General features: G+C 40.2%; 53 protein-coding genes and 2 tRNA genes (1 of these 55 running past the window's edge). 20 read left to right on the top strand and 35 right to left on the bottom strand.

Translation table 11 applies throughout. From position 1 onward, the window contains the following. A protein-coding gene (locus tag H5154_RS09590) for an MHYT domain-containing protein (protein ID WP_182718136.1) crosses the window boundary here: on the bottom strand, positions 1-266 show its beginning. It extends 3,076 nt beyond the left edge of the window; only the first 266 of its 3,342 coding nucleotides appear in the window; it begins with the start codon at positions 264-266; its stop codon lies beyond the left edge, outside the window. A 249-nt stretch (positions 267-515) separates the two neighbouring features. Then, positions 516-1,496, bottom strand: coding sequence for an ion channel (locus H5154_RS09585; RefSeq protein ID WP_145241414.1), 981 nt, complete (start codon positions 1,494-1,496; stop codon positions 516-518). Positions 1,497-1,581: 85 nt separating this feature from the next. On the opposite strand from H5154_RS09585, the gene H5154_RS09580 reads away from it, so the two are divergent. Continuing rightward, positions 1,582-2,313, top strand: a complete 732-nt coding sequence (locus H5154_RS09580) for a M48 family metallopeptidase (RefSeq protein ID WP_182718135.1) — start codon at positions 1,582-1,584, stop codon at positions 2,311-2,313. A gap of 111 nt (positions 2,314-2,424) precedes the next feature. Here H5154_RS09580 and H5154_RS09575 read toward each other — a convergent pair. Together H5154_RS09575 and H5154_RS09570 are read right to left on the bottom strand one after the other, a co-directional pair. Beyond that, positions 2,425-2,509: transfer RNA gene (locus H5154_RS09575), tRNA-Tyr, on the bottom strand. A 49-nt stretch (positions 2,510-2,558) separates the two neighbouring features. Further along, positions 2,559-2,643: transfer RNA gene (locus tag H5154_RS09570), tRNA-Tyr, on the bottom strand. Between the two features lie 112 nt (positions 2,644-2,755). Here H5154_RS09570 and H5154_RS09565 point away from each other — a divergent pair. From H5154_RS09565 to H5154_RS09555, 3 genes are all read left to right on the top strand, one after another. Then, positions 2,756-3,277, top strand: coding sequence for a VC2046/SO_2500 family protein (locus H5154_RS09565; protein WP_182718134.1), 522 nt, complete (start codon positions 2,756-2,758; stop codon positions 3,275-3,277). A gap of 159 nt (positions 3,278-3,436) precedes the next feature. After that, positions 3,437-3,739 (top strand): DUF6172 family protein, encoded by a 303-nt coding sequence (locus tag H5154_RS09560; RefSeq protein WP_145241408.1) that lies wholly within the window; start codon positions 3,437-3,439, stop codon positions 3,737-3,739. Positions 3,740-3,945: 206 nt separating this feature from the next. Further along, the gene (locus tag H5154_RS09555) at positions 3,946-4,890 is read left to right on the top strand and encodes a general glycosylation pathway protein (protein WP_182718133.1); all 945 of its coding nucleotides are present in this window, start codon (positions 3,946-3,948) and stop codon (positions 4,888-4,890) included. Between the two features lie 45 nt (positions 4,891-4,935). Here H5154_RS09555 and H5154_RS09550 read toward each other — a convergent pair whose 3' ends face one another. Both H5154_RS09550 and H5154_RS09545 read right to left on the bottom strand, forming a co-directional pair. Beyond that, positions 4,936-6,555 (bottom strand): M28 family metallopeptidase, encoded by a 1,620-nt coding sequence (locus H5154_RS09550; RefSeq protein ID WP_182718132.1) that lies wholly within the window; start codon positions 6,553-6,555, stop codon positions 4,936-4,938. 233 nt (positions 6,556-6,788) lie between these two features. Further along, entirely contained in the window at positions 6,789-7,028 is a 240-nt protein-coding gene (locus tag H5154_RS09545; RefSeq protein WP_145241401.1) for an RNA-binding protein, read from the bottom strand. Between the two features lie 200 nt (positions 7,029-7,228). Between H5154_RS09545 and H5154_RS09540 the strand changes: the two genes are divergently transcribed. After that, positions 7,229-7,939 (top strand): hypothetical protein, encoded by a 711-nt coding sequence (locus H5154_RS09540; RefSeq protein ID WP_182718131.1) that lies wholly within the window; start codon positions 7,229-7,231, stop codon positions 7,937-7,939. 162 nt (positions 7,940-8,101) lie between these two features. Here H5154_RS09540 and lipA read toward each other — a convergent pair whose 3' ends face one another. The 13 genes from lipA to leuS form a co-directional block, all read right to left on the bottom strand. Further along, complete coding sequence (gene lipA, locus H5154_RS09535) at positions 8,102-9,067, bottom strand: lipoyl synthase (protein WP_145240533.1); 966 nt, start codon at positions 9,065-9,067, stop codon at positions 8,102-8,104. Then, positions 9,064-9,717, bottom strand: coding sequence for a lipoyl(octanoyl) transferase LipB (gene lipB / locus H5154_RS09530; protein WP_145240535.1), 654 nt, complete (start codon positions 9,715-9,717; stop codon positions 9,064-9,066). Before lipB ends, lipA begins: the two co-directional genes overlap by 4 nt. A 19-nt stretch (positions 9,718-9,736) precedes the next feature. Continuing rightward, positions 9,737-10,015 (bottom strand): DUF493 family protein YbeD, encoded by a 279-nt coding sequence (ybeD, locus tag H5154_RS09525; protein WP_145240537.1) that lies wholly within the window; start codon positions 10,013-10,015, stop codon positions 9,737-9,739. A 222-nt stretch (positions 10,016-10,237) separates the two neighbouring features. Further along, positions 10,238-11,398 (bottom strand): serine hydrolase, encoded by a 1,161-nt coding sequence (locus H5154_RS09520; protein WP_182718159.1) that lies wholly within the window; start codon positions 11,396-11,398, stop codon positions 10,238-10,240. 54 nt (positions 11,399-11,452) lie between these two features. After that, a complete protein-coding gene (locus tag H5154_RS09515; RefSeq protein ID WP_182718130.1) occupies positions 11,453-12,226 on the bottom strand; it encodes a septal ring lytic transglycosylase RlpA family protein in 774 nt (257 codons plus the stop codon). After that, entirely contained in the window at positions 12,226-13,332 is a 1,107-nt protein-coding gene (rodA, locus tag H5154_RS09510; protein WP_182718129.1) for a rod shape-determining protein RodA, read from the bottom strand. The genes H5154_RS09515 and rodA overlap by 1 nt, the downstream gene beginning before the upstream one ends. Then, on the bottom strand, positions 13,329-15,197 hold the full coding sequence (gene mrdA, locus H5154_RS09505; RefSeq protein WP_149980733.1) for a penicillin-binding protein 2: 1,869 nt from the start codon (positions 15,195-15,197) through the stop codon (positions 13,329-13,331). The genes rodA and mrdA overlap by 4 nt, the downstream gene beginning before the upstream one ends. Positions 15,198-15,206: 9 nt before the next feature. Further along, positions 15,207-15,677 carry a 23S rRNA (pseudouridine(1915)-N(3))-methyltransferase RlmH gene (rlmH, locus tag H5154_RS09500; protein WP_182718128.1) on the bottom strand — a complete coding sequence of 157 codons (471 nt, stop codon included), beginning with the start codon at positions 15,675-15,677 and terminating at the stop codon, positions 15,207-15,209. A 48-nt stretch (positions 15,678-15,725) separates the two neighbouring features. Continuing rightward, positions 15,726-16,043 carry a ribosome silencing factor gene (gene rsfS / locus H5154_RS09495; protein ID WP_169019778.1) on the bottom strand — a complete coding sequence of 106 codons (318 nt, stop codon included), beginning with the start codon at positions 16,041-16,043 and terminating at the stop codon, positions 15,726-15,728. Between the two features lie 53 nt (positions 16,044-16,096). Continuing rightward, on the bottom strand, positions 16,097-16,732 hold the full coding sequence (gene nadD / locus H5154_RS09490) for a nicotinate-nucleotide adenylyltransferase (protein ID WP_182718127.1): 636 nt from the start codon (positions 16,730-16,732) through the stop codon (positions 16,097-16,099). 16 nt (positions 16,733-16,748) lie between these two features. Continuing rightward, complete coding sequence (gene holA, locus H5154_RS09485) at positions 16,749-17,786, bottom strand: DNA polymerase III subunit delta (RefSeq protein ID WP_182718126.1); 1,038 nt, start codon at positions 17,784-17,786, stop codon at positions 16,749-16,751. Then, the gene (lptE, locus tag H5154_RS09480) at positions 17,786-18,280 is read right to left on the bottom strand and encodes an LPS assembly lipoprotein LptE (protein ID WP_145240554.1); all 495 of its coding nucleotides are present in this window, start codon (positions 18,278-18,280) and stop codon (positions 17,786-17,788) included. The genes holA and lptE overlap by 1 nt, the downstream gene beginning before the upstream one ends. 2 nt (positions 18,281-18,282) lie before the next feature. After that, complete coding sequence (leuS, locus tag H5154_RS09475) at positions 18,283-20,871, bottom strand: leucine--tRNA ligase (RefSeq protein WP_145240556.1); 2,589 nt, start codon at positions 20,869-20,871, stop codon at positions 18,283-18,285. Between the two features lie 175 nt (positions 20,872-21,046). Here leuS and H5154_RS09470 point away from each other — a divergent pair, with 175 nt between their 5' ends. The 3 genes from H5154_RS09470 (at position 21,047) to H5154_RS09460 (ending at position 24,474) form a co-directional block, all read left to right on the top strand. Further along, positions 21,047-21,505, top strand: a complete 459-nt coding sequence (locus tag H5154_RS09470) for a zinc ribbon-containing protein (RefSeq protein ID WP_145240558.1) — start codon at positions 21,047-21,049, stop codon at positions 21,503-21,505. An 81-nt stretch (positions 21,506-21,586) separates the two neighbouring features. Then, positions 21,587-23,995: a Lon protease family protein gene (locus H5154_RS09465; RefSeq protein WP_145240561.1), complete on the top strand. Its 2,409-nt coding sequence runs from the start codon at positions 21,587-21,589 to the stop codon at positions 23,993-23,995. A 2-nt stretch (positions 23,996-23,997) separates the two neighbouring features. Next, entirely contained in the window at positions 23,998-24,474 is a 477-nt protein-coding gene (locus H5154_RS09460) for an FKBP-type peptidyl-prolyl cis-trans isomerase (RefSeq protein WP_149980730.1), read from the top strand. Between the two features lie 45 nt (positions 24,475-24,519). Here the strand turns inward: H5154_RS09460 and H5154_RS09455 are convergent, their stop codons facing one another. Genes H5154_RS09455 through H5154_RS09445 form a run of 3 tightly spaced genes read right to left on the bottom strand, consistent with a single transcriptional unit; the run spans position 24,520 to position 27,664 of the window. After that, on the bottom strand, positions 24,520-25,959 hold the full coding sequence (locus tag H5154_RS09455; protein WP_220493069.1) for a sugar porter family MFS transporter: 1,440 nt from the start codon (positions 25,957-25,959) through the stop codon (positions 24,520-24,522). A gap of 30 nt (positions 25,960-25,989) precedes the next feature. Then, the gene (locus H5154_RS09450) at positions 25,990-27,099 is read right to left on the bottom strand and encodes a FecR family protein (RefSeq protein ID WP_182718125.1); all 1,110 of its coding nucleotides are present in this window, start codon (positions 27,097-27,099) and stop codon (positions 25,990-25,992) included. After that, positions 27,092-27,664, bottom strand: a complete 573-nt coding sequence (locus H5154_RS09445) for an RNA polymerase sigma factor (protein WP_145240567.1) — start codon at positions 27,662-27,664, stop codon at positions 27,092-27,094. The genes H5154_RS09450 and H5154_RS09445 overlap by 8 nt, the downstream gene beginning before the upstream one ends. A 516-nt stretch (positions 27,665-28,180) precedes the next feature. Between H5154_RS09445 and H5154_RS09440 the strand changes: the two genes are divergently transcribed. The 4 genes from H5154_RS09440 to H5154_RS09425 all read left to right on the top strand — a co-directional run bounded on the left by H5154_RS09440 (position 28,181) and on the right by H5154_RS09425 (position 34,603). After that, the gene (locus tag H5154_RS09440) at positions 28,181-31,471 is read left to right on the top strand and encodes a TonB-dependent receptor (protein ID WP_182718124.1); all 3,291 of its coding nucleotides are present in this window, start codon (positions 28,181-28,183) and stop codon (positions 31,469-31,471) included. Positions 31,472-31,549: 78 nt separating this feature from the next. Beyond that, a complete protein-coding gene (locus tag H5154_RS09435) occupies positions 31,550-33,106 on the top strand; it encodes a tryptophan halogenase family protein (protein ID WP_182718123.1) in 1,557 nt (518 codons plus the stop codon). A 35-nt stretch (positions 33,107-33,141) separates the two neighbouring features. Next, positions 33,142-33,888, top strand: coding sequence for a SapC family protein (locus H5154_RS09430; protein ID WP_182718122.1), 747 nt, complete (start codon positions 33,142-33,144; stop codon positions 33,886-33,888). Continuing rightward, complete coding sequence (locus tag H5154_RS09425; protein WP_257325546.1) at positions 33,881-34,603, top strand: DUF6445 family protein; 723 nt, start codon at positions 33,881-33,883, stop codon at positions 34,601-34,603. Before H5154_RS09430 ends, H5154_RS09425 begins: the two co-directional genes overlap by 8 nt. A gap of 165 nt (positions 34,604-34,768) precedes the next feature. Here the strand turns inward: H5154_RS09425 and H5154_RS09420 are convergent, their stop codons facing one another. Together H5154_RS09420 and H5154_RS09415 are read right to left on the bottom strand one after the other, a co-directional pair. After that, the gene (locus H5154_RS09420; protein WP_145240576.1) at positions 34,769-35,398 is read right to left on the bottom strand and encodes a response regulator transcription factor; all 630 of its coding nucleotides are present in this window, start codon (positions 35,396-35,398) and stop codon (positions 34,769-34,771) included. Next, positions 35,395-36,558: a sensor histidine kinase gene (locus tag H5154_RS09415; RefSeq protein WP_182718121.1), complete on the bottom strand. Its 1,164-nt coding sequence runs from the start codon at positions 36,556-36,558 to the stop codon at positions 35,395-35,397. The genes H5154_RS09420 and H5154_RS09415 overlap by 4 nt, the downstream gene beginning before the upstream one ends. 268 nt (positions 36,559-36,826) lie before the next feature. Here H5154_RS09415 and H5154_RS09410 point away from each other — a divergent pair, with 268 nt between their 5' ends. The 3 genes from H5154_RS09410 to H5154_RS09400 all read left to right on the top strand — a co-directional run bounded on the left by H5154_RS09410 (position 36,827) and on the right by H5154_RS09400 (position 39,499). Beyond that, the gene (locus H5154_RS09410; RefSeq protein ID WP_145240580.1) at positions 36,827-37,240 is read left to right on the top strand and encodes a DUF2141 domain-containing protein; all 414 of its coding nucleotides are present in this window, start codon (positions 36,827-36,829) and stop codon (positions 37,238-37,240) included. A 10-nt stretch (positions 37,241-37,250) separates the two neighbouring features. Next, complete coding sequence (locus tag H5154_RS09405; protein ID WP_182718120.1) at positions 37,251-38,747, top strand: carotenoid oxygenase family protein; 1,497 nt, start codon at positions 37,251-37,253, stop codon at positions 38,745-38,747. Positions 38,748-38,971: 224 nt separating this feature from the next. Beyond that, positions 38,972-39,499 carry a hypothetical protein gene (locus tag H5154_RS09400; RefSeq protein WP_145240584.1) on the top strand — a complete coding sequence of 176 codons (528 nt, stop codon included), beginning with the start codon at positions 38,972-38,974 and terminating at the stop codon, positions 39,497-39,499. A gap of 34 nt (positions 39,500-39,533) precedes the next feature. Here H5154_RS09400 and H5154_RS09395 read toward each other — a convergent pair whose 3' ends face one another. Then, on the bottom strand, positions 39,534-40,046 hold the full coding sequence (locus H5154_RS09395; RefSeq protein WP_182718119.1) for a CIA30 family protein: 513 nt from the start codon (positions 40,044-40,046) through the stop codon (positions 39,534-39,536). A gap of 87 nt (positions 40,047-40,133) precedes the next feature. Here H5154_RS09395 and H5154_RS09390 point away from each other — a divergent pair, with 87 nt between their 5' ends. Both H5154_RS09390 and H5154_RS09385 read left to right on the top strand, forming a co-directional pair. Next, on the top strand, positions 40,134-40,871 hold the full coding sequence (locus H5154_RS09390) for a hypothetical protein (RefSeq protein WP_182718118.1): 738 nt from the start codon (positions 40,134-40,136) through the stop codon (positions 40,869-40,871). Between the two features lie 234 nt (positions 40,872-41,105). Next, positions 41,106-44,288 (top strand): PDZ domain-containing protein, encoded by a 3,183-nt coding sequence (locus H5154_RS09385; RefSeq protein ID WP_404936187.1) that lies wholly within the window; start codon positions 41,106-41,108, stop codon positions 44,286-44,288. A 133-nt stretch (positions 44,289-44,421) separates the two neighbouring features. Here H5154_RS09385 and H5154_RS09380 read toward each other — a convergent pair whose 3' ends face one another. The 4 genes from H5154_RS09380 to H5154_RS09365 form a co-directional block, all read right to left on the bottom strand. Next, on the bottom strand, positions 44,422-45,075 hold the full coding sequence (locus tag H5154_RS09380; RefSeq protein ID WP_182718116.1) for an NAD-dependent epimerase/dehydratase family protein: 654 nt from the start codon (positions 45,073-45,075) through the stop codon (positions 44,422-44,424). Positions 45,076-45,186: 111 nt separating this feature from the next. Continuing rightward, positions 45,187-45,858, bottom strand: coding sequence for a hypothetical protein (locus H5154_RS09375; RefSeq protein ID WP_182718115.1), 672 nt, complete (start codon positions 45,856-45,858; stop codon positions 45,187-45,189). Then, positions 45,855-46,598 carry a hypothetical protein gene (locus H5154_RS09370; RefSeq protein ID WP_259398484.1) on the bottom strand — a complete coding sequence of 248 codons (744 nt, stop codon included), beginning with the start codon at positions 46,596-46,598 and terminating at the stop codon, positions 45,855-45,857. The genes H5154_RS09375 and H5154_RS09370 overlap by 4 nt, the downstream gene beginning before the upstream one ends. Positions 46,599-46,624: 26 nt before the next feature. Continuing rightward, on the bottom strand, positions 46,625-47,209 hold the full coding sequence (locus tag H5154_RS09365; protein WP_182718113.1) for a hypothetical protein: 585 nt from the start codon (positions 47,207-47,209) through the stop codon (positions 46,625-46,627). Positions 47,210-47,436: 227 nt separating this feature from the next. Between H5154_RS09365 and H5154_RS09360 the strand changes: the two genes are divergently transcribed. Both H5154_RS09360 and H5154_RS09355 read left to right on the top strand, forming a co-directional pair. Beyond that, a complete protein-coding gene (locus H5154_RS09360) occupies positions 47,437-48,153 on the top strand; it encodes an enoyl-CoA hydratase/isomerase family protein (RefSeq protein ID WP_182718112.1) in 717 nt (238 codons plus the stop codon). Between the two features lie 67 nt (positions 48,154-48,220). Continuing rightward, positions 48,221-49,207 carry an RDD family protein gene (locus tag H5154_RS09355; protein WP_149980720.1) on the top strand — a complete coding sequence of 329 codons (987 nt, stop codon included), beginning with the start codon at positions 48,221-48,223 and terminating at the stop codon, positions 49,205-49,207. A gap of 85 nt (positions 49,208-49,292) precedes the next feature. Here H5154_RS09355 and H5154_RS09350 read toward each other — a convergent pair whose 3' ends face one another. From H5154_RS09350 to miaB, 6 genes are all read right to left on the bottom strand, one after another. Further along, entirely contained in the window at positions 49,293-50,519 is a 1,227-nt protein-coding gene (locus tag H5154_RS09350; RefSeq protein WP_182718111.1) for a hypothetical protein, read from the bottom strand. An 80-nt stretch (positions 50,520-50,599) separates the two neighbouring features. Then, entirely contained in the window at positions 50,600-52,180 is a 1,581-nt protein-coding gene (gene lnt, locus H5154_RS09345) for an apolipoprotein N-acyltransferase (RefSeq protein WP_182718110.1), read from the bottom strand. Continuing rightward, on the bottom strand, positions 52,161-53,042 hold the full coding sequence (corC, locus tag H5154_RS09340; RefSeq protein ID WP_149980717.1) for a CNNM family magnesium/cobalt transport protein CorC: 882 nt from the start codon (positions 53,040-53,042) through the stop codon (positions 52,161-52,163). The genes lnt and corC overlap by 20 nt, the downstream gene beginning before the upstream one ends. 22 nt (positions 53,043-53,064) lie before the next feature. Then, positions 53,065-53,523 carry an rRNA maturation RNase YbeY gene (gene ybeY, locus H5154_RS09335; protein ID WP_145240621.1) on the bottom strand — a complete coding sequence of 153 codons (459 nt, stop codon included), beginning with the start codon at positions 53,521-53,523 and terminating at the stop codon, positions 53,065-53,067. Positions 53,524-53,527: 4 nt separating this feature from the next. Then, the gene (locus tag H5154_RS09330; RefSeq protein WP_145240623.1) at positions 53,528-54,589 is read right to left on the bottom strand and encodes a PhoH family protein; all 1,062 of its coding nucleotides are present in this window, start codon (positions 54,587-54,589) and stop codon (positions 53,528-53,530) included. Positions 54,590-54,639: 50 nt separating this feature from the next. Further along, a complete protein-coding gene (gene miaB, locus H5154_RS09325; RefSeq protein ID WP_145240625.1) occupies positions 54,640-56,085 on the bottom strand; it encodes a tRNA (N6-isopentenyl adenosine(37)-C2)-methylthiotransferase MiaB in 1,446 nt (481 codons plus the stop codon). 253 nt (positions 56,086-56,338) lie between these two features. Here miaB and H5154_RS09320 point away from each other — a divergent pair, with 253 nt between their 5' ends. Next, positions 56,339-57,508, top strand: coding sequence for an FAD-dependent oxidoreductase (locus tag H5154_RS09320; RefSeq protein ID WP_182718109.1), 1,170 nt, complete (start codon positions 56,339-56,341; stop codon positions 57,506-57,508). Positions 57,509-57,671: the final 163 nt, after the last annotated feature.

The raw sequence follows: 57,671 nt of genomic DNA, 5'->3' as shown, positions 1-57,671 counted from the left end.
TAGCTGATATTTGTACACAGTGAAAATGCCAACATACCAATAAAATGCATACTCCAAATACCGCCAGAAAGTACCAAGGAAGCCGTTGAGTTGGCTAATTTTTGATAACTTTTGAAGCGTGTTTCTTTGGCCAGATCGATCATGTAAGTTGCAAAAAATGCAGAGAAAATAGCCGTTAAAACAGACAGAGCGACTAAAAATGGGTCATAAACACCATTAATAAGAAGGCTCGGATCGTGATCGGTAATAAAAAAAGCGGTAAGCATAACGGCTCAATACACTGTTATTTCAGTAATAACTAATATCACCTGAAATATATGTTAAGACAATTAATTAATTTTGCGCAAATGCCTGTTATTTGTTTACATATTTAGCTGCAAAATTTAACAAAATCAAAAACTTTTTAAAATCAATTCGCTAAGTTTCATTGTGCGCAATGATAGCATCATTTATAACCAGTTTTATAGCAGGTATTTAGCTGAACTATTTATTTTCGCAGATAAAGTAATCGGTAATTATCGGGTCATACGTTTGACAAATACGACTACGAATAATGCCAGAGAGAAACTCCCGCAAAACGCTTCAACTGCAGCAACGAATCGGGAGAAACCAACCGGAGTAATATCGCCATATCCTAAGGTTGTAAAAGTAACCACGCTAAAATAGAAGCTATTAAGTAGGGCTAATAAATTATCACTTAATGTTGCCGCCGGATTGAACTGCATAATACGACCAGCATCCATCACCCCAAAAATAAAATAACACAGGGCGCAGCAGATGATCAGTGACAAACTAAAACGGATCACATTTTCAGGCTTTTCACCATACCCGCACAACATATCAATACAGCTCGAGGCTAATCGTTTTTTTGAACCCCGTGGATATTGTGCGTGACGCATCCGCAGTTCTTTGTACGTGAAATTACCCGCCAGTTCAAATAAGCCTTGTTGTTCTGATGCTTTACGTAAATTGCGAAATATTTCTTCTGATTGTTCAAATAAGTCAAGGGCTGCGCTTTTATCTGTATGTTTAAGCGCTGCTTTAGCTTGTTTTTCCTGTAATAGTTCAGCGCCTAGCTCAATGTTATCAATACGGGTGTTGTTTAGTTTTATACCCAATAAATTTGTATCTTGTAGGTTGCAGTAATGCAGGCTTGCTTCGTGCAAGTTGGCTTTCATCAGTGAACTGTGGGCTATTTTATTATTAAACAGATGAGCGTTGGTGAGCGTTGCACGATAAAAATTACTGTAAGATAAATCAAAGCCATCCTCATCATCTTGTTTTATCAAATTAAGCCCATTAAGGTTAGCGCGTTTTAATTGCAATCCCTGTAATAATCCTCCCTTTTTTGCATAGCGCTCTAATTTTTGGGTCAGATCTAAGCCTGACTTATCAAATTTGGCATCATGCCAAAAACAAAAACCTGAACCCATGTCTGTTTCTTGACAATGATGGCCATCGGGAGAGGTATAACGACAACAAGGCTTATCAGGCATGTTTGATATCGCTTTATTTAATTCTACTTAGATATAGATTAGCAGTTATTTTGCAAGGTATTATAGTGACCTGTTAATTAGTTTAATGACTGTCGGTCAATTACAAGAGTTAGGTTTGTTTGAATATACATTAAAACGTAGTCGCCGCCGCAAAACTGTCGCTATCAAAGTCCAGCAACAAAGTGTCACAGTTTATGCGCCTGTTGGGGTTGCTAAAAAGGAACTTGAAAGCTGGCTGCTAAGTAAAACTGACTGGATCAATGCGCAAATTAACAAGCAAAGTCAAATGCTTGATACTCGCCAATACCCATTACAAGATAATCGCGTACTGGTTTTTTCACAACCTGTGATACTGACTTATGGTGTCAGCTCGCGCAGCGCATGGCAGCTAGTAAAAAATCAGCAGGGAGATGTGTTACAGCTAAATCTTTCTGGACGGGTTAAGCATCAGCAGCCAATGTACCAAACCTTGCTCGAAAGTTTTTTACATGAGCAATTAGAAAATTATATTGAAATGCGTGTACATGCTTATTGCCTACAAATGGCAGAGACTTTACCTAGCAGTATTCGCATTCATACTTATAAGCGTCGTTGGGGCAGTTGTAATCGACGACGAGAATTGACCTTTAATTTGTTATTAGCCAGTGCGCCGCAGAGTATTATTGATTATGTGATTGTGCATGAACTAGCTCACTTGAAATATTTAAATCACAGTGCCGCATTTTGGCAGCGCGTCAGTGAGTTTTATCCTGATTATAAGCAAGCAACAAAATGGTTAAAGCAACACGGTGCGAGTTTACAATGGGTAGTCGAATGAGTTAGCGAGAATCAAGTTAGCGAGGATAAAGTTACCGAGGATAAAGTTACCGAGAATAAAGTTCGAAGAATGAAGTTCGAAGAATGAAGTTTTGCTGATAGATAAGAAAAGTGGTGGAGGGAGCTGGATTCGAACCAGCGAAGGCTGAGCCGTCAGATTTACAGTCTGATCCCTTTGGCCGCTCGGGAACCCCTCCACACTAATTTTGTCGCATTTGGCCGCACTTAACTTAGCGGTAAGAAAAGTGGTGGAGGGAGCTGGATTCGAACCAGCGAAGGCTGAGCCGTCAGATTTACAGTCTGATCCCTTTGGCCGCTCGGGAACCCCTCCAATGCAACGGCGCTGATAATAGCAAAGTGAGCATTTAAGTAAAGAAAAAAGCTAAAGAAATATTAAATAAAGCCGATAAATATCTATTACTAACTGCAATCGGCTAAAGTCTATGCAAATCGATGATTTGTTAATCACAGAGAGTCAACTTAACAATCGTCTTGCCAAAAGTGTCTCAGAACACCGTCGTGGCGAGTTTGCATTATTATTGGCAATGCTTTCTCATGACGTGTTAGATTTTAGTCAATTTCATCTCCCTAAAACCCCATTTGATGCACATGCTTCAACACCAACTGAAGCGCAATTACGTGAACAATTAGGGGCAGGGCCTGAGCAAGCATTGGCTCCAGATGAATTTGATATGCTCATTGGCCAACATAATGCACAGCTATTACAACAAGGCAGCATGGCAGATATTCGTTTACGCTCGTGCCTTGCGCCGGAACCATTAGTGATCAGAGATGATAAAAACCATATTCCACTAATGGTGATTGATAATTGCGAACTAGTCGTGCGAAAGCGTCATTTAGATAAAGAAACACAGCTGGATCATCCGCAAATGGATGCGGCTGCATTTTACGATAGCCTTAATAATGCAGATCTTCATCAACCCTTACACCTTGCCCAAGCGTGATATTAAGCTGTAATAATTATCGGTAAAAATATTTTATTTATTTTAGTGTAAAAAAAGCATCCACAAACTAAATGCAATTGCTATAATGACCCCAAATGGCATTTCCAATTTACTTGGTATTATTGCCATCATCATTAAATCAAGGTAATTAGGAACGTAATGAAGAAAACATTCACGCTGAATCACGAGAAAATCAAATACCCTCGCATGGTAGATGCTGCAAAGCATGAAGTAAAAAAGTATTTGAAAAGAGAGCGTAACAAAACGTTGCCAATTGATGCTGATTACTGGGCATTTGATTGTAAATTTGGTAACACAGCTGAAGATGCCCAAGTGGTGCACGTTGCTGAAATTAGCAACTCAATCAGCGAAATTGAAAAACAAGGCTTAGAGTCGTTTTATGTTGAAATCATTGCTAGAGCTGCACAACGTCAAGTGCAAGACTCTGATGATGAAATTTAAAAGTAATTGATTTAATGAAAGAATGGGCTAAGTAGCCCATTTTTTGTGCTTGCAAAAAAGTAAGTCCAGCAGTTTATTTTGCACCCGGTTGGTGCGAAATGGATCTTTTCTCTTCTTCAGATAATGCAACCAGTTGATTTATAAGTTTTTGTAAAGTTGGTTCCGTAATTGCTATTACTTTTAATAATGCAGTTAGGAGCAAACACATGGCAAGAATGAGTTATATCAGTAGCGTCGAACGTTACCAAGAATATCAAACCGTGATCCACGACTTACTTGACTCAGTGCTAGCAAGCTTAGAAGACGGTGTTAAAAAACAACAAGATAATCGTTACTTAATCGCTCAATACCCATTTTTAGAATTACAATACTGTCTAGATAAAAATGGCGTGCAGCTAGGTAACAATGTCTGCTTTAAACGTCAGTATATGAAAACCTTAAATAATCATGGCGATTCACAGGATTTGAGTGAACGGCCGTATTTTCAAGGTATCCAACAGCAGCAACATACTCGTTTTACGCCGCCCTATATTTCGATCGCGACCAATCACTTATGTATTTCAGCAATAAAATCGTTACATGCTTCATATGGCGAAAATCGCTATTTAGTGATTGATGTATGTTTAACGCAATTAATCGAATTTATTATGGGGGATCGTACTCGCGCCACGATGACGCCATTTTTTAAAGCGGGTTATGGCATTATTGTCAGTTGCTTATTTATCTTAGTGTTATTTTTACTTGGTCGGGTGTTTGGTGATATTTATAGCTTACTGTTTGTCCGCTCTATAGAAAATGATCCGCTCGAACCGTTTACGATCATCATTTTTATCACCCTCGCGTTAGCAATATTTGATTTAGGTAAAACAATTCTCGAAGAAGAAATTTTAATGCATAAAGATATCTTTAGGCACAGTTCAACGCGGCGCACTATCACACGGTTTATTTCTACTATTTTAATTGCAGTGTCTATTGAAGCGTTATTAACGATGTTTAAGGCAGCGCTGGGGCAGTCGCAGTATTTATTACCGGCAATTTATATGATGTTGGCGGTTGTAGGGCTATTGATTGCGTTGGCTATTTATGTGTATTTAGGGGCAAAAGCCGAAACCTTATTATTGAGCGCACAACGCAATAAGAAAGGGCATTAATAAAAATGGGGTAGGCGATGAATGCCTACCCCAACTCAACTTAATTTATTCTGCGCGGTCTTGGGCGCGACGAGTTTTAAAATCTGAATCTGCTTGCCATTTTGGCCAATCACCGTTGTTTGCCAGTTGTGATGCGATATCAACAATTAACTCGATGTCTTGTTTTACACCACCTAATGACCACTGAGCAGAGTAATCATCAGCTTCTTTATGGTATTTATGAGCAATATAATCTGGATCTGTATCACCTAAACTCATAAACAGTAAACCAGGTACGCCTTGTTTAGCTAGTGAGAAGTGATCTGATCGGAAGAATAGGCCGTTTTGTGGCACGGGATCCATTTTTACATGACGGCCTTGTTTGCTTGCGGCTTTGCTAAGGTAGTCTTCCATTTGTGATAAGCCTTTGCCGTATTGCAGTATGTAATCGGTGCCATCTAGCACATTCATACCATCAATATTTAACAGAGCGACCATCTGCTTGGTAGGGATAAGTTCGCCACTGGCAAATTGCTCTGAGCCAATTAACCCTGTTTCTTCGGCGGTAAAGTTTGCAAAAATAATCGAGCGCTTAAACGGTTTTTGTTTATGCATGTTACTTAATATACGAGCGATTTCAATTGTGGCAGCACTGCCTGAGGCATTATCAACTGCACCATTATAAATTTTTGGCCCGCTATCAGTTTGCTTAGTGCCAAAATGATCCCAATGTGCGCTGACCACAATATATTCATCAGGCGCTTCACTGCCCGTTAATTTTGCAACAACATTGTGTGATTTAGCGTGTGACACTTCGTTTTTAAATGCAAGGTTTGCTGTTAAATTAAGCGCAGTAGCTTTAAAGTCGTCGTTAAGTGCTTGTTGCTTTAATTGTTGATAGCTCAAGTTTGCTGATTTAAATAGCTGCTCGGTTGCATCAAGTGTTAGCCAACCCATAACCGGTAGTTCTGATGCGTTTAGGTTGTTATCCATCAAGGTATATTTTGTGCCTGTATTTGAGCTTTCAACTACGCCCCAAGGATATGCAGCTGGCGCTGTTTCGTGCACAATAAATACTGCGGCTGCGCCTTGGCGAGCGGCTTCTTCGTATTTGTAAGTCCAGCGACCGTAGTAGGTCATAGCGTTGCCGGTAAATAGCGCATCGTTTTGCGTAGCAAACCCAGGATCATTTACTAACACAACAACCGTTTTACCCGTTACATCAATATTCTTATAATCATTCCAATTATACTCGGGCGCATTAATGCCATAACCAACAAATACTACCTCTGAATCACGAACATCAATAAGTGGCTGTAATTGCTTCGTTCGCGCCGTAAAATCTTTACCAGCGGTAAAGCTCAAGTCGCCAATTTTTAATTGCATGTTTTGATCAGCGGTTACCATCGCCATTTTTACCGGCTGTAAAAACTTATCATTATATGCACCAGTTAATCCAAGCGCTTGGTATTGGTCACTTAAGTAACCCACAGTTTTTACTTCACCGCGCGTTAATGGACCGCGTCCTTCAAATTCGTCTGAGGCAAGGGTTTTAATATGTTGTTTAATATTGCTTAAATTTACACTGGTTGTATTGTCAAGCGTCGTTTGTTCTTGAGCAGGCTCTGAACAGCCAGTTAAGCCCAATAATAAAGTTACACTGAGCGATTTAAAAAGAGGAGTCATAATTGCAGGTTTTTAAGGATACATACTGTGACTATATGGGGTGTCGGTTTTGCTGTCTAGTTTTTTGCCATGAAGCGCAGATATTTTTATAAAATACAATTAGTTGATTTTGGGTACTATGATTTAGGGGCTGAATTAAATTTCGTTGGGTGAAAGGGACTGGCGCAGAAGTTGTGTGAAAAAAAGCTAAAAGCCAGCGAAGAGTGCTGGCCTTTTGCAACAAAATAACACGTTTAAGCGTCAGCTTTCTTTACGCGGATCTTGCTTTTATCAACAGTACTTTGATTCAATGCTTTTATTGCTACAGCAGCTTCTGCATCGTTTGGCATTTCTACAAAGGCAAAGCCTTTCGATTGGCCGGTTTCTTTATCTAGTACTAAATTACAATCGGCTACTTTACCGTGTTCAGTAAAAAGTACGCGGATTTCATGTTCAGTGATAGTGCGTGATAAGTTTCTAACTAATAGTTTCATAAAGAACCATGTTTTAAAAATAACAGGGGTGATTGTCTCAAGGAAAAGCCGTTTGACCTAATGATTAATTACAAACCGCAAAAATAGTTTTTGGCTGATAGCCAAAGAATAAAGTAGGTTCCTTTTTTGGGGGGGAATAGTTAAAGCATAAGAATAGTTAGCCGATAACAACTTAGCTATAAAAAAAACAAGGACGTAATATGCAAGTTAACTCGAAAGATACATATCCACTATTGCAACCTACTTCAAACAGTTCGGTGGTCGAAATCAACACGCCAGTGAATAGTAAAGAGCAATTAAAAAGTGAAATGGAGCGCCTAGCGAAGGACATCTATCATAAAGGGCAGTTTAAAGAGCCTGATGCAACATACTATAAGCCTGTAAATAAAGATGCCAATATATTAAGACCTATTGAAGAGGTTATGTATGATATTGGAGTCGCTACAGTTCATTTGTATATGCCTGGTGGTGATGTCCCTAAAGCAGTTGAGAAGATGCTTTCACCCTATGATAGCGTTATGGCTGAATTAAGGAGTGAACAGCCTTCTTTAGCAAATAAAAGTTGGGGTATTTCTATCAATGAGTCAGGTGAGCTTACAGTAACGGGTTCTCTTAATGATGATGAAAAGGCAATCATTGCAGAAAAACTAAATAGTAATGAAGAGCTAGTCACTGCCGTTAATGATTTTAAGTCTAATTATTTAAAGTATATTAAGATGGAGCCTAGAGGCTGGGGTAATTATGACGTAAATGAAAGTAATTTTGCGGACGTCTTTGATTTTAGAGAAATGTTAGAAAGCTCAAGGAGTAGCGAAGAGTTTAAAGCAACGTGGGATTATGAAACAAATTGGCTTAAGTTGAACGATAATGTTTCAGCACAATTGAGAAGCAATGCTTCGAAACGAAAATAAACGTTGAAAAATATATGCTAAAAATTTTTACAACAACTAAGAAGAAATGCTCTTAAAATTAACTTTAAGGGTTTAGCATGAAAGGTAAGACCATTAATATAACAAAAAAGCCGTTAGTGATTTAATCCATTACTAACGGCTTTTTCAATTCTGTAAAAATGATTACTTCACTTCTTTACCCGCAGCTTGTTGATCAGCATGGTAGCTTGAACGAACAAATGGGCCTGATGCGGCATGAGTAAAGCCAATTTCATCAGCGTACTCTTTAAGCGCGTCAAACTCTGCTGGTGGCACGTAGCGTTTTACAGGTAAGTGATGCTTTGATGGCTGTAGGTATTGGCCAACCGTTAGCATATCGACATTATGCGCGCGTAAATCACGCAGTACTTCTTCGATTTCGCTAATTTCTTCGCCAAGACCAACCATTAGACCTGATTTAGTTTTCACTTCAGGGTGTGCTTCTTTAAAGCGACGCAGTAATTCTAATGACCATTTGTAGTCAGCACCTGGGCGCGCAAGTTTATATAAACGCGGCGCAGTTTCAAGGTTATGATTGAATACATCTGGTGGCGTTTCGATTAGGATCTCAAGTGCTCGGTCCATACGGCCACGAAAATCAGGCACTAAAATTTCGATGGTGATTTTTGGGTTATACTTACGAATTTCACGAATACAATCAGCAAAATGTTGTGCGCCGCCATCACGTAAATCATCACGATCCACAGAGGTGATCACCACATAGCTTAACTTCATATCGCGAATAGTAAGAGCCAACTTCTCTGGCTCTGCGGCGTCTGGTGTTAACGGACGGCCATGGGCAACATCACAAAATGGGCAACGACGAGTACAAATTGCGCCTAAAATCATAAAAGTTGCTGTACCGTGATTAAAGCATTCTGATAAGTTAGGGCAAGAGGCTTCTTCACACACTGAATGCAGTCCGTGCTTACGCATGGCTTGTTTAATGCCGTCGATCCGCTCAGTTGATTTAGGTAAGCGAATTTTTAGCCACTCTGGCTTGCGTAACATTTCGTTTTTTTCAGTGGGTAATACTTTTACTGGGATCAACGCCATTTTTTCAGCGTCGCGTAGTTTTACCCCTGGTTCCATCTTGACTGGTTTATTCATTCGTTTTCAAACCCTTCAGTATACTTAACCTGTGTCGCATTAAGTTTTTTAATCATATGTTTTACGAGCCCAGCACCTGCTTGCGCAAGGTTTTCTGGGCCGTTCAAGTCGGTTGTTTGCACCATGTTCATACCGGCGTAACCACATGGGTTGATACGTAAAAACGGGCTCATGTCCATGTTTACATTCAATGCTAGACCATGAAAAGAGCAGCCACGGCGAACACGAAGTCCTAATGATGCTATTTTGCTATCGTTAACATAAACCCCCGGGGCATCTGCTTTTGCGTAGGCTTTAATACCGTAATCATTGAGTGTATCGATAATACACTCTTCAAGCCATGTGACCAATTCTCGTACGCCAATTTTCAAGCGACGTAAGTTAAATAATACGTACATCATTTGCTGGCCCGGTCCGTGATAGGTTACTTGACCACCTCGGTCAACCTTGATCACTTCTATATCTCCAGGTGCAAGTAGGTGTTCATCTTTACCTGCTTGGCCTTGCGTAAATACTGGCTCATGTTCAACGAGCCATATTTCATCCGCATCATGCTCAGTTCGAACATCAGTATAGTTTTGCATTTGTTGCCAAATTGGCATGTAACGCTGTTTACCAAGTTGACGGACGATTAAGGTATTTTCGCTCACAGCTTACTCCGCTTAGCGTTTAAAGCATGTGTCGTACGTCATCAATCGCACTGATCACGTTATAAATTTCTTCAATATGAGTGCCGCTGGTCACGGTAACGACTAAGCTAACTGACTCATAATTACCTTTGCTGCTAGGTTTAACTTTTGGAGCGTAGTCGCCAGGGGCAATAGGTTGTAACTTAGTTAGAATTTGGTCAGTTAAGTTGACGTTTGCCAACCCCATTACTCTAAATGTAAAAGGGCAAGGGTATTCTAAATATTCATCAAATTTAGTATTTTTTACCGGTGTAGCCACGACGTTGACTCCTCATACTTATATGTGTGTTTAGTATTTATTACCAAACAATAAACCGATTAGATAACCTGTTCTCGACCTTTATAACAATTGAATTAATCGCTTACATAAGACAATTGGTATTCTGGTTATTTGCGGGTTAGATATGGGGCGCATTCTACCATCTTTAAAGCAAAAAAAAACGCCTTGCTTTGCAAGGCGCTTATATTATTTGGTAGCGTTTTACATTATTTGTAAACGTAGGTAATCATAAATTTTACTAAAGAAGCTACCTTCTTCAACTTCTTCAAGCGTTACCAGAGGATACTGAGCAATTACTTCGCCTTCAAGTTGTAAAGATAAAGTACCTACGGTAGAGCCTTTCGCTAATGGTGCCTCTAAAACTTTATCAAGTTTAAAGTCGGCTTTTAAATTTTTACGTTGGCCGCGTGGAATAGTGATCGGCGTATCAACTAAAATGCCTAACGATACATTTTCTTTGTTACCCATCCAAATACGTTGCTCGGCAAAACTGTCGCCGGCTTTGTAAGGTGTGATTGTTTCAAAAAAACGAAAACCATAGTTAAGTAATTTTTTACTTTCTACTTTACGTGCACGTTCACTCGAAGTACCCATAACCACGGCGATTAAACGCATATCATCTTTAGTCGCTGAACTTACTAAGCTGTAACCTGCTTCCGATGTATGACCGGTTTTTATACCATCAACGTTTAAGCTTTCATCCCATAACAGTGAGTTACGGTTGTATTGCTTAATGCCGTTAAAAGTAAATGATTTTTGTGAGTAAACCGCATACTCGTCAGGTACATCACGAATAAGTGCTGCACCTAAGGTGGCCATATCTCGAGGGGTTGTGAAGTGTTCGTTGGTATCTAAGCCATGGCTATTAATGAAGTGGCTGTTACTCATACCTAATTTCTCAGCATGGGCATTCATTAAGTCTGCAAATGCGCTTTCGCTACCGGCAATATGTTCTGCCATTGCTACGCAAGCATCATTACCTGACTGGATAATAATACCGTGGTTTAAATCGTTAACACTAATTTGCTTACCCACTTCGATGAACATTTTCGAAGATTCAGGAAAGTTTTTAGCCCACGCTTTTTCGCTTACCGTAACCATATCTGTTGGCGCTATATTGCCTGCTTTGATTTCGGTACCAATGACGTAGCTGGTCATCATTTTAGTTAAACTGGCAGGTGCTAGGCGAGTATCAGCTTCACCCTCGGCAATAACTTTACCAGTGGTGAAATCAACAAGAAAATAACCTTTTGCATTAACTTGAGGCGGTGCAGGGATGATTTGGGCGGTCGCAGAAAAAACGGCAGCAGAGCAAAATACGCCACATACACCGCTAATAATTTTGGATTTAATAGATTTCATCATACTCATTAATGGTTAAAGTTAAAGATTCGCGTTTACCTCATTCTAAAGGTGTTATTCACTATAAAGCAAGAACGCGTTTTGAAATTGATCCTGTTTTAGTTTTTCAAGTACTTGCTGAGCTTGCTCAGCATTTTTAATTGGCCCTAAACGCAGCCTATAAATAGCATCTTTTTCCACAATATTAGTGGGTAATTGATATTGCTGGCGTAAAGTGTACGCTAATGCTTCAATATTTTTTAAGGTACTGCCTGCAGCGACTTGAATATAACTCAAACGCGCAGTCGAATCGGCCATTGTAATAGCTTCAAGCTTAACCTTGGCTGTACCATGATGATAGTAACCAAGTTTATACGCTGCTGCATAGGATAAATCGATTAAGCGATCATCATGAAATGGGCCACGATCATTTACACGGACAATCACAGATTTGCCATTACTGGTGTTGGTTACTTTTACAAAGCTAGGCAAGGGTAACGTTTTATGAGCGGCAGTCATCGCAAACATATCGTAGACTTCGCCATTTGAGGTGTGATAACCATGAAATTTACGGCCATACCATGAAGCGATACCTTCTTCGCTATAACCAGTTTCATCTAGCATCGGAGTATAGTTTTTGCCGTTAACTGTGTAAGCGCGCCCAGCACTGGCACTTTTGCTAACCTCTGTGACTATGGCATCTTGCATTTCTAATTCAGTGGGTACTCTCAGTGGTGCAGAATCATGGCGCATACTATACCGGTCACTGTGATTTATACCTGAAGAGCTACAGGCACTTAAAAAAACCACTAACCACAAACAGCTGAATAATTTTAAACAGTAGCGCATTATTTTAACAGCATCCTTTTATCAGTTGCGATAGACATAATAATGCCAAACCCGGCCATTAAAGTGACCATCGACGTACCGCCATAACTTATCAATGGCAATGGTACACCCACCACAGGTAGTAACCCTGATACCATGCCAATATTTACAAATACATAAACAAAAAAAGTCAGCGTGAGTGCCCCTGCCAGTAATTTACCAAATGCATCTTGAGCATTAACTGCGATATACAAACCGCGACCAATAATAAATAAATACATGGACAATAAAACACATACACCAAAAAGGCCAAATTCCTCACTAAGTACTGAAAAGATAAAATCAGTATGGCGTTCAGGTAAAAACTCTAATTGTGATTGCGTGCCTTGCAGCCAACCTTTACCTTCAATACCACCAGAGCCGATAGCTATTTTTGATTGGATAATATGATAACCAGAGCCAAGAGGATCGCTTTCTGGATTGAACAAAGTTAGTACCCGCTGTTTTTGATAGTCATGCATACCGTAATGCCAAAAAGGCCATGCAGCTAAAGCAACCAAAGCGCTTAAAAAGCCGATTAATCGCCAGCTTAAACCAGACAAAAATAATACAAAGATCCCTGAACTGGCAATTAAGATGGAGGTACCTAAGTCGGGCTGTTCTTTGATCAGGAGTGTGGGAACCATAACAATGGTAAAACCAACAACTAAGTGCAGTGCTCTTGGCGGCAAATGATTACGGCCAATATACCAAGCCACCATCATAGGCACGGCTATTTTCATTAATTCAGCAGGTTGAAAGCGGGTAATGCCTAAATCTAACCAGCGCTGAGCGCCTTTGGAGCTGACGCCAAATAACAGCACCCCAACCAGCATCATTAACCCAACACAATATAAAGGAATAACTAAACGCTTTAAGGTCGCGGGTGAAAATTGCGCTAAAATAATCATACCTAAAACAGCGCCGCCCATCCTAGTAATATGACGGATCATCATTGCAGGGTCTTGACCACTGGCGCTATAAACAACGGTTACACTGCCTGCCATCATTAATAGCAATGCCAGCAGTAGCGGCAAGTCAAGATGCATACGCATCCAGATTGAACGGCCATCATGCAAACTGGTCATGGTGTGTTATTCCTAGCAAGATTAACGGGATTTGCGGCAAAGTAGTAATCCATTAGTTGGCGAGCAATTTGCACACCGCCATGATTGTTTTCTAGAACAACAGAAACAACGATTCTGGGATCCTCATAAGGTGCAAAGCCTACATAGATAGTGTTATCACGTTGACGCTCTTTGAGGGATTTTGCATCGTATCGCTCACCTTGAGCAATACTGACTATTTGTGCGGTGCCTGTTTTACCTGCTGAATCGTAATTTGTTCCTTTAAATGCTCTGTGTGCAGTACCTGAGGTTTTTTGAACTGTGTTATGCATAGCATCTAATGCGACCTGCCAATGGCGAGGATCTTTTAAAATAACGGGTGGCTTTTCTTCATTATTGATCTGTGTGACGTCATTGTCTTTTTTCACAACTTGTACTAAGTGTGGAGGGTGATTAACGCCACGATTTACTAATATATTCATCGCGTTTGCGATTTGTAGGGGAGTTGCGGTCCAATAACCTTGGCCAATGCCAACAGAGATAGTATCGCCGCGCCACCATGATTCTTTAAAACGGCCTTCTTTCCATTCTTTTGATGGCAAAATAGCCGTGGTTTCTTCATGAATATCAATACCGGTTAAATCACCGTAGCCAAACTGTGCCATAAAATCACTGATTTTGGTGATCCCTAATCGATAAGAAACATCATAAAAATAGGTATCACAAGACTCTTCAATGGCTTTGTAAACATCAACATGGCCATGGCCCCAACGTTTCCAATCTCGCCACTTATGATCAACATTCGGAATTTGGAAGAAACCAGGATCCCACATTGACGTTTGCTCGGTAACGAGACCTTCTTCAAGGGCCAGAACAGCCATGTGAGGTTTTACCGTCGATGCTGGCGCATAACGCCCTTGTGTGGTTCGATTGATTAGAGGTCGGTCAGGATTTAATAAGGCTTTGTAGTTTTTACTGCTAATGCCGTGAACAAATAAGTTCGGATCATAACTGGGATTGGAATAAAGCGCCAACACGCCTCCGTCTTTGGCGTCCATGACGATCACAGCGCCACGCATATCTTTAAGTGCATGTTGGGCAATTTGCTGCAAGCCAACATCAAGAGTAAGAACAAGATCATTACCCGGCTGCGGAGGAGTCATACTTAAGGTGCGAATGACGCGACCACGATTATTGACTTCAACCCGCTGCGAACCTACTTGGCCATGCAGCAGTTGTTCATAATATTTCTCAATACCGAGTTTACCAATATCATGGGTTGCACGGTAATTAGTACCTTGCTCTTGTGCTTCGAGCTGAGCCAGTTCTTTTTTATTGAGTTTAGCAACATACCCTAACGCATGAGTTAGGGTGTCTGCAAACGGGTAGTAGCGTGCCAAACGTGCTTCGATACTAAACCCTGGGAATTTATGCTGATTGACCGAAAAACGGGCTACTTCTTGTTCGTTTAAACGTGCTTTTAATACTTGACTCTTAAAGCGACGGTTATGTTTTATATCATCAAGAAAATCGTTTTTTTGTTGCTCTGAAATATCAATAAATTGTGTCAGTGCTGACAGTGATGCATCAAGATCGTCAACTTCTTCAGGAATAACTTCTAAATTATAAACCGGTTTATTTTCAGCGAGCAACACACCATTGCGGTCATAAATAAGGCCTCGGTTAGGAGCAATAGGAATAACTTTAATGCGATTGTCGTTAGAACGTGTTTGATAATCTTGGTGATCATCAACTTGAATGGTATATAAATTGGAAAGTAAAACCGCGACTAAAATAGTAACAAATACAAACCCCACAAAGGCGCGACGAGCAAATAGGTTAGCTTCTGCTGAGTGGTCTCTAATTGTGGGTCTGTGTTTGCGCATGAGTAAATGTTACTCGCGATGATACGGGTGGTTATTGTTTAAGCTCCAGCCTCTATAAAGGCTTTCAGCAACAATAATACGCACCAATGGATGGGGCAGGGTCAAATTTGATAGTGACCATTTTTGCTCTGAAGCTGCAATGCACTCCGGCGCTAAGCCTTCAGGGCCGCCAATTAGCAAACTGACATCGCGGCCATCCAGTTGCCACTTTTCCATGTCTTTTGCTAATTGGTGAGTATCAAGCGCTTTGCCTGTTACCTCAAGCGTCACAATACGATTGCCTTTAGGGATTGCGGCTAAGGTTTTTTCACCTTCAATATGCAAGATTCGTTTGATATCTGCATTTTTACCACGTTTGCCTGCGGGAATTTCAATTAACTCCAGCGCCATATCTTTTGGAAAGCGGCGCTGATATTCTGCAAAACCCGTTTCTACCCACGCTGGCATTTTGGTGCCAACGGCAATCATCTGTATTTTCACGTGTTACATCCAAACTCGGTTAAAAATTAGTGAGCGTTTAGCTTGGTATTAGCTCCATAGTTTTTCGAGGTCGTAATAGCTACGTGCTTGATCTTGCATTACGTGTACGATTACATCGCCTAAATCAACCAGCGCCCATTCACCATCTGATTGGCCTTCATAACCTAGTGGTTCTTGACCTGCGTGACGAGCTTCTTTTGCTAAATGGTCTGCAATTGACAATACATGACGCTTTGACGTGCCAGAACATACAACCATAAAGTCGGTAATGTCTGAGCTTGCAGTTACATCAATATTAACCACATCACGTGCTTTCATATCGTCGATTTTGTCTATTGCAAAGGCAAGTAGTTGTTTCGTATCCAAGGTGTTATCTCATTTAAAAGTGAATAGCTGTTATTTTATCACGCAACCAGTATTTATTCACCACTTAGATAAAGTTGCTGTGATTGAATATACTGACCCACGGCACTGGGAAGAAGTTCATTGTAATTTAACCCCTTTTTTATCGCATTACGTATATCGCTTGAGGCAATGGCCAGTTCTTCGCCAGTTAAAAAGTATAATTTGCCGCCAGAGTGTGCTGCAAGCTCTGCGCTATCACTACATTCGGCCGCTTGTTGATAGGCTTTTAATTCACCATGGGCATTGCACTTAAGCCCTGGGCGTTGAAATACCACAATATGGCACAACTGAGTAATTGTTTGCCACTGATACCACTTATCTAGATTATTAAATGAATCCATACCAATTAAGAACAAGATAGACTGCTGGGGATATTGCATACGCAGCTCTTGCAAACTTAATAGTGAATAAGAAGGGCCGCTGCGGTTTAGCTCGCGTAAATCGAGCTGAAAGTAAGGATAAGGTGAAATTGCGGCATTAAGCATGGCAACGCGGTGTTGCGTGCTTATTCCCGGAGCTGCTTTATGAGCTGGGATCGCACATGGCATAAAGTATAAAGTCGCTAAATTAAAGTGTTTTACACAGTGCTTCGCCATATTTATATGGCCTAAGTGAACGGGGTCGAAGGTGCCACCAAACAGTGCAATCATTATAAACGCCTAATAATTAGTTAAGTGGGTGCGCAGGCAGTGGGATCACCAATGGCTGACAAAACACCAAACAAATATGTGCCAAAGCTTGATAAGGCTTGATTAAGTTACCTTGTTTATAGCTGGCATCAAATTGTGCGAGCAACTGGGTGATTTGCTCTAAAGTATGTATCGACAAACGATTAAGTGCTTGTTGAATCGGCCCTTGCTGATTTTTCCAGATGGCTTTTTGTTTAAATAGCGTTGTCAGTTGTTCACCTTGTTGTAAGCCTAATTGTAGGCTTAGTAAGGTATTTGCTTCTTTAGTGATGGTCCATAAGATACTCACAGCTTCAGTGTTATCGCCAGCGAGTTTATTTAATACTTTAATTGCTTGGCGACTATTACCTTGTAGCAGTGCATCACTTAAATCAAAAATATCAAACTTGGCTTGATTAAGTAAGCCTTGTAAAACCTGCTGTTGATCGATCATAGCAGTGCCATGCAATAACGACAGCTTTTCGAGCTCTTGAAAACACGCTAACAAATTACCTTCAGTAGCATCAATTAGGGTGCGTTTGGCATCTGCTTGCATATTGATTTTTAAGCGCTGGCACTGCTCATCAAGCCAACGGCTTAAATGATTGCCGGTCAGGGGGTAGCAGGGTACAAATACGCCCAGTTTATCTAACGACTTAAACCAAGCACTGCGCTGAATATCTTGACTGGCCTTGGCCCCTTTTACAATAAGTACGGTGTCGGGGTTGTTTAGTGCTACGAGCTGTTTAAACGTTTGGCTACCAACAATACCTGGCTTTTGAAAATTAAGATCTAGCTCGATTAAAGTGCGAGCACTAAATAACGACATACTTTGATATTGCGCTATTAGCTCTTGCCAATCAAAACCGGGCATTAAGGTAAATTTAACAACCTCATCAAAACCTTGTTGTTTCGCAATCTGACGAATTTGTTGAGCGCATTGTGCTACTTGAAAGGGTTCTTCACCAAATACTAAATAAAAAGGCTGTAAGCCTTTTTTTAATTCATTGGGTAATTGATTCGCATAACAGCGCATTATAGTTGCGACAGCTCTCTAACAATACGACGACTAGCTTGCATGCGAATTTCATTCAATAGCAACTCTAACTCTTTTGCTTTTGCTAAAGCGTTATCAGGGTCGTCTTGATAATTACGATAAAGCTCAAAACGTTGTTCAATTGCTTCTTTGCCAGGGCGCTTGAGTAAGTAGCGAACACTATAAGCTAACTCGTACTCGGCAACCTGACCATTTTTAAATAATGATAAGGTTTGACGTTCAAGACGATCTTTATATAAATACAGCTGAGCGACGTTTTTCTTAGGCGTGTCGAGTAACTCAACTTTGCTCAATGTGAGTTCTTTGCCAAGCATCGCAAATAACGCTGATTTTTCATCATCACCGTTTAAAGTTAAGGTGGCCAAGTCATCAGGCAGACTTGAGGCTTTTTTAAGGTGAAAGCCGCAGCTAGATAACAAAAAACAGACTAGCGCTAAGGCTAGTCCGTTTTTAATGGCATGAATAGCAGCCATAATTAGTTAGCAACCACGTTAAGTAGTTTACCTGGTACGTAAATAACCTTACGGATTGTTACGCCATCAGTGAACTTAGATACGTTAGGTTCAGCAAATGCTAGTGCTTCTACTTGCTCTTTAGTAGCATCAGCTGGCACCGTTAATTTTGCGCGTAGTTTACCGTTAACTTGCACGATGATCAGTTTTTCATCTTCAACAAGGGCAGACTCATCAACTACGGGCCAAGACGCATCTAAAATATCGCCTTCTTTACCCAATTCTTGCCACAATTGATGTGACAAATGCGGCGTAATTGGTGCAAGCATAATTAGCAGCGCTTCAAGCGCTTCGTTGGCAATCGCTACATCTTGTTTGTCAGCTAAAGGTGCTTTTAACAATTTGTTTGAGATTTCCATGATTGCCGCAATGGCAGTGTTGAATGTTTGACGACGTTCAACATCATCAGTCACTTTTGCAATTGCTTTGTGCAGCTCACGACGAAGCACTTTTTGCTCGTTGTTTAATGCTGATTTGTCTAATGCTTGGAAACCAACAGTGTTCACATCAACCGCATATTTCCATACACGTTTAATGAAACGATGTGCCCCTTCAACACCTGAATCAGACCATTCAAGCGTTTGCTCTGGTGGTGCGGTAAACATCATAAATAAACGTACCGTATCAGCGCCGTATTGAGCGATAACTTGTTGCGGGTCGATACCGTTATTTTTTGATTTAGACATTTTGCTCATGCCTGATGAGAATACTGGCTCGCCGTCAACTTTATGCCATGCTTTAGTCACGCGGCCTTTGTCGTCGGTTTCAGTATTTACATCACTAGGGGAAATCCAAATGTCGCCACCTTTTTCATCTTTACGATAAAATGTTTCGGCAAGTACCATGCCTTGGCATAATAAGCGGTCAAATGGCTCATCTGAATTAACTAAGCCAAAATCACGTAATAATTTATGGAAAAAGCGCGAATACAATAAATGTAAAATAGCGTGCTCAATACCACCAATGTATTGGTTTACTGGTAACCAGTAGTTTGCCGCAGCTGGATCTAGCATACCTTTGTCATGGCGTGGACTACAGTAACGTGCGTAGTACCAAGATGATTCCATAAACGTATCAAAGGTGTCAGTTTCATGAAACGCAGGTGCGCCATTAACTGTGGTTTTAGCCCATTGTGGATCTGCTTTGATTGGCGATGTTACACCGTTCATTACCACGTCTTCTGGTAAGCGCACCGGCAGCATATCTTCAGTCGCAGCAAGTTCGTTACCGTTTTCATCGCTTAACATTGGGATTGGTGAACCCCAATAACGCTGACGGCTAACACCCCAATCACGTAAACGGAAGTTTACTTTACGCTCACCAACACCCAGTGCTTCAAGTTTGTCGGCAATAGCCTTAAATGCGCCATCAAAATCAAGGCCATCAAATTCAGCTGAATTTACCAGCACACCTTTTTCAGTGAATGCCGCTTCATTTAGGTTTACTTCAAGATCTGAACCTGCGACAGGTGCAATGACTTGTTTGATGTCTAAACCGTAAGCGGTAGCAAATTCAAAGTCCCGTTGGTCGTGCGCGGGTACGGCCATTACAGCACCTGAGCCATAATGCATTAATACAAAGTTGGCAACCCAAATTGGTACTTGCTCACCGGTAAGTGGGTGAGTAGCAAAAAAGCCCGTTGCGATGCCTTTTTTCTCCATCGTCGCCATATCAGCTTCAGCTACTTTGGTGTTTTTGCATTCATCAACAAAGCGTGCCACAGCGTCGCTATTTTTAGCTGCTTCTTGTGCGATAGGGTGTCCGCCTGCAACAGCAACATAAGTCACACCCATAAAGGTATCAGGGCGAGTGGTATAAACGCTGAATGTTTCGTTGTTATCGGTGCGTTTAAACTCAATATCTAACCCTTCAGAGCGACCAATCCAGTTGCGCTGCATGGTTTTAACTTGCTCTGGCCAATCTTCTAACTTGTCTAAGTCGTCAAGTAGCTCTTGCGCGTAGTCAGTGATTTTAATAAACCACTGTGGAATTTCTTTTTGTTCAACTACAGCACCTGAACGCCAACCGCGACCATCAATAACTTGCTCGTTAGCAAGTACTGTTTGGTCTACTGGATCCCAGTTTACTGTTGACATTTTTTTGTACACTAGGCCTTTTTCGTAAAGCTTAGTGAAGAACCACTGTTCCCATTTGTAATATTCTGGATGGCAAGTTGCGATCTCACGATCCCAGTCATAACCAAAACCTAATTGCTTAAGTTGGGTACGCATGTAATCGATGTTCTCGTAGGTCCATTTTGCTGGCGCAGTTTTATTTTTAATTGCCGCATTTTCAGCCGGTAGACCAAACGCGTCCCAACCCATAGGTTGCATTACGTTTTTGCCTTGCAAGCGTTGGAAACGAGAAACAACATCACCAATCGTGTAGTTACGCACATGACCCATGTGGAGTCGGCCGCTTGGGTAAGGGAACATAGAAAGGCAATAATACTTTTCTTTGCTCTCGTCTTCAGTGGCTTTAAATACTTGGTTTTCTTCCCAGTAGGCTTGGACTTTTGACTCTATGTCTTGCGGGTTATATTGCTCTTGCATCTACGGTTCCAGACTTCTTGCAAACTAATAAAAAATTGCCGTTAGGATACCCCAAAAAAAGCACTAATCACAGCGTCAAATCAGTGGATTTTATATGAAATTAGTTTTCAGGGCAGGTTAACCTATACTTGTGTAAGGTATAGGTTCGCTAAACACAGTTCTGAAGGAGTAAACAATGGCTGATTATAAGACGTGGTTAACAGATTTGAGCACATGGTTAAAAGACGTAAAAGATCATGAGCTAAAAGATGCGATGGATAAGTTTATTGAATCTGAACAAGCGCTAAAAGATTTAGGACAAGAAAAATTAACTTTATACAGTGAATATTTAAAGCGCGATATTGAACACATCCAAGAGCACGATCAACACTATGGTTCCCTTGCATGGCAAGAGCTTAAAGAGTCTTTGTGGTTTGAACTTTCACATATCGAAGACAAAACTCAACTTGAGTGGCAAGCATTAAATCAAGATTTTAAGCACAATGGGGTATATCACCAAGGCGAATGGATAGCCATGGGCACATTAGTATGTAAGAATTGCCAATATAGTTATGATATTTACCACGCTACGCAAATTACAGCGTGTTCGCAATGTGATGGTATCTACTTTAGCCGCAAGGCACTACAACCTTAAATAGTTAGTGAACAGTGCCTTTTAGTGCACTGATGCCACCTTACAAAATCAACGAATATGTTGGTATAAAAAGAAGTTAGAATGACGAAGAAACTGCTGCCTTTATCTGTGTCGGCCCTTGCGCCGACAATTTCACTTAATCATGTACAAACGTGCATGAACAATCCATATCCTGAAACCTTGACTTTCATCGGTCAACAGCGGGCGCAAAGTGCGCTTGATTTCTCGTTAGGGATGGAATTACCTGGTTACAATGTGTATGTAATGGGGGAGGCCGCGCATGGTCGGTTTACCTTAGTCAAAGATAAACTTCAAGCACACAGCAAAGGCCGGCCAACACCAAATGAGTGGTTATACGTTAATAATTATGACGACCACCGCGAGCCTATCGCAATGTTTTTACAAGCAGGTCAAAGTAAACAGTTAGCTGATGATATTGACTCATTTATTGATGAAGTACTCGACACCTTTCCTGCAGCGTTTGATAACCCAGCGTACCAGCGTAAAAAGAAAAAAATCGACCGTGAATTTAACGACGCTTACGATAGCGCAATTACTGCTGTGGAAATTGCCGCGCTTGAGCAAAGTGTTGCCTTAATTGAAGAAAAAAGTGTGGTTGGATTTGCCCCGCTGATTGATGGCAAACAACTAAGCGATGCTGAATTTGCTGAGCTTGATGATGAATTGCGTGAACAATTTTATGAAGTAATTGAAAAACTCGAAGATGCACTCATTGAGGCACTGATTGAGTTGCCTCGTTGGAAACGTGAATCATCTGAAAAACTCCGTAATTTAAAAAAATCCACCGCAGAGCTGGCTACTAAGCCATTACTAAAAGATCTTGAACATAAATATGCTGCGCACATTGGAGTATTACGCTATCTAAAAGACATCCGCGTGGAAATTATTGATGCGGTACTTGAGTGGCTCGATGATGAAGATGTTAGCGACGAAAACAAAGAAGATTTTGACCGTAAAGGGATGCTTACCGACTTTTTTGCACCTAATATTTTAGTTGAATTTAAAGAAGGTGATGCTGCCCCTGTGGTGTATGAGCCAAATCCTACCTTTGGTAATATTTTTGGCAAAATTGAATATGCTACTTCACAAGGCTCATTGATCACCAGTTATCGATCGATTCAGCCGGGGGCACTGCATCGCGCTAACGGTGGTTATTTGATTATGGACGCTGAAAAAGTGATGGCTAATCCACAAGTGTGGGATGGTTTAAAGCTGTCATTAAAAACTCATCAAATCAAAAATGATTTACCGTATCAAGATAGTGCTGTTGGCAGTAGCTTTACCTTGCGTCCACAGTTGATCCCGCTTGATGTAAAAATTATTTTACTCGGCTCGCGTGAGTTGTATTACACCATCGGTGAATATGACGAAGAGTTTGCTGAGCTGTTTAGAGTGTTAGCCGATTTTGATTATTACCTGCCAAGCAGTGATAAATTACAGTATCAATTTATCACTAAAGTGATTGAGTACTGTGAGCAGACGCTAAAGTGTAGTCTAACTGAGTCAGCGATGGCACGATTACTGAAATTTAGCTACCGCCAAGCAGAACACCACAATAAGCTTTCAGCTCGTTTTGCTGATGTATTAGAGCTAGTGGCAGAAGCCAGCTTTTATACCAAGCAAGATAACTTAACTTTAATTGATGCCCATCATATTGATGAAGCGATTGAAGGCAAGCAATATCGTACTGGGCAAATTAGCGAAAATATGCTCAGCGATATCAAAGAAGGGCATACCTTAATTGCCACCGACGGTCATGCTGTAGGTAAAGTAAACGGTTTAACAGTATTACACATTGGCGATACTTCTTTTGGTACTCCGGCACGGATCACCGCTACGGTTTACGCTGGTGCGGATGGGGTAATTGACGTTGAGCGAGAAGCCGAACTAGGTAAAGCCATTCACTCCAAAGGTGTCATGCTACTGACTGGCTATTTAGGTAATAAATATGCGCAGCAATTTAGTTTAACGCTCAGTGCTAATATCGCCATTGAACAAAGTTATGGCTACATTGATGGCGACAGTGCGTCATTAGCTGAGTTGTGTGCGCTTATTTCTGCAATTACTAGCTTACCTATTAGCCAGTCAATTGCACTGACTGGTTCAATTAACCAGCACGGTGACGTGCAAGCCATTGGCGGTGTAAACGAAAAAATTGAAGGGTTTTTTAAGCTTTGCAAAATGCGTGGTTTAACGTCTGCGCAAGGAGTAATAATTCCTAAATCAAATCAAGTAAACTTAGTGCTTGATGACGAGATCCTCAATGCAGTAGAGCTTGGCAAGTTTCATATTTATGCAGTTGAAACGGTTGACCAAGCGCTTAATTTACTGATGGATATTGCAGCAGGCGAGTTGAGCGACGGGCAATATCCTGAAAACTCAGTTAACGGCATTGCCTTAGCCCGTTTAAGTGAAATTGCAGATATCGTTAATGGCGATAACGACGAAAAAGAACACGAGAAAGAATAATCATGATCAACATTATTTTGGCGATTATCATCGCCATTTTATGCTTTTTGATTTTCCAAAATAGCAAAAAAGTAAAGCAACAAGCGGTCGCTAATGCGCAAATCGAAGCCGACTTTTTAGTGGCAAACAGCAAGGTTGAAGGGGTTATTGAGACCGCATCTGGTCTGCAATATAAAGTTGTTAGCAGCAGTGGTAGTGAGGCAAGACCAAGCCCAACTAGCATGGTGAATGTGCATTATCACGGTACTTTGCTAGATGGCAGTGTATTTGACAGTTCTGTTGAGCGTAATAGCCCAATCAGTTTTGGTTTAAATCAGGTAATAAAAGGCTGGACTGAAGGCTTGCAACTGATGAGTGAAGGCGATAAATACACCTTTTATATCCCTCATCAATTAGCTTACGGTGAAAAACGTGTTGGCAGTATTCCTCCAGCCTCTTTACTTATATTTGAAGTTGAATTACTTAAAGTAGAGTCTTAGTTGAAAAAATGGCGAAATAAATACATTCGCCATTTTAAACAACTTTTACATGGCTTCTAGCTTGATACCACGTGTTTCTTTTATATATTTAACAATAAAAAATACGCTAATAAAGGCCGAAATAGCATAAAACCCATAGGCACCAGCTAAACCAATACTACCGAGCATAATCGGGAAGGTCATGGTAATTGTAAAGTTGGCAAGCCATTGCGCACTTGCTGCAACAGCTAAAGCAGCCCCTCGAATACGATTATTGAACATTTCGCCTAATAGTACCCATACAACAGGTCCCCAGCTTAAGCCAAAAAATACCACAAAGAGATTAGCCATGATAAGTGCAAACGTGCCCATACTGTCAGTTAATGCAAGTTTACCTGCCGCATCGAGGCCTGCGCTACCAAAGGTATAAGTTAATGCACTTAAACTAATAAACATACCAATACTACCTACTAGTAATAATGGTTTTCTGCCTACTTTATCGATAAGCGCAATTGCTATAAAAGTAGATAAAATATTGGTAGTACCCGCTAATACATTGATGAATAAAGATTGTGATTCATCAAAACCCGCTGCTTGCCAAAGCTCAGAGCCGTAATAAAAGACCACATTAATGCCTACAAATTGCTGAAAAACAGACAAAGCGATACCAACCCATACAATTGGGTGTATTTTCTTTTTACCGTCAATAAATAAGTCACGAATACTTGGTTTTTTATCGCCATGAAGTGACTGCTTAACATCGTTTATTTGTGATTGGGCATCATCATTGGATATTTTTTTAAATACAGCTTTGGCTTTTTCTAATTGGCCTTGGGCAACTAAATAACGCGGCGACTCTGGTATAAATAATACTCCCAACAGAAATAATCCTGCAGGTACAAGTTCTGCCCAAAACATCCAGCGCCAAGCCGCCAGCTCAAGAATAAAAATACCTTCAGCGCCGTTTGCCGCCGAAGCGATCAGGTAGTTACTTAAAAAAGCAGCAAATAAGCCAAGTACAATCGCTAATTGTTGCAGTGTTGCTAATCGTCCACGCAAAGCCGCAGGTGCGACTTCAGCAATGTAAGCGGGTGCCAATACAGATGCAGCGCCAATACCGAGACCACCAAATAGACGATAAAAAATAAATTCAGCGGAGCTGTCTGCAATGCCTGAACCAAACGCGCTAATGGCAAATATTACTGCAGTGATGATCATAATTGAGCGGCGGCCAAATTTATCAGCAAGCGGGCCCGCAATCAGCGCACCAAGAGCACAACCCAGTAAAACCGACGCAACATTAAACCCTGTTGCGACGCTGCTTGAGTTAAATGTTTTGCCAAGCGCCGACACAGTTCCGTTGATAACCCCGGAGTCAAAGCCAAATAAAAAGCCACCAATTGCTGCAACGCCAGATATAAATATAACGTAAAGTAGAGAATGGGTGTTTGTTGATAAAGAGTGATTCGGGCTATTAATCTTGCCCGACGATAAAGGTGTTGTCATGGTGATATACCTGGTTATTGTTGTAACGAATTATATAGTAGTGTGAGGCGACGCATATTTTAACATGATTTTATCGGGGCTGACTCTTTCATAACTAATATTAAAGTTATTATTAAGCACTTCGAGTAGACCTTTAACGTCGCCAGTTTTGAACATGCCTGCAACGTGTACTTGCTTCAAACGTTCGTCATCAGCAAGCTCAAAGTTAATATTGGTATAGCGGCTAATTTCGGTCATTGCGTCGCTAAGTGATTCGCCTCTGAAAATGATACTCCCTTGACGCCAAGATAAGTTTGCTGCCACATCAATCGCGTCAATTTTTTCAACTTTTTTGGTAATTTCACCCTTAAAGTCTAAATTGAGTTTCTCACCCTTTGATACCGGCGTGGAATGCAGCGATACATCTTTTGCAACTCTAGAAGTGCCATTATTTGAGAGGTTAGGTACAGCGGTTGTATACTGCTGAGCAACTAATACTTTTCCATCGGTAACAATAAGTTCTATTTGTTTATTGTTTACCTCTACATTAAACGCAGTTCCAACGGCTTGGATTATTTTATTACCAGTGACGACACTCAAAGGCCGTGAGGTATCATGTGCGACATCAATATGGATCTCACCACGAAGAAGATTGATTACTCGGGCTGATGGAGTGTATTTAATATGGACAAAACTATTTGTATTGAGTGTTATTTTACTTTGGTCAGGCAAAATAATATCTTTACTTTCTCCAATCGCAGTTTGAAAGTTTAATTGTTTTGCTACTACCGCAGATTTATTCGCTTGGTTAAACAGCGAAAAATTAAATGTTTCTTGAAAAAAGCTAAGCGCAACAGCCAATAAAATGGATGCTGCTATTGCGCCTAACCACACAGGGAGTTTTTTTTGTTGTTTTGATGCTTGTGGAAATAAGTCTGATAAACGACTTAACTCACTCATTTTATCCCACAATTGTGCAACTTCTAGCAGAACCTCAACATTTTTGTAAGAATCTCCAAGCCAAGCTTTAAGTGCTTCTTTTTCATCGCTGCTAAGGTTTCGGTCAAGTTTGGCTAGCCACTCACTCGCTTGATCTAAGCGTTCATCTTCAACTTGATTACTATCTTGGGAAGATTGATGGATCTGATGAATGTTACTCATATTTGCCTCCTGCACTGAGGTTTGCTGAAGGGGCTGGCTCATTATAGGTGCTTTTATTTGATTGACGCATAAACAGCGTACATCTTTTCATGCCTGTTGCAATATGCTTTTCCACGGTACTTTCACTTAGCTCCAATTGTGCAGCTATTTCACGTTGCGAATAGCCATACACTTTTTTTAATACAAATACTTTTCGACACTGTATCGGAAGCAATCTTACGGCTTCACAAAAATTCGAAAATTCATTATCGGTAAGTGTGCTCTCATACATCTCATCTTTGTATTGTTCACACAGAAGTTGCTCAAGCGCTTCCATATTATCAATACCGTCGACCAAGCGTATATTGGCCTGTTTTTGATAATCTAATGCTAAATTACGCGCAGTTTTATAGATAAATGACTTGGGAGAGTTAATATTGTCGCTGTTTTCAATTTTGCATATGCGCACATACGTTTCTTGCACAATATCTTCAATTTCATGAGGTGGCACAATTTTAGCCACAACTCGTGAAATGCTTTTTCTTGAGACTAAATAAGCCTTGTGAAGTAGTGTGTCTTTCGTCATTAACGTTTTCTCATCGGATTTAGCTCTGCTGTTATTATTTTTATGCCAATACTTAGTAAGACGATTGAGATAAAAAAATCCACTAGGCAAAAACCATTTAATCGCATTTTTTTAATATAACGTTACCCATTGCCCTTTACCGGTCTATTTCTCGTTTTGCTTAAAGCTTGTAATTACAGTGTTAATTGTACTACAGTTTTTAGCAATCAAGAGTTCGGGTCTAGGCGCTAAGCTACTTAGCATCGTATGGTGCTTCTTTGGTTGTTAAAAAAACAGCGTAAAAATCATCTTAATTTACATCACTAAGTACTTAGATATTTACACTCAAATAGATACTTTAAATACGATTTAAACTTTTTAATTACTTGTTCTAATTGACGATATGCAGCAATTTTAGAAATGGGTTTAGCGGATAAAAACAGCAATTACTTTGCAAGCGAAACATTATTCAAAATTGAATATTTCGCCGTTGTATTTTAGTAATAATAAAAACAAAAAGGCTTAGCAATTTTCAGTATGACTAGTCAAAAATATATATTATTTGTAAATAATCGAAAATATTTATGGGGGAAAATAAAAACTCACTCGTCTTTGTTTTGTGTATGGCGAAAAACCATGCACATGAAATATCAAACATCTCAGCTTCATTTTTGTGTACTGGTTTTGGTTTTTACTTTGTTTAATACAGAGGCTCAAGCAAATACCAAAAATGGCAAGATTATGTTTGATATTCCAAGACAAAGGGCTGATCTATCGCTGATTAATTTTGCAGAGCAAGCTGATATTACCTTGTTGTTTCCGTTGGATAAAATCCAACAGTTGCAGACTAATAATATTACTGGTGAGTATTCAATAATAACTGCATTAAATAGTTTACTTGCAGGGACAGGCTTGCAATCACATGTCAGCGAAGATGGGCAAATATCTATTTCGATAGATCCACGCTTCGAGAGAAATGACAACATGACTAATTATAAAAAAAACGGGGTGGCGAGTGCCGTACTCGCAGTGCTTAGTAGCGTTACACTACCTGCAGTAGCCGATACCGCAGAACAAGGACCTGAAATAATTGAAGTAAGAGGAATAAGAGGATCACTTGGACGCGCAATGGATGCTAAACGTGAAGCGGGTGGAGTCGTCGATTCTATTTCAGCAGAAGATATTGGTAAATTCCCCGATACTAACTTAGCTGAGTCATTGCAACGTATCACCGGTGTTTCGATTGACCGTTCCGGCGGGGAAGGGCAATTAATCACGGTACGGGGATTCGGCCCGCAATTTAATACCGTGTTAGTCAATGGCCGCCAAATGGCATCTGAAAACCAAAGCCGAGCATTTAGTTTTGATACTATCGCGTCGGAGCTGGTAAAGAGTTTAGATGTATTTAAAACATCAACCGCAACAAAGCAGTCAGGCGGTATAGGCTCAACAATCAATGTAAATACCGCTCGTCCATTTGCTATTAATGGCTTTAAAGTAGCCGGCAGCATAAAAGGTATTTATGACGACAATAGTGAAGAAACAACGCCAGAGGTATCAGGATTAATTAGTAATACATTTAATGACGATACCCTAGGTTTGTTATTCGCTGTGTCACGTCAAGAACGTAGAACCCGGTTAAATCAAGCACAAGTAGATGGCTGGTTAGAAAATGTTGGCGTGCCTAAGCCGCAAACACAAAGCGGACAAGCTTATACTGGCAATATTTTTTCTCCCCGTAATTATGATCATAAAGTAACCACAGAGACGCGCACTCGCACCAATGCTAATTTAGTTATTCAATATGCCCCGTCTGATGATGTAGTGATTACTGGCGATGCACTGTATTCTGATTTTGATGTTGAAGCCGATACAACGTCTTATGGACACTGGTTTACTGCACCCAATTTAGAAGGGTTTGGTAATGCTGATGGACCAACTGTTGACGAAAATGGCACGGTGATTGATCTTTATCAAGAAGTCGGGCTTGCAACGGATATGCACGCTAAAAAATTCGATCGTTTAACAAACTCCAGTGCGCTTGGGCTTAATTTACAATGGCACGTAAACGATAATTTAAAAATGAATTTTGATTTAAGTCATTCAAAGGCTGAGCGTGAAGCAAATAATGGCCGAGGTGATCAGTTATCTTTGATTGGTTATGCAAACCGTGTGCGCTTTCAAGTTGATCAAGGGATCTTACCTTATGCGAGTGAGTTTGCATCGGCTGATGACAGTATTTACAGTGGTCAACAGGAGCTAGATGGCAGCGCATATAACCCGGCAATTAGCCCTGATGGGGTCTCAAATCATTTAGATCCGGCAAATAGCCGAGCTCATGTTATGTTGCGTCGTGGCTGGGCGGTCGAAGATACCGTTGATCAATTTCGTTGGGATAGTACATGGTACAACGATGGTTATACGGGTCTTGTAGCCGTAAAATTTGGCGCAATGTATTCATCCGAAACTAAAAGTCTTGAACGTTGGGATAATGAAGGTGTAGGTATACATTGTACTTTCTGTGGTTACCCAGATGTGCCTAGTATGGACGGACTCGCACAGTTTGTATTTGATGCCGGCGATGACTTTTTACATAACGTCAGTGGCAGTGGTCGTATGCCAACATCTTGGCTTGCACATGATGGTGAAGCAAACTTTGTTTATCTTGAGCAATATGCCGCTGCAAATGGGCAGCCAATTAGCTTTGATGCAGTAAAGCGTAATAAGTCATTTGAAATAACAGAAGACACAATTGCTTTGTATAGCGAATTTGATTTTGAATCAGAGCTTGCGGGTATGCCCTTGTTTGCCTCAGCTGGGTTTAGGTATGAAACGACTGATGTTGAAGTGAACGGAAGCGATGAACCAGTTAACTCATTGTCAATTTTAGATAAAACAGAAATGTTAGCTAATTATGGCAGTGTTCAATCTATTTCAGCTAATTCTGACTATGAAGCCATTTTACCTAATTTTAGTCTTAAGCTCGAAATCAATGATGACTTAATTGCCCGTGCTGCGGTATCACAAACAATCACTCGGCCGACGCTCGATAGTATGTCACCGGTAACAGTGATAGAAACAACTCGCCAAGGTGGCAATTTAACATCCAGCTCTGGTAATCCAGCGTTAGCTCCTTTTACTTCTGATAACTTAGATCTATCTCTGGAATGGTACTACGGCAATGCGAGTTATGTATCGGCAGGTTATTTTAGAAAAAATGTTGCTAATTTCATTATTAATACCACTGAAGACTTAACCTTTGAACTGCCCGGTGGCGGTCTACTTACTGATCCTTCCACAGGCAATGATGTTGATAGTCCAGATCCAGCAGACACCACGGCGGTGTTTACTAATACCATACCAAATAACAGTGAATCAGCAATTGTTGATGGGTGGGAGGTTGCTCTACAGCATACTTTCGACAGTGGCTTTGGTTTTATGGTTAATGCCACTATTGTAGATAGTAACAAAGAGTTAGATGCTGCAGATATTACTCAAGTATTTGCTCTTACAGGCTTAAGTGATTCATATAATGTGGTAGGTTTTTATGAAAATGATTCTTTTCAAGCTCGCTTAGCTTACAACTGGCGAGACAGCTTTGTGCAATCGTTAAGTCAACTTAATGGTGATGGTGTAACTATTGTAGAAGACTATGCACAGCTTGATGCGAACATTAGTTATGATTTAACAGAACACGTCACAGTCTTTATTGAAGGCATTAATCTAACTCAAGAGTATGTTCACAAACGAGGTCGTTTTGCTAATCAAATGCTACAAATTGAAGACAGCGGTCGACGTTTCATGTTCGGTATTCGCGGTAATTTCTAGGCATTAATTGGGTAAATAAAGTGACTTTTATGTATTGATTAAAAGTCACTTTTAATTGTAATCCACGCGAGTATTAAAATGAAACAACAAGAAAAAAGCATAAACACAGTGATTGTCGTCGGTGGTGGTATTGCGGGTTGGTTAACTGCGGGGCGATTGGCTGCAGAGCATAAGAGTAATACGGACGTTGGCGTCAAGGTCACGTTAGTCGAATCGCCAAACGTACCAATTATTGGCGTTGGTGAAGGTACTTGGCCAACAATGCGCAGCACTTTAATCGCTTTGGGTATTAGTGAAACCGACTTTATCCGTGAGTGTGACGCTAGTTTTAAACAAGGTGCTAAGTTTGCACAATGGGTGGATGGTGGCGAAGATGATTATTATTATCACCCATTGGTTTTACCGCAAGGATTCACTAAAACAGATATGGCAGGATATTGGTTAAACGATGGCGAGCAATCATCATCGTTTTCTAATGCGGTATGTTTTCAAGAAGCACTTTGCGAGCAAGGTCTTGCGCCAAAGACGATCAGAACGCCTGAATATGGCGCTGTCGCCAATTACGCTTATCATCTAGATTCAGCTAAATTTTCAGTGTTTTTACAAAAACACTGCATCGAAAATTTAGGTGTAACCCATATTTTAGCTGATGTTACTAAAGTTAACAGCATCGAAAATGGTGATATAGGTAGTTTAACAACAAAGCAGGCCGGAAATATAAGTGGCGATTTATTTGTTGATTGCAGTGGTTTTTCATCGTTATTGCTCGGAGGTCATTATCAAGTGCCGTTCAAATCCTATCGTGATGTTTTATTCATAGATACGGCTTTAGCAGTACAGGTACCCTATGAAAATGACAGTAGCCCAATCGCTTCACATACCATCTCGACGGCGCAAGAAGCAGGTTGGATCTGGGACATAGGTTTACAACATCGCCGTGGTGTTGGTTATGTGTATTCGAGCAAACACAGTACTGAATCGCAAGCAAGGGTAAGACTTGCCGACTATATAGGCGATAAGATTGATTCACTAACAATCAGAAAAATTCCGATAGAAAGTGGCCATCGCAGTCACTTTTGGCAAAATAATTGTGTTGCTGTTGGATTGTCTGCTGGCTTTTTAGAGCCACTTGAAGCGTCTGCTCTTGTGTTAGTTGAGATGTCAGCGCAAATGATTAGTGAGCAATTGCCACCGACTCGCGAGGTGATGGACATTACAGCGAAACGCTTTAACGATACATTTCTCTACCGCTGGGGGAAAATAATCGACTTTTTAAAGCTGCACTATATTTTGAGTAAGCGCACCGATAATGCGTTTTGGATAGATAATCGCGATCCACAAACGATCCCACAAAGCTTGCAAGATTTAATGCAACTTTGGCAATATCGCGCTCCTGCTGATTATGATTTTGCGAGTAATAATGAAGTGTTTCCTGCTGCAAGCTATCAGTATGTCTTGTATGGAATGGGCTTTAAAAGTGATTACAGCAACTCACCTCACTTATTAAATGATAAAACATTTGCACAGAGTCAATTTGCTAAAAATAAACATATGATTCAGCAAGCAGTTTCAACATTACCTAGTAACAGAGAGTTACTTGATAAAATTAAGCTGCATGGGCTTAGTGCAATTTAATTGTGCTGTGAAATATAAAGAATAAAGAGAACAATATGACTAATTTAGTTGCAATTAATTACAGTGCTCACAAACATTTAAAAATTGATATCGCGAAAACTCAAGAACACAGTGCCACGCAAAATATGCTTCCCGTTGTGGTTGCTGAATTTAGCCAAGTATCTGTGCAACATCCGATCGTACTTGCTAAGAGTGGTGAAACAGGCGAATTTACCTTAACGGCATTATTAGGTTTTGAGCAACATGAAAATTTATTTTCGAAAGACGGTCAATGGCAAGGAGTTTACATACCATTACAGTTACAAAGGCAGCCATTTTTTGTCGGTGATATACAAGCTGAAGAAGCGGGAGATTATGCGGTTTGTATAAACTTAGACAGCCCATCGATAGTTCGCGACTCAGCGCAAAATAACGTCAATGACATCCAGGTATTATTTACTGACAGCGGTGAAGATAGTGATTATTTTGTTAAAATGAAACAATGCTTAGGGTATTTATTGCAAGGCGAAATAGAAAATAAAGCACTGATCGACACATTGTTAGCACTTAATTTAGTGCAGCCTCTTTCCCTTGACGTTACCTTTTGCAATAAGCAAAGTTCACGTTTAAACGGTCTATATACGGTAAGTGAAGAGAAAGTAGCGGCACTAGCTCCTGAACAAATAGGGCGTTTACATAAAGCACAACAGCTTAAACCAATCTACACGATGATCAATTCATTGGGTCAACTGTATCCACTTATTGAACGTAAAAATCAGCAGTTTGTTAGTGTACATGACTAGTGCTACTTTTTTAAACCCGGCAATGAAAGTTACACGCTTAGTTGTTGGTAATGAGCGCATACCTGTTTTAGTGATTGATGATTTAAGTTTAAACTATAATGAACTCATCGCCTGTGCTTGTGAAAACGTTAATCATAGCTCGGCATTTACTGCATCTAATGGAGATTTATACCCAGGGGTTCGCAAACCATCACCGGCTAACTATAGTGAGCAACTTAAAGAGTTACTCCCTATCTTAAAATCGTCGTTCAATTTTATCGATAGCAATGGCATGAAAGTGGTTTTTTCTGCGTTTTCAATTGCCACAACACCGGTAACAAAATTAAGGCCCATTCAAATGTTGCCTCACTTTGATACTCCTAGTGTTAACCAGCTTGCTGCTGTGCATTTTTTATGTGCAAAAGCATATGGTGGAACGTCCTTGTATCGGCATAAAGCATCTGGCTTTGAACGTATAACACAGCAGCGACTCGCACCGTATCGTGCAATGATCAAACAGCAAGCCATTGCTCAAAGGCTCCACGAACGTCCTAGTTATATTTCCAGTGATACAACATTGTTTGAGCAAATAGCCTCACTAGAGGCGAAACCGAATAGGCTTATTGTATATCCAAGTAATGCCTTGCATTCTGGTAATATTAATCCTGATTTAGGACTATCTAGTAATCCATCAACTGGCCGTTTAACCATTAGTAGCTTCCTAGCCTTTGGGTAATAACAAAGGCTAGGAAGCTAAAGTAACCTGAGCGCAGATTTAGTATTTTGATTGAATGGCTGAGTTTGTAGATGTTATATCTAAAGTAGAAATATAAGTTATATCGTTTGTATATTGGTAATACTGTAAAATAAACATGTACTTAAAAAGCTTGTGTAAGATAATTCATATAATTTTTGCGCTCAATGCTTTAAGTACTGCGCGGGTTCTATCGCGGGTATTGAGCTTTGCCAGTAAGCTTGATACATGATTCTTAACGGTTCCTTCGGCTAAAAAAATGGCTTGAGCTATTTCTTTATTAGATAGTCCAGCTGCGATCAGTTTTAAAATATCAGTTTCGCGTTCACTCAGCGGTTCAATTTCATTATCCCCAAAGGTCGACAGCTGTGCTGCATTTAGCTGATTTAATAACACTGGCTCTGCTAAGGTTTGTCCGTTGTACACACGATGGACTGCATGATGAAGCTTTTCGGTGTCGACATCCTTGAGTAAGAATCCATTAGCTCCTGCTTGCATTGCATCGACAAATAACTGCGGATCATCAAAAGTTGTTAAGATAATTACCTTGCAATCAAAATGCTGTTTGCGAAGTTGGGTTAGTGCTTCGATACCATTGACGCCAGGCATCCTAATATCCATTAATAGTACATCAATGGGATCAGAGGATAGCTGCTCGCATACTTTGATGCCTGAGTCGAGTTGCCAACAGACGGTAAATTCGTCCGCTAAAGAGAGTAAATTGGCGATCCCCTCGCGGATCAGTGCTTGGTCGTCGACAATGGCTAGTCTGATCATAATGTGTCCTTAAGGGGGAGGGTGACATGTAAGCAAAAATGCTCTGGCGTTTGCTTGATTTCCATACAGCCTTGATATTCACTTACCCGCTCTTTGATTGAGTTTAAACCACAGCCGAAATTCAAATCACTTTGTTGGGATTGCTGATTAATAATATCTAAGGCTAACATTTTGTTGGTCTGTGATAGTCGCACTTCAATGTGTTTAAATTGGCTATGCTTAATCGCATTGGTAATTGCTTCTTGACACACTCTTAATATACATTCAGCTTGCTTGTGGGAATGGATCTGCAGCGCATTGTCGATGTTAACAGCAAAATTGTAACCAGGTAACCGATCTGCAATTTCATTGAGTGCTGTTTTTATATCAATATCACCGTCGTTACGAATACTGCGAACCATGTTGCGGATCTCACTCAGTAATGCTTTTGCTAAGTCGCGTGATTGGATCAATGTAGCATGAGAAGAGTCATCATTTGAGTTGGCTGTTTGCTGTGCGGCAAACTCTAAATTTAAAATTAATGCGGTAAGTTGATGGCCACAAATATCATGCAGGTCACGACTGATCTCAAGGCGCTCACCATGACGAATACTATCGGTTAGTAAACTTCGTGTAGAAGCAAGGTATGCATTCATCAGTGTTAATGCTTTATTTGTTGCAGCTTCTTTGACGGCAACTTTACTGGCGGCAAACGAAAAAATCTCAAAAGCCAAGTAGACACTACTTAGTGTTAATTCATGCCACAGAGAAATAGCATTTCCTTTACTAAAAAAGAGCACCAGCACAAGTGAGCTATGAGCAGCAACCATCGGGACTAAAGCGTATCTCGAGCTAAAAATGAAAGGCAGTTGCCCTGCTATAATCACCAATAAAATATAGATTAATGGGGTGTGTAATATCCAGCCTAATATTAAAGTTGCCAGTATTTGTAAAAATATAAAACAGCTTAAACTGCGAGGATTTTGGTTTACACCATTTGTCAGTGTAATCACTAAAAAGCTTAGTATATACAGCATATAAGCGAGAAAACTGCTTAATAGCGATGTGGCTTGACTAGTTACTAAAGTAAGCGCCATAACTGTGGCGCAGCCTAGTAAGCCCGCTAATGTTAGTTGCCAGTTAATAGGTTTTTTTAGTGTCAATAAAGAGGGCGACTGCATTTCGCTTCCAGCAAAAAAACAAAGTGCTTTAGTTTACGTTAGCTTGTCTTTAAATAGCAATAAAACAGCAATGACTCATTAATTTAAATCAATAAAACAGTATGCGGGTTTTTAAACGCGATGTTAATCAATTTGCTTAATACTAAGACATAAACAAACTAATTTCAAAAAAACATGACTTTTGGCACCTGTATTATATGTGGGACTTTTCTACAGTAGCTACATCAGCTTAGCAATAGGTGTTAAGCCACATTAGAAAGAGCTTGTTATGTTTAAAAAATTAGTTTTTACCAGTGCATTTGCAATCAGTAGCTTAGCTGCACAAGCTGCCGAATTAACGGTCGATATTGCGGGGATCACACAGCTTGAAGGTGATATATATGTGGTGCTTTATGACTCAGTCTCTGCTATGGAGTCAAATAAAGCCACGCTAGCATATAAAGGGGCCGTGACTAAGTTACAGACTACAGTAACATTTAGCGATTTAAGCGCCGGTGATTACGCCATTTTGGCTTACCAAGATTTAGATAATAATCAAAAGCTCAATCGTAATATGATTGGTATTCCTAATGAGCCATATGGTTTTAGTAATAATCCTCGTTTAATGGGGCCGCCAAGTTTTGACAAATTACGCTTTGCTGTCGGTGATGTTGATCACACTATTCAAATTTCGATTGATTAAGGATGTTGCTATGTTACGTCGTGAATTTTTAAAAAAATCAACATACTTAGGCACATGCGCAATCATCGCTAGCCAATGCCCTGCGGTATTTGGAGCAAATGTAAAGCCACAGCCAAGTCATTCTTCTGCTATACAGTCTTCTTTTTTAGGTTGGCAAGGGGTAACGGATAATATTGATCCACATTTTGAACCTTGGCAAGGTGAGCTACCCGTTCAGTTACAAGGTATGACATTTTTCCGCAATGGCCCGGGTATGCAAGAGCGGGCAGGGCAGCGTTACAGCCATTGGTTTGATGGCGATGGGTTTGTTAATCAATTTAAATTTTCACAGCACGGTGTCACTCATCAAGGAAAATTTACACAAACACAGAAGTTTGTCGAAGAGAGTAAAGCAGGAAGGTTTCTATATAATGGTGCAGGCTCAATAATTACTAATGCAAAACCGGCAAAAAATACCCAAGTATTCAATACTGCAAATACGGCATTGTTACCAATGGCCGGTGAGCTTTGGGCTATGTGGGAAGCGGGTACGCCGTATCGCCTTGATCAAGAAACACTCGCAACCAAAGGACAGGTTGATTTTGGGTCTGAATTAAATGGGGTTCCTTTTTCAGCTCATCCTCATGCTGATACCGATGGTACGATTTGGAACTTTGGTGATATTTCTTTTACAGGTAAACCTTGCATTGTAGTGTATCAACTGACGGCGCAAGGAGGCATAAAACGCTATAAACTTTTACCACTGCCACATCATAGTTATATTCATGATTTTGCAGTGACAGAGCAGTATTTAATATTTTATTTGCCGCCCATGTTACAGCAACTGGGAGAAACTTATATAGAACGATTTAAATGGCAAAAACAATTAGGCAGTCGGGTATTAGTGGTTGATAAGCATAGTTTGCAAGTAGTTAACCAGATGGAGCTTGAAGCTGGATTTGTTTTTCATTTTGGAAATAGTTGGCAACAAAATCATGAACTAGTTGTTAACTTATGTCTGTATCCAGATGCAACTGTAATGACTGATGTAATGGCTAATATAGACAATAACCAAAATCGTATTGCGCATGAACCAGCTAAAGCAGCCCAGCTTAGGCTTAATCTTGTTACTAACAAGGTATCGATTAACTGGGCTGAACCATATATGGAATTTTTGCAATTTGATAAGCGTTTCGCTGCTAAGTCATCGGCTTTGCAGTATGGCGTAGGAATAAGCAAAAATAATCCACATAAAGAGTTTGATGCAATCACAAGATTGAACACGCAATCAGGCCAAAGTCAAAGTTATAGTTTTGGTGATACTGCCCATGTTGAAGAGCCTTTATTTATAGCCAAAACAAATAGTAATAGAGAAGGGCAAGGTTATATCATTAATACGTGGTTGGATTATGGATCGGCTAAAAGTGGTGTTGCTGTTTTTGATGCGGAGAAAATAGGTCAAGGGCCGTTGGCTTCAATGCAATTACCCTATCATTTACCGCTGGGTTTTCATGGAGCAATAGTATAGCAAAAGCTAATTTACAGTTTGCAAAGCAAGTGTGTTTAATTGTTGCTTGGAATCTAACGGTAAAACTCCTTTGCCAGTGAGTTTAATACCGGCGCTTAGGTGCTTAACCATTAGTAGCTTCCTAGCATTTGGGTAATAACAAAGGGTAATATTTTTGGAGAAGAAAGCTAAAGTCTTATTATTTTGTGCCGATATTATTACCAGGATAATTTTAAGGATGAAATATGAAGATCTTACCTGTTATTACTATTCCTGAAGCTCATGGGTTTCAAAGTAAATACGAAAAACGACTTGAAGAACAAGCAGCGCAAACAGAACAGCCTGAATATATTTTGTCTGAGTTTTTAGATGCTAAAGCGCAAGAGTATAGCGAAGATGATGTGAATTTTGCTGAACAGTATAACAATTTACAAAAAGTGTATGAAGATTTCGCTCAAAAGATCATCGTGCTACAAGAACAAATTAATAAATTAAAACAAGATCCAATTCAGCGAAATCTCAAGCTTGAAAGCCACAATAGCAACTTTATACAGCTGGAAAAAAATACCGAAGCGCAAAATTTAAAAATAGATCCTGAGCATACTGGTGCGAAAAAATACCGAGATTCTCAACAGCAAGAGCAAATTGATATATTAGTTCAGCAACTTAATGAGCTAAAGTCCAACCACGCAGAAATAAAGAAACAGATGATAGAAATGGTTATCACAGAACTTAAAAAGCGAGGTAACGAAGAATATGATTTTAAAAAATAATTTTAATATTTCCAATATAGCAGCTTAATTTACGCTATTTAAGCTCAAAGTTAATATGCGCTAATTCAAGTTTAAAATTACCTTGCTGCTTTTTGGCGATCATAAGGCCCAATTGTTGTACATCTTTGAACGTTAACTCTGGTTGCTGCTCTAAGGTTTTACCACGGTAAGTAAGACTAAAGTCAGTTGGTGAGAATGTAACGACTTGCCATTGATCTTTTAATGTTGCAAACGAAGCAGTAAACGCTGGCCCATCTAGGTACTGACTCGTTCTTAAGCGAAGTTGATACGTTTTACCATCTCCTTTGAACCGTAAAGATATGAGATTGGCGTTTTCTTTATTAGTGTTTATTGTTGTGCGTATTGAAGCAAAGCCTCCATTATTTTCAAAAGAAACGTTGCCTGTAAAAATTAAGCTATTGTCCTTCTCATAAGCTTGGCTGGTCGATAAACCGCCCATTACTGAGTCATTAACTATTTGCCAGTGCAGAATTAAATCGCCGGAACCTGATAGTAAGGGCAAACTAGTTGTAGGGTTTGTTTTCATTTTTTATCGCAAAGCTTTGTGTTATAGATAAGCTCAATAATACGTATGTTCAGATAAATTGATCACTTTTTTAAAAATAGGGAAAGCATGAATTCAGATAAATTTTTTAAATGGGTATGGAACTTAAATGGAATTATTTTATTAGTCGGGGTTTTAATTGCTACTGCGTTAATTTCAGTCCAACTTGTTACAACAGTATTTAATGATAACGACGTTGAGCCACCGGCATTAAATTTAGCAGATGACAAAAACGAAGAAGAAAAGTGGCGTTTGGGCTACCCGCGAAGAGTAGGAGAAACGGACTTTTATTATATAGAGCTTGAGTCTGAAAAGTTAACGGTTGAAGCCGATACCGAACGTGGGTTAGGGCAAGTTGTAGAAAATTTTAGTGGTTCCTCTTATTATAAAAATAGGCCAACACGGTCAAAAAATGTGATGTTTATCAATGGTAAAACAAACTATGCAAATTGGCTTTTTGATACGACAGATCAGTTGATCACTGATATTTCTCCATTGTATTTATCTGAATTTGATTCGCAGTCAAAAGCGGCGGGTATTGCCTATCATGTTATTAAAAACGACACAAATAACGACGGCCTTTTAAGCAACGAAGATAAAAGCACTTTTGCGTTAAGTAAAATTGATGGCAGTGGTTATAGCGAGGTTCTCACAGGCTACGACCGCATTCTTGAGCATGCTGTTAATGAGCAAGGCAATTTGTTTATGTTGTTTATAGACAATGCTGAAGTGTTTTCAATGCTTGTTGATTTAACTACTTTTAAAGTGATTGATAAAAGGCAGCTACCTAAAGTCGGAGGACTATAACTATTACTCATGAGTATTATTTAACCTGACCTCTGATTAAGAGAATTACTAAGACACTGATTATAAATATTGTTCAGGTTATTTACACTCTGTTACAGTTATTCGCCGAACAAAGCTGCAATCCATTTTTATGTTGTTATGATGATATAAAATAACAACATAAGGATGGTTAAGTTGAAATTACGTACTTTTTTAACCGCAATAGCGATTGCGGTTGCGCCTACATTCTCACCCATGGCCGCGGCTTATGATACTCAAGATACGCGATTATTGCGTTTCCCTGATATTCATAAAGAGTCGGTTACTTTTGTTTATGCCGGTGATATTTATATAGCAAATATCAAAACGGGTAACAGCACGCGCTTAACAGATCACATTGGTTTTGAAACATTCCCTAAGTTTTCTCCAGATGGGAAAAGGATCGCTTTTTCAGCACAGTACAATGGTAGCCGCCAAATATATGTAATGAATCGCGATGGCAGTGATCTAAAACAGCTGACTTACTATAACGATGTTGGTGTGATGCCGCCTCGTGGTGGCTATGATTATCGTGTCCTTGATTGGACGCCTGATGGTAAACATATAGTGTTTCGAGCAAACCGTACACCTTATGGTAAGCGTGTGGGACGTCCTTACATGGTGCCTGCCGATGGTGGCTTAGAGCAGCCATTGGCCATACCTGAAACGGGTGGCGGCATGTTATCGCCTGATGGTAAGCAATACGTATATACACCAATTGATCGCGAGTTTCGTACCTGGAAGCGCACGCGAGGGGGCCGCGCACAAGATGTATGGATCTATGATTTAGAGCACAACAAGTCTACGCAGTTAACTACCGATAAAGCCACAGATCAGCAGCCTACTTGGGTGCATGATAATATTTATTATGTCTCAGACAGAGCATACACTTTAAACTTATATAAGCATCAAGACGGTAAAGCACCAGTAAAAGTGACCAATCACACGGATTTTGATGTGCTTTGGCCATCGGCAGGCCCAGATGCCATAGTGTATGAGAATGGTGGTTATTTATACCGTTTTGACGATGCAACGCAGCGTGAAGAAAAGCTGACTATTAACGTACAGGGAAATCGTGAATATACCATGCCTTATAGCAAAAATGTGGCTGGCTTTATTGATTCGATGGATGTATCCCATGATGGTAAGCGCGTGGTTTTTAGTGCCCGTGGAGAACTGTTTTCAGTACCCGTTAAAAATGGCCCAACACGCAATTTAAGCCATACTCCTAAAGGGCGTGAAATTGCCGCGTCGTGGTCACCAAATGGCCGTTATATTGCGTATATGAGTGATGAAAGTGGTGAGTACGAAATTTATATCCAAGACCGAGCTAATAACAACAAGGTTAAACAACTGACAACTAATGGCACTATTTGGCGTTTTGACCCTGTTTGGTCTCCGGACAATAAAAAGCTATTGTTTGCAGATCTAAATCACACCTTATGGTGGCTTGATATAAAAACCGGCAAGCAGCATAAAATTGATACCGCCAAGTATGAAGAAGACGGCTTAACTACGTATATTTGGTCACCTAATAGTGAAGATGTTGTATTTGTTAAAAATAACGAAAATCGTTATGCCTCATTATGGCATTACAATTTAAAAGACAAACAAGTTACACGTCTGACCGACGATATGAGCAGTGAACGAAATCCGGCGTTTTCTCATGATGGTCAGCAATTGTATTTTACTTCAGAGCGCGACTTTAACTTAACTTTTAGTAGTTATGAATTTGACTACATGTTTAATAATGCCACGCGAATTTATGCTGTTGCTGTCAATAACAAAATCAAACCGCTGAATACGCCACTGACTGATGAAATAAGTATTGTTGACTCGAAAGCGAATAAAGACGATGACAAGTCAGCTAAACCGCTAAGCACTTATATTGAAAGTGATGGTTTTATGGACCGCGTTGTCGCTCTAAATGCTCCGGCCGGAAATTACAGTGCTTTAACTGCTGTAAAAGATGGCGTATTAACACTCTCTGCGGGTGAGCTAAAATTAATACCTATTGCCGTCGATGGCGAAATTGCCACCGTAGCGAAGGGGGTTAATAGCTATAAAATATCAGCGAATGCGCAGCATATCATTGCTCGCTCAGGTGATAATTACAGTGTAATTAAGCCAGCCGCTGAGCAAGATTTAAAAGCCACCCAGTTAGACTTGCAAAATATGATACTAAAAATTGACCCGCAAACAGAGTGGGCGCAAATGTATCGTGAAGGCTGGCGGACATTACGTGATTGGTTCTACGATGAAAATCACCACGGCCAAGATTGGGATGCTATTTTAAAACGCTACCAACCAATGGCTGATGCAATCGCACATCGCGCCGACCTTGACTATTTGCTAAGCGAAATTGCCGGCGAGATTAACTCCGGGCATATTTATGTCAACTCTGGCGATATGCCAACTGCAACACGTTTACAGCATGGTTTATTAGGCGTAGAAATTAGCGCGCATAAATCCGGTTTTGTAAAAATCGAAAATATCTTTAAAGGCGAAAACTGGCACGAGAACTTCCGCTCACCACTCAACGAGCCGGGCGTTAACGCAAGCGTTGGTGATTATATTGTTGAGGTAAATGGTCGTTCAGTAAAAGATGTGGTTAACTTTTATGAATTACTTGAAAACACCCAAGGTAAATCGGTTGAGTTATTGCTTAGTAAATCCCCGAGCCTGAAAAAAAGTTGGAAGGTAACAGTTAAACCAATCGCAAGTGAAACCGGCTTACGTTATTTACAATGGACGCATAGCCGTGCTGAATATGTAAATAAACTATCCGACGGTCGTATTGGTTATGTACATTTGCCAAACACACATTACGAAGGTAATCGTTCGTTATTTAAAAACTTTTTACCGCAAACTAGCAAAGAAGCAATGGTCATAGATGATCGCTACAATGGCGGTGGTTTTATCCCTGAGCATATGATCACTTGGCTGGCACGTAAACCGCTTAACTACTGGAAGCGTCGTGGCGTTGAGCCAACTAAAACACCACAGTTTGCCCATGATGGACCAAAAGCCATGCTGATCAACGGCTACTCAAGTTCAGGTGGTGACGCACTACCGTATTACTTCCGCCAAGCAGGTTTAGGTAAACTAATTGGCACTCGCACTTGGGGTGGATTAATAGGTATCTCTGGTAATCCAGGGCTTGTGGATGGTGGCTCTGTGATCGCTGCTACCTTTAGAATACTCGATAATGACGGTAACTGGATCATCGAAAATGAAGGCGTAAGCCCAGATATCGAAGTGATTGACCGTCCAGAGCTTATTCAAGCTGGGCAAGATCCGTCGGTTGAGCGTGCCGTACAAGAGCTGTTAAAAGAGCTTAAGGCAAACCCGAAAAAAACCTTGATTGTGCCGCCAGCTCCAACAGAGTTTGGTAAGTAGTAAGGTTAATAGGTATTAAAAACTGAGCCAGCATTTGCTGGCTTTTTTTATAGCTTTTTGCGCTGAAGTTCGTATTTAAATTTGTCGGTCGCCATTTATGGCGAAAAGGAACGTATAAAATACGTACTGAAGTTTAACTGTTAAATAGTTCATCTAATCTAAAATATTCAACACCATCACCTGATTGTTTACTGATATTACACATTTTTAAGGCAACTTGTTTGCCCGTGATAGGGCGATACTTTCTTAAACCAGGTAGCATACATAAAATTGGTAACAATACACTGCCAAGCTTTTCACCAATACGAAATTCGTTATTACGCTCGCCAAGTAATAGCGATGGCTGAATAATACTAATACGCTTAAATGGCAGTTCTTTGACTGTATTTTCAAGTTCACCTTTCATTTGTAAATATGCGTTACCACTATTGGCATTTGCACCACTGGAGGATACTAGCAAATAATGTTTTACTTCGTGTTTTGCAGCAAGTTCAGCGACTTTTAACTGATAATGAAAATCAACTTTACGCTGAGCGGCTATAGAGCCAGCTGCTTTTTTGGTGGTGCCTAAACATGAAAATAATATATCCGCTTTAAAAAACGCAGCGTGTTGAGCTAAATGGTTAAAGTCCACTACATGATTAACGACTTTGTCACTGTTATAACTAATAGGGCGACGCGTTAGGGTGATAACTTTACTGATATGAGTTGCCATAATTAATTCTTCAACTAAGTGGCTGCCCACTAAGCCAGTTGCACCGACAACAATAGCGACTTTATTAAGCATAAGTATCCTCAAGTATTAATTTTATTTGTGAGAACTGGGGGTGATTATAATATCACTCATCAAAAGTCTAATAGTGGCTAAAGTTATAGCTTACTATTAGACTGAGAGCTATTAGATTTCTTTTTTTAACAAGACGATAGGGGATAAAATATGTTTTATCACTTGTTCATATTTACTGTCATCGGTTAAATCTGGAGCATGAAGATCTAGACCAATCTCAAAGTCATAATTTTTTCCATCAGGAATGTAGTACTGTACTGCAAGGCTTATTACCGGCCTAAATTCGACTGACTTTTGAGGTATTGTTACGATATGTTGCTCAACACCATTCCAATTAGCAGTGCCATCAATAACTTTTATTGAGGTTTCTTGCGGCTGAATAACTAACAGAGTATTAATATTTGGATATGCGCTTTTAACGTTATTAAACGTGTATTGCATTGCTGTTTGTATTAGTTCTAAGTTAAGTTTACCTGTTTTTGTGTTGAAAGCACCGCCTTGTTTCATAATAAAACTATCAAAAAATCTTTGTGCCTGCGGATTTAGGTTAGTTAAATTATATTTTTTTGAGAAGTTGACCACGTTATTGTCAAATGCTTCTCGGTATAATACTTTGCTACCGGTATTGGAGGTTGGCAACCATATATAGGCAAGATCGCTATAGGTAGGTGCGTTGACTAATGTGATTGCACTAATCCTCACTTCAGGATCGCTATTATATTGAATCAGTTTACACCCGACTAAATTTAGTAAAGTCATGATGATTAAAAAAAGCTTCATCATTTTTTTGTTTTCCAAGTGTCAATTGTCTTTAGTGCAAATTGTAACGCGTTGTCTAATTTTGTAGGATCTTTAAATAATTTATCAGCATCTTTAACAATAATTTCTTCATCGCTGTTAAATTGTGCAACTAATTCAATACCCCCAGAACCTGTTGTTAACAGTGTATCGTGTTCATCTCTAATACGGATATATAGTCGGCTCCCAGGAACATAACCTTCTTCGTTCTGAAATAACGATACAAATATATCTCCACCATCAGCGCCGCCTTCAAGGTAAGACTCTTCCTGACCATACCATTTTGCCACATGTCCTAATAGAATACTGTTAGTAAATTCTGCTCTAACAGTATCTACGCCCGCAAATACAAACGCACTTATACCTAATTTAGCTTTTGTTTTAGCAAGGGCTTTTTTCCAGATTTCATTACGTAGGTTTTCATTTTCCTGACCTGTAAGAGGGTCGTACAAATTATCAGCATTGTCTAATAACTGATAATAAACATCATAAACCTCGCTGGCATCAACTACTTGAAATCCGCGATCTTCAAGTGCTTTTTTTATAGGTTTTTTATAATGATCTGCCAACTGTTGTTCAAAATAACTGAGCTCTTCTTCAACATAAAAACCACCAATCCCAAGTATCTGATGGTTTGATTTTAGTTGTGCTGTATTCATGTAATTGGGTGAAGAGTTACACCCACTTAATGTTATAAGGATAAAAATAGTATAAATATATCTCATAATAATTCCTGAAAATGAGTGTTAAGTTAAAGTAATTTGATTCCGATTTTAGCGAACGAGGTGAGGGTCAGGTATCTATATTCGCTACCTCCAACTTGCGAACGCCAGTTGATCGTAGTTTTTTTATTATTCAAACCGCTATCAGTATAAAAAATTAGGTATTTTGCCTCGCTTGGCAGAGTAAACTGTGTTTTGTAGTACAGGTTACCATCCAAACCTAAGGTTGTTGGTAAACCATTTTGCCATGCTTCATAGGGTTTTAGGTGTTTAATAATCTGTTTTGACTTATCCAAAAGCAATAACTGAGGATAGACAAGCGTTGCATTTTGAATAAATACGCCATTAGCGTAGCTAAAAACTTGAGCAAAACGACTGTCGCTAGGTTTTTCAATTGCAATAAATGGGCTTTTCGCATCGTTAAAAAGTCTTACAGGCTGCTTTTTCAAATCAAAATGAATAAACTGCTTTGTTTGTTGCGCTACGAATGTAATATCGTTTAAGTTAATACAACATACCGTGCGATTCTTTAATATTGCGAGATCATTTTTAGCCGAATTCGCGCAGCCTGATAACAATAGAAGTAAGAGCAATACAATTGTTAACTTTTTCATAAGTATTTTAATTATTATTAGTATATAGATAGTATCTAATATGCAATAAGACTGAAATATATAAATTGCTAATATGTGACACAATGTAAATGAAATGAAAGGTGATGAATTTAAACTGGTTTATTACAGGCTCAATGGTTTGTAATTAAACAGATAAACTAAACATCGGTCTGCGTTTAAACGAGCAATAATCTTTTTAAAAAACTATAAAATTGAAGAGGGACTTTATGAGTATCATCTCCTTAACCACTCAACATAACGTTGCGGTGTTAACCTTAACAAACGGCGAAAATCGCCAAAATCCACAGTTTGCACATCAACTAAAACAAGCGTTAGCAGAGGTTGTTGAAAACCAAAACCACAAAGCGCTAGTGATCACCTCAAATGATGCTAAGTGTTGGAGTTTAGGCATTGATACTGATTGGTTGTTACCTGCTATGCAAGCAAAAAAGGCCGATGAAATACGTGGTTTTATGTACGATATGGACGATGTATTTAAAACCTTACTGCTTTTTCCTATGCCAGTGATCGCTGCCATTAATGGTCATGCTTTTGGTAACGGTGCAATTTTAGCGTGCGCGTGTGACTTTAGATTTATGCGCGGCGATCGCGGCTTTTTTTGCTTCCCTGAAGTGGATTTATCGATCCCATTTTTACCCGGCATGATTGCTTTTGTGAAAAAAGCGATCCCTTACTATCGCTTTAACGAAATGAAACTGACAGGGCGTCGCGTCTCTGGAGCAGAACTTGCAATTGATCACGTTATAGAAAAAGCCTCAACAGACCAAGATAGCCTATTAGCGGACGCAATGGCGTTTGCCGCTTCATTTGATAAAAAGCGCGGCATTTTTGCTGAGCACAAAAAACGTTTACACAAAGAAATAATTCGTGTGATAAATGAAGAAAATAAACCATTTATAGATAATCTAGCTTTGATGGTTTGAGCTATAGGCTGCTCTCAATAACAATCTAAATAAAGATACCTATTTAATTTTAAGGACAAAGGCGTAAATGAAAGCGAAACAAATAGAACAATTAGCATTAACAGCTGCTGAAACTAAGGAAGTTATTACGCCCTATGCATTTAAAATAGATCAAGCATTATTGGGACTGCCACTTGCTTCACCGACTCGCCGCGCGCTCGCGATGGTAATCGATGTAGCGCTAATTTTTCTCGCGGCTAAGATCAGTGCTGCTGTAATCGCATTTGTAGCTGCAATGGCTTTTTATAAAGGCACAGCGCAAAAATACTTACCAACAATGTCGACTGTTTGGCGAAGAGTATTAAAAATAACTGCTGCCAGTATATTATTTATAAGTTCACTCTCAGTGCTTGCAATCGCAATCGATTTTTTTGAGGATGATACTGCGATTCAAGGGATAAGAATTAAACGCGAAACACCATTAAATGCAGAGGAAAAACAACAGATAAATACTTATTTAATGCAAACAGCACCAAGTCAAAATTGCGATCAGGCTTGTCAAAGCAATGCGCTTGCTAATTTAGTTACTCAAGTGCCACAATTGGCTGAAATAGATGAATCTGATAACGATCAGGTTGCCCGATTATTATTGAAAGTAATGGTTGAAGCTGATGAGCAGACTTCTGCACCTGAAGACGCACCTGTTAAAGCTGCACCTGTGAATAGTATTTTACAGTGGGGCAAAGGAATCATTCAAGATTTAGGTCTTGGCTTTGGTTGGGCTGCTGTATATTTTACATTATTTTCGCTGCTTTGGCGTGGCCAAACACCGGGTAAAAAAGTATGCAATATCCGAGTTGTCGCACTTAGTGGCGAAGATTTAAGTTTATGGGATGCGTTTGGCCGATACGGCGGCTACGGCGCAGGGTTTGCAACTGGGTTACTAGGTTTTTTACAAGTTTATTGGGATCCGAACCGCCAAGCCATTCAAGATAAAATATCAGCAACTGTGGTTATTAAAGGCAGTATAAATCAGCTAATAAATGAAGAGACAGTTAAAGCGATTGTTAAATAGATAGTTAGACTCTAAGTAAGTTTTATAGAAAGGATTAATATACAGAGCATGCCCTACTTATGAAAAATAGGGCATTTAGGGAGGTTCACAGTCCTAAAAACTCTAAATAAGGCATAATAACATCGATATTTGATTTTATGAGTGCGCTAATACCGGCAAAAAACAGCGCGAATAGTGTACACGCTGAAACATAGCTAACATGTTTATAAATCAGACGATAAAACTTGTCCAGAAAGTTCCACATCAAAAATAATGCGCCTATCCAAAACATGGTATCAAGTTTATATAACAGCGCAATTGTGACCACTGCTATTTCACTAATTAAACCGATAAGCTCAGCGCTAAAGCGTAGCCAAGGTTTTTCTTTTAATAAGAAAAAGCTAAGTTGGGAGATCCCTGAAAAATAAGCAAGTGGCAGTAACGTGAGCATACCAAGTTCAAAAGATTGTAGAGGCTGCCTTAGTTCGAGTAAAGGCGCGAACCAATCGGTATAAAATACTAACCAAGCTAATAGAGTTAACGTAAAACTAAGCGCAGTTAAATAAACAGATTGTGCAACGCGTTCATCTTGGCTGCCGACGGTTACTCTACCTGGAGCAACTAATATCATAAAACCAAAAGTTGATAACAAGGCTAATACACTGCAAAACCCAAAGATGCTGTTATCAAATATTAAGGCCAGCGCTGCGAATGTAATAGCTAATGGCCAACCTACCCATTTAGCTTCTTCTTTATCGTCACTAATGCGACTTAGCACCGAATAGCTAACAATGCTGCCTAAAGAGAATCCTGCAACCAGTAGCCAATATTCGTAGTGGAAAAAAATGAGCGAAATGATGGACGCGCCGTAAATCAAAAGTTCGTTGAGTAATGGTGGGAAATACGACATGATTTTGCCAATTAAGGCCAATAATAACAAAGCTGAAATAGCATATAGCGCGGTGGTGAAACTATCAATACGCTGCTCGGTGTCAGATATTGGTGAAGGTTGTTTGCTAATTTGATGGGCATTACCAATCGGTATGTCGGAGGTGTATGTTCCACTGTCTAAGTCAAAATGAAAGTTCGTTTGTGCTTGTTGATGTAAAAAAGTAGATTTTTCAGTAAACACATTCTCTGAAACAGCATTTTCAGCTTTTAACTCTAGTAATAACTGATATTGAGCTTGTAACTCATCCTTGGAACTGACTTCATATTGAGCGGCTAAACCCAAGGAGGGGATAGTAACCATCAATACGAACAGAATAAAATGCCTGACTCTGGCCATGTGCTGTGTAATTGATTGTTTGCATAGGGTGTTAATCCATAACATACGACTTCCTTGTTATTATATTTACGACAATTGATGTAGATGAAATATATCAATTATGTGATTAATTTTAGTGAATATATTTAACGATGATTATCTTTATATTTAAATTTTACGATTAATGCTGCGATTGTAATGCTAAAAATAAATAACCACACAGGCAAGTTACCGTATTGACTATAGATGCTGTCGCCTTGGATTAGCTTGATATTAACTTTAAGGGTGTCGGCTTCAAATTGTGGCATGCTGACTTGAATTTGACTGATTGGGTCGTATACGCCGCTGATGCCATTGTTGGTCACACGAATAAGCGGGCGTTGTAATTCAAGGGCGCGCATACGGGCTATTTGCATGTGCTGGTGGGGGCCGTGGGAGGCACCAAACCAGGCATCATTACTTACAGTAAATAAAATATCCGAATCATTGTGGTAATTACCACGCACTAAATCAGCAAAAGCGATTTCGTAGCAAATGGCCGGTAATATATTTAAGCCATTAGCACGTAAGTTATTTTGAACTTGGTCGCCGCGAGAAAATGATGACATAGGTAAATCAAATAAAGGGGCGATAGGGCGCAATATATCTTCAAATGGCACAAACTCACCAATGGGAAGTAATTGGTGTTTTTGGTAACGGTTTTTACCTAAGTATTGATAATGACCATGTTCGTCACCCTGCTCTTTATTACCAAGTACAATTAATGTGTTGAAGATTGCTTTAGTGTCGCGCTGATAGTCAACAATACCCGTAATGAGTGCGGTATTGTTAAATGAGGCTGCGCTATCTAAGCCTGCTAAATAGCTATCTGCAAGTGCTTCTATTTCAGGCACTGCAGCTTCTGGCCAAACGATTAAGTCGGCATCCCAGTGTGGTCGAGTCATATCTTGGTACTTACTCATTGTGGTCCAAAATTCACTCGGGTCAAAACGCAGATGCTGTTTGATATTACCTTGTACCAGTAAGGCGCTAATCGTTTTATCACTGTAACTGTTATTGCGCGTATAGTGAGTAATAGCGAATAGTAAAGCGATGCTAAGTACAGTGGCTGTTGTGGCTTTAAAGTCTCTAATAAACAGCAGGCGATAGAGCGCAAAACCAATCGCGATACATACAAGGGTTAAGCCAAACTCACCAATTACTGGGGCAAGTAGATTAAGTGGGCTATCGGTTTGAGTATAACCAAAGCTTAGCCAAGGGAAGCCGGTGAGTACCACACCACGTAAGTATTCGGTGACAGCAAAGCCTGAGAGTAATAATAAACCATAGCTACTAGGGCCGCTGGCAAAGCGTGTGGCAAACATAAAGGCTAAAGCGGGGTAGATAGCTAAATAAGCACATAACAGCACCATTAGTAACACTGAGGCTACCAGTGGCATACCGCCGAAGGTGGCAATGGAGACATGCACCCAACTGATACCTGCGCCAAACCAACCGAGGCCAAATATAAAACCATATTTGGCGGCGCGTTTACTGGCTTGTTTGCCATATTGCTGCCCAGACTTATGTGTGTGGGTACTGTATATCGCTAATGCTAAACAGGCGAACGTGAGGGGCCAAATCTCAAAAGGGGCATAACACAAGGTTAAAAAGAGGCCCGCAACCAGTGCGAGCCATGCTTTTTTATCTTTTGCTAAATGCAGGCAGTTAGTCAGAAGTGTCTTCACTGTCGTTATCATCAGCCTTTGGCACTGTAACCTGTAATTGCAATAATCGACGATTATCGGCATTGGTTACTTTAAATTGTAAGCCATCTATATCAATTATTTCACCACGACCAGGCATATGCCCAAAGGCGTGTAAAACAGTACCACCGATGGTATCAGCGTCTTGCGTGCTGTAGCCGGTTTTAAAATATTCGTTAAAATCATCAACAGGAGTAAGTGCTTGAACAACAAACACATGCTTTGCAAGTTGACGAATATCTAGTTGCTCTTCTTCGTCGTGTTCATCTTCAATTTCACCGACGATGAGCTCAAGAATATCTTCTATGGTTACTAAACCTGATACACCGCCGTATTCATCAATTACTAACGCCATATGGTAACGCTGTTGGCGAAACTCATTAAGTAGCGTATCAACACGCTTACTTTCTGGCACAACAACGGCTGGGCGTAAATAATCACGTAATGATGGCAGTAGATCATCTTTATTGAGGATCAGTGGTAATAGATCTTTTGCTAGTAAAATGCCTTCAATGTGGTCTTTATCTTCACACACCACTGGAAAACGTGAATGAGTTGAATCGACCATCATTGGAATGAGTTCTTCTAGCGGCGCTTCCACTTCGAGCGTGATCATTTGTGAGCGCGGGATCATAATATCTCGCACTTTTAACTCTGACACACCGAGCACACCTTCGATCATCTCTTTGGTTTCAGGATCAATGACATCCCGAACTTGCGCATCGGCAATTACTTCAGCCAGCTCTTCTCTATTCTGGGGTTCCCCTTGCAACATTTGGGTAATTCTACCCAACCAGGTCTTGCCAGAAGAACCCTGGCTAGTCTGCGAGTTATCGTCGCTCATTGCGTCTACTTGCTCCGTAAATTTAAATATCGTCCCGATATGGGTCTGCTATGCCTAATTCGGCAAGCAATTGCTTTTCAATGCTTTCCATTTCTGTCGCATCTTCATCCTTTATATGGTCAAATCCAAGTAAATGCAAGCATCCGTGGATCACCATATGGGCAAAATGGTCATGAAATGACTTTTCTTGCTCTATTGATTCAGCTAACACTATGGCTGGGCAAATAACTAAATCACCCACCAAAGGTAGCTCTATACCTGCTGGCGCTTCAAATTCAAACGACAACACATTGGTTGGTTTATCTTTACCACGGTAGTCATTATTGAGTTGTTGGCTTTGCTCTTCATCAGCAATAACAATACTCAGCTCTGATTCATCACGGTATTGACTAAGCACTTTATTAGCCCACAGCGCAAACTGCTCAAGACTAGGCAAGTTATCAAACTCGCAGGCTATTTGTAAATCAAGTTCAGTGTTCACGGCATCACTCTTTAGTCGAAGGTTGCGCTTGCTCTTGGTTTGCGAGCAAGTCTTTAGCACGTTGTTTTTCCGCGCGTTTGAGTCGTTCTGCTTCATCGTTACGTTCGTAGGCTTCAACAATACGTGCCACGACAGGGTGGCGTACCACGTCCTGTGATTGGAAGAAGTTAAAGCTTATTTCGTCTACATCGCTAAGTACTTCAATGGCGTGACGAAGCCCTGAGCGCGCACCACGGGGTAAATCTACTTGGGTAATGTCGCCAGTGATCACTGCTTTTGAATTAAAACCAATTCGGGTTAAGAACATTTTCATTTGTTCAACCGTGGTATTTTGGCTTTCATCTAAAATAATAAAGGCATCGTTAAGTGTGCGACCACGCATAAAGGCAAGTGGAGCGACTTCAATGACATTTTGTTCCATCAGCTTTTCGACTTTTTCAAAGCCGAGCATTTCAAATAAGGCATCGTACAATGGGCGCAGGTATGGGTCGATTTTCTGACTTAAATCACCTGGTAAAAACCCCAGTTTTTCACCGGCTTCAACAGCAGGGCGGGTCAATAAAATACGCCGTATTTCTTGACGCTCTAAAGCATCAACTGCTGCGGCGACAGCTAGGTAGGTTTTACCTGTGCCAGCAGGCCCTATACCAAAGGTGATATCGTGACGAAATATATTCGATACATAATGACCTTGATTGTCGTTACGTGGTTTTATTACGCCACGACGAGTTTTGATCATCACCTCTTTGCCATATTCGTTTAGCTCATCTTGCTCTAATGCATTTGACTCACTAATGGCTAAATGTACGGTATTTGCTTCAATTTCAGTAATAACACCGCGTACTGGCTGAGTTTCGACATATAAGTCTTTGAGGATTTCCATCGCTGCAAACGCGCTGGTGGTTTTACCGGTGATTTTAAAATAGTTATCGCGATGAGTAATTTCAACACCTAAGCGGCGTTCAATGTGTTTGATGTTTTCGTCAAACGGGCCACATAAAGATGAAAGACGTTTGTTGTCGGAGGGTTCTAAATAAATCTCTAATTTTTTTAATTGATTACTCAAAATTGCTTCCTGTTTTGATGTGCCAGCGAGGCTGGCACAGTAAGTTTCGCCTAAGGAACGAAAGTTGCAACACCTAATTCATCAGGGGTGGCTTGCGGCTCTGGTTGTGCTGCTTTACTTAAAATATCAGCAGGAGCAACCGCACGGCGTAAGTTCATTTGGGATTCTGTACGAATTAAGTCACCGCGTAAAGAGTTTGGCAGTGCCTCAGTTATACGTACATCAACAAACTGACCGATCACTGTGTGTGGGCCAATAAAGTTTACTACGCGGTTGTTTTCAGTACGGCCACGTAGCTCCATCGGATTTTTCTTGGATGGACCTTCAACTAGGATGCGTTGTTCAGTATCAAACATTTGACGACTGATCTGTTGCGCCATTTGAGTAATACGGTTTTGTAGTAGGTATAAACGCTCTTTCTTTTCTTGCTCGCTGACATCATCAGGCAAATCAGCCGCAGGCGTACCCGGGCGTGCGCTGTAGATAAAGCTAAAGCTCATATCGAAACCAATATCATTGATAAGGTTCATCGTCGCTTCAAAGTCAGCGGCGCTTTCACCTGGGAAACCAATGATAAAATCTGACGACATACTTAAATTAGGGCGAATTTTACGTAATTTACGAATCGTTGATTTGTACTCAATAGCAGTGTGACCACGTTTCATTAAATTAAGAATACGATCCGAACCGCTTTGTACTGGTAAATGTAAGTGATCGACTAATTCAGGTACGTCGGCATAAGCGTCAATGATGTCTGGTGTAAACTCTACCGGGTGCGACGTGGTGTAGCGAATACGGTCAATCCCGTCGATAGCTGCAACATAACGAATTAAATCTGAGAAGTAACAAATTTCACCATCGTGAGTTTCGCCGCGATAAGCATTTACGTTTTGACCTAGTAGGTTTACTTCACGAACATTTTGCTCTGCAAGTTGAGCAATTTCTAATAATACATCATCAAGCGGGCGGCTGACTTCTTCACCGCGCGTGTAAGGTACTACGCAGAAGGTACAGTATTTAGAGCACCCTTCCATAATAGATACAAATGCAGAAGGACCGTCTGCTTTTGGCTCTGGTAAACGGTCAAACTTTTCAATCTCTGGGAATGAAATATCAACCACAGAGCTGCCTTTGTTACCTTGCACTTGTTTGATCATTTCAGGTAAACGGTGCAATGTTTGAGGGCCAAAAATAACGTCAACAAATGGTGCGCGTTGGCGAATTGAATCGCCTTCTTGTGACGCAACACAGCCACCAACACCGATGATCAGATCGGGTTTGTCATCTTTGAGTAATTTCCAACGGCCTAGTTGATGGAATACTTTTTCCTGCGCTTTTTCGCGAATTGAACAGGTATTGAGTAGGATAACATCTGCATCCCCAGCTTCATCAGTTAACTGGTAGCCGTTGGTTGCATCGAGAAGATCAGCCATTTTCTGAGAGTCGTATTCATTCATCTGACAACCCCAGGTTTTAATATGCAGCTTTTTACTCATTGAAATATAGCCTCGTTTTCAATTCGGTAGTGGCACGGTTGTGCGCTAAACAGGATAAGCGGCACTTTCGCTTACTTAAAGGACGCGTATTTTAGCTGGATACCCGTCTAGATCCAAGTATAGTTTTTATGTTTGTGAATTGAAGTCAAACAAAGTGCGTTTTATGGTTGATTAAGATGAAACTCACTCGCACTTGTAAACAGAAGTACGATACAATCAAGCGCACTGAAAATAACCAAATTAGTGACTAAAAATGATGAAAAACAAGGTTATTGTTGTTGGCGGCGGCATGGTTGGTGCAGCCACAGCAGTTAAACTCGCTAAACAAGGATGCCAAGTAACAGTGATTGAGCAGCAGATAATTGATGCTGATGCTGTATTGGCAAGTGAAAAAGTTGATATTCGTGTATCTGCTATCAATCGTTTTTCAGAAAACTTATTAGATGACTTAGGCGCTATGCCTATTTTACGAGTGCATCGACATGCCCCATATCAACAGCTCGAAGCGTTTGAACGAACGGGCGATAACCTTTTGTTTGATTGTCACGATATTAATACCACTCATTTAGGCCACTTAATTGAAAATAATTTAATTCAAGCGAGTATCTGGCAACAGTTTGCACAGCACAATATCGAAGTGATTGAAACACCTCAATCATTGTCCGCAATTGAGCAAAGCGAACAGCAAGTGACATTGCATTATGGTGAGCAGCAATATACCGCTGATTTAGTTGTTGCTGCAGATGGTGGGCAATCGTTATTACGTCAACAGGCAGGTATTGGTGTTACGGGTTGGCAATATGGTCAGCATTGTATGGGAGTATTAATAAAACTAGACGCTGCGCAACAAGTAAAAACATGGCAGCAGTTTAAGCCCTCAGGTCCGGTAGCTTTTTTACCTATGCAGGCACCATACGCCAATTTAATTTGTTACCACGATGCAAAGCAGTTAAAGCAATGGCAGCAACTCTCAGCAAGCGAATTAAAACAGCAACTGCTTGCACATTTCCCGCCCTTAGCTGGGGACTTTGATATCATAGAGCATGCTGTTTTTCCGTTAGCCCGCCAACATGCCAACAGCTATTCAGATGGCCGTATCGTGCTGGTTGGTGATGCAGCGCATACGATTAATCCGCTCGCTGGGCAAGGGGTTAACTTAGGTTTTCAAGATGTCGTAGCGCTTGCTGATATATTAAAAAATGCAGACGATATAGGTGCTGCACAATATCTTAAACAATATGAGCAAACTAGACGCAAAGCAAATTTGTTAATGATGAGTATGATGGACGCTTGTTATTTTGGTTTTTCTAATCAACTAACTCCATTGCAGTGGGCACGCAGTCAGTTTTTGAAAATGGCAAATAAAACCGGACCGGTAAAGCATTGGGTATTAAAATATGCGATTAGCGGTGAAATCAATTAAGAATTCTCATTTTATTAAAAATATGATTATCATAGCGAATTATACCAATCGTGTTAAGTTACTGACCATTTATAGCGACAGATAAATACAGTGATAACAAGGCGTAAATTTTGACATGTAGTTGTTCTACTTGAAAAAATTATAACGCAGTTAGCGCTTTATT

Source organism: Pseudoalteromonas sp. SR44-5, from assembly GCF_014163675.1.
Lineage (GTDB): Bacteria > Pseudomonadota > Gammaproteobacteria > Enterobacterales > Alteromonadaceae > Pseudoalteromonas > Pseudoalteromonas rhizosphaerae.
This window is presented reverse-complemented; position numbering and strand designations above follow the sequence as displayed.

Bases quoted from the DNA above. Each gene is read 5' to 3' on its own strand.
- H5154_RS09585 (WP_145241414.1), bottom strand. From the start codon at position 1,496: ATGCCTGATAAGCCTTGTTGTCGTTATACCTCTCCCGATGGCCATCAT.
- H5154_RS09580 (WP_182718135.1), top strand. From the start codon at position 1,582: ATGACTGTCGGTCAATTACAAGAGTTAGGTTTGTTTGAATATACATTA.
- H5154_RS09565 (WP_182718134.1), top strand. From the start codon at position 2,756: ATGCAAATCGATGATTTGTTAATCACAGAGAGTCAACTTAACAATCGT.
- H5154_RS09560 (WP_145241408.1), top strand. From the start codon at position 3,437: ATGAAGAAAACATTCACGCTGAATCACGAGAAAATCAAATACCCTCGC.
- H5154_RS09555 (WP_182718133.1), top strand. From the start codon at position 3,946: ATGGCAAGAATGAGTTATATCAGTAGCGTCGAACGTTACCAAGAATAT.
- H5154_RS09550 (WP_182718132.1), bottom strand. From the start codon at position 6,555: ATGACTCCTCTTTTTAAATCGCTCAGTGTAACTTTATTATTGGGCTTA.
- H5154_RS09545 (WP_145241401.1), bottom strand. From the start codon at position 7,028: ATGAAACTATTAGTTAGAAACTTATCACGCACTATCACTGAACATGAA.
- H5154_RS09540 (WP_182718131.1), top strand. From the start codon at position 7,229: ATGCAAGTTAACTCGAAAGATACATATCCACTATTGCAACCTACTTCA.
- lipA (WP_145240533.1), bottom strand. From the start codon at position 9,067: ATGAATAAACCAGTCAAGATGGAACCAGGGGTAAAACTACGCGACGCT.
- H5154_RS09520 (WP_182718159.1), bottom strand. From the start codon at position 11,398: ATGAAATCTATTAAATCCAAAATTATTAGCGGTGTATGTGGCGTATTT.
- H5154_RS09515 (WP_182718130.1), bottom strand. From the start codon at position 12,226: ATGCGCTACTGTTTAAAATTATTCAGCTGTTTGTGGTTAGTGGTTTTT.
- rodA (WP_182718129.1), bottom strand. From the start codon at position 13,332: ATGACCAGTTTGCATGATGGCCGTTCAATCTGGATGCGTATGCATCTT.
- mrdA (WP_149980733.1), bottom strand. From the start codon at position 15,197: ATGCGCAAACACAGACCCACAATTAGAGACCACTCAGCAGAAGCTAAC.
- nadD (WP_182718127.1), bottom strand. From the start codon at position 16,732: ATGATTGCACTGTTTGGTGGCACCTTCGACCCCGTTCACTTAGGCCAT.
- holA (WP_182718126.1), bottom strand. From the start codon at position 17,786: ATGCGCTGTTATGCGAATCAATTACCCAATGAATTAAAAAAAGGCTTA.
- lptE (WP_145240554.1), bottom strand. From the start codon at position 18,280: ATGGCTGCTATTCATGCCATTAAAAACGGACTAGCCTTAGCGCTAGTC.
- leuS (WP_145240556.1), bottom strand. From the start codon at position 20,871: ATGCAAGAGCAATATAACCCGCAAGACATAGAGTCAAAAGTCCAAGCC.
- H5154_RS09470 (WP_145240558.1), top strand. From the start codon at position 21,047: ATGGCTGATTATAAGACGTGGTTAACAGATTTGAGCACATGGTTAAAA.
- H5154_RS09465 (WP_145240561.1), top strand. From the start codon at position 21,587: ATGACGAAGAAACTGCTGCCTTTATCTGTGTCGGCCCTTGCGCCGACA.
- H5154_RS09460 (WP_149980730.1), top strand. From the start codon at position 23,998: ATGATCAACATTATTTTGGCGATTATCATCGCCATTTTATGCTTTTTG.
- H5154_RS09455 (WP_220493069.1), bottom strand. From the start codon at position 25,959: ATGACAACACCTTTATCGTCGGGCAAGATTAATAGCCCGAATCACTCT.
- H5154_RS09450 (WP_182718125.1), bottom strand. From the start codon at position 27,099: ATGAGTAACATTCATCAGATCCATCAATCTTCCCAAGATAGTAATCAA.
- H5154_RS09445 (WP_145240567.1), bottom strand. From the start codon at position 27,664: ATGACGAAAGACACACTACTTCACAAGGCTTATTTAGTCTCAAGAAAA.
- H5154_RS09440 (WP_182718124.1), top strand. From the start codon at position 28,181: ATGACTAGTCAAAAATATATATTATTTGTAAATAATCGAAAATATTTA.
- H5154_RS09435 (WP_182718123.1), top strand. From the start codon at position 31,550: ATGAAACAACAAGAAAAAAGCATAAACACAGTGATTGTCGTCGGTGGT.
- H5154_RS09430 (WP_182718122.1), top strand. From the start codon at position 33,142: ATGACTAATTTAGTTGCAATTAATTACAGTGCTCACAAACATTTAAAA.
- H5154_RS09425 (WP_257325546.1), top strand. From the start codon at position 33,881: ATGACTAGTGCTACTTTTTTAAACCCGGCAATGAAAGTTACACGCTTA.
- H5154_RS09420 (WP_145240576.1), bottom strand. From the start codon at position 35,398: ATGATCAGACTAGCCATTGTCGACGACCAAGCACTGATCCGCGAGGGG.
- H5154_RS09415 (WP_182718121.1), bottom strand. From the start codon at position 36,558: ATGCAGTCGCCCTCTTTATTGACACTAAAAAAACCTATTAACTGGCAA.
- H5154_RS09410 (WP_145240580.1), top strand. From the start codon at position 36,827: ATGTTTAAAAAATTAGTTTTTACCAGTGCATTTGCAATCAGTAGCTTA.
- H5154_RS09405 (WP_182718120.1), top strand. From the start codon at position 37,251: ATGTTACGTCGTGAATTTTTAAAAAAATCAACATACTTAGGCACATGC.
- H5154_RS09400 (WP_145240584.1), top strand. From the start codon at position 38,972: ATGAAGATCTTACCTGTTATTACTATTCCTGAAGCTCATGGGTTTCAA.
- H5154_RS09395 (WP_182718119.1), bottom strand. From the start codon at position 40,046: ATGAAAACAAACCCTACAACTAGTTTGCCCTTACTATCAGGTTCCGGC.
- H5154_RS09390 (WP_182718118.1), top strand. From the start codon at position 40,134: ATGAATTCAGATAAATTTTTTAAATGGGTATGGAACTTAAATGGAATT.
- H5154_RS09385 (WP_404936187.1), top strand. From the start codon at position 41,106: ATGGCCGCGGCTTATGATACTCAAGATACGCGATTATTGCGTTTCCCT.
- H5154_RS09380 (WP_182718116.1), bottom strand. From the start codon at position 45,075: ATGCTTAATAAAGTCGCTATTGTTGTCGGTGCAACTGGCTTAGTGGGC.
- H5154_RS09375 (WP_182718115.1), bottom strand. From the start codon at position 45,858: ATGATGAAGCTTTTTTTAATCATCATGACTTTACTAAATTTAGTCGGG.
- H5154_RS09370 (WP_259398484.1), bottom strand. From the start codon at position 46,598: ATGAGATATATTTATACTATTTTTATCCTTATAACATTAAGTGGGTGT.
- H5154_RS09365 (WP_182718113.1), bottom strand. From the start codon at position 47,209: ATGAAAAAGTTAACAATTGTATTGCTCTTACTTCTATTGTTATCAGGC.
- H5154_RS09360 (WP_182718112.1), top strand. From the start codon at position 47,437: ATGAGTATCATCTCCTTAACCACTCAACATAACGTTGCGGTGTTAACC.
- H5154_RS09355 (WP_149980720.1), top strand. From the start codon at position 48,221: ATGAAAGCGAAACAAATAGAACAATTAGCATTAACAGCTGCTGAAACT.
- H5154_RS09350 (WP_182718111.1), bottom strand. From the start codon at position 50,519: ATGTTATGGATTAACACCCTATGCAAACAATCAATTACACAGCACATG.
- corC (WP_149980717.1), bottom strand. From the start codon at position 53,042: ATGAGCGACGATAACTCGCAGACTAGCCAGGGTTCTTCTGGCAAGACC.
- miaB (WP_145240625.1), bottom strand. From the start codon at position 56,085: ATGAGTAAAAAGCTGCATATTAAAACCTGGGGTTGTCAGATGAATGAA.
- H5154_RS09320 (WP_182718109.1), top strand. From the start codon at position 56,339: ATGATGAAAAACAAGGTTATTGTTGTTGGCGGCGGCATGGTTGGTGCA.